This window comes from Campylobacter sp. CNRCH_2007_0968H, assembly GCF_025773245.1.
Classification (GTDB): domain Bacteria; phylum Campylobacterota; class Campylobacteria; order Campylobacterales; family Campylobacteraceae; genus Campylobacter_D; species Campylobacter_D lari_D.
The window spans coordinates 1-57,088 of record NZ_JAKMTQ010000003.1; the positions used below are offsets into that span (position 1 = coordinate 1).

Annotated in this window: 63 protein-coding genes, 2 tRNA genes and 1 pseudogene (1 of these 66 cut by a window edge); 22 read left to right on the plus strand and 44 right to left on the minus strand. The window is 31.0% G+C overall.

The genetic code is table 11. The features are described 5' to 3' along the window. The first annotated feature begins 343 nt into the window (after positions 1-343). The 4 genes from L8Y18_RS02095 to L8Y18_RS02110 all read left to right on the plus strand — a co-directional run bounded on the left by L8Y18_RS02095 (position 344) and on the right by L8Y18_RS02110 (position 5,184). Positions 344-1,756 (plus strand): aspartate ammonia-lyase, encoded by a 1,413-nt coding sequence (locus L8Y18_RS02095; protein ID WP_263661463.1) that lies wholly within the window; start codon positions 344-346, stop codon positions 1,754-1,756. Positions 1,757-1,774: 18 nt separating this feature from the next. Continuing rightward, positions 1,775-3,109, plus strand: coding sequence for an anaerobic C4-dicarboxylate transporter (locus L8Y18_RS02100; protein ID WP_133319185.1), 1,335 nt, complete (start codon positions 1,775-1,777; stop codon positions 3,107-3,109). Positions 3,110-3,202: 93 nt separating this feature from the next. Beyond that, the gene (locus L8Y18_RS02105) at positions 3,203-4,546 is read left to right on the plus strand and encodes a TrkH family potassium uptake protein (RefSeq protein WP_263660354.1); all 1,344 of its coding nucleotides are present in this window, start codon (positions 3,203-3,205) and stop codon (positions 4,544-4,546) included. Next, complete coding sequence (locus L8Y18_RS02110; RefSeq protein WP_133319183.1) at positions 4,543-5,184, plus strand: potassium channel family protein; 642 nt, start codon at positions 4,543-4,545, stop codon at positions 5,182-5,184. The genes L8Y18_RS02105 and L8Y18_RS02110 overlap by 4 nt, the downstream gene beginning before the upstream one ends. A 245-nt stretch (positions 5,185-5,429) precedes the next feature. On the opposite strand, the gene L8Y18_RS02115 is transcribed toward L8Y18_RS02110, so the two are convergent. Then, positions 5,430-5,506, minus strand: a tRNA-Met gene (locus L8Y18_RS02115). 126 nt (positions 5,507-5,632) lie between these two features. On the opposite strand from L8Y18_RS02115, the gene L8Y18_RS02120 reads away from it, so the two are divergent. Then, on the plus strand, positions 5,633-6,283 hold the full coding sequence (locus tag L8Y18_RS02120) for a putative metalloprotease CJM1_0395 family protein (RefSeq protein ID WP_263661462.1): 651 nt from the start codon (positions 5,633-5,635) through the stop codon (positions 6,281-6,283). On the opposite strand, the gene L8Y18_RS02125 is transcribed toward L8Y18_RS02120, so the two are convergent. Then, positions 6,284-6,371: transfer RNA gene (locus L8Y18_RS02125), tRNA-Ser, on the minus strand. 53 nt (positions 6,372-6,424) lie between these two features. Here L8Y18_RS02125 and L8Y18_RS02130 point away from each other — a divergent pair. From L8Y18_RS02130 to L8Y18_RS02145, 4 genes are read left to right on the plus strand one after another with little or no spacing between them, the layout of a single operon-like run. Continuing rightward, positions 6,425-7,771: a hypothetical protein gene (locus tag L8Y18_RS02130; RefSeq protein ID WP_263676173.1), complete on the plus strand. Its 1,347-nt coding sequence runs from the start codon at positions 6,425-6,427 to the stop codon at positions 7,769-7,771. A 9-nt stretch (positions 7,772-7,780) separates the two neighbouring features. Further along, on the plus strand, positions 7,781-8,401 hold the full coding sequence (gene lpoB / locus L8Y18_RS02135) for a penicillin-binding protein activator LpoB (protein ID WP_133319180.1): 621 nt from the start codon (positions 7,781-7,783) through the stop codon (positions 8,399-8,401). Beyond that, positions 8,395-9,270, plus strand: coding sequence for a CsgG/HfaB family protein (locus L8Y18_RS02140; RefSeq protein ID WP_263676174.1), 876 nt, complete (start codon positions 8,395-8,397; stop codon positions 9,268-9,270). Before lpoB ends, L8Y18_RS02140 begins: the two co-directional genes overlap by 7 nt. Position 9,271: 1 nt before the next feature. Then, a complete protein-coding gene (locus L8Y18_RS02145; RefSeq protein WP_263664481.1) occupies positions 9,272-9,949 on the plus strand; it encodes a class I SAM-dependent methyltransferase in 678 nt (225 codons plus the stop codon). Here L8Y18_RS02145 and L8Y18_RS02150 read toward each other — a convergent pair. Then, a complete protein-coding gene (locus L8Y18_RS02150) occupies positions 9,939-10,790 on the minus strand; it encodes a radical SAM/SPASM domain-containing protein (protein WP_263664482.1) in 852 nt (283 codons plus the stop codon). The two genes, L8Y18_RS02145 and L8Y18_RS02150, sit on opposite strands and share 11 nt — an antisense overlap. Further along, a complete protein-coding gene (mutY, locus tag L8Y18_RS02155) occupies positions 10,780-11,808 on the minus strand; it encodes an A/G-specific adenine glycosylase (protein WP_263661456.1) in 1,029 nt (342 codons plus the stop codon). The genes L8Y18_RS02150 and mutY overlap by 11 nt, the downstream gene beginning before the upstream one ends. Positions 11,809-11,897: 89 nt before the next feature. On the opposite strand from mutY, the gene L8Y18_RS02160 reads away from it, so the two are divergent. The 6 genes from L8Y18_RS02160 (at position 11,898) to L8Y18_RS02185 (ending at position 16,125) form a co-directional block, all read left to right on the plus strand. Next, complete coding sequence (locus L8Y18_RS02160; protein ID WP_263676175.1) at positions 11,898-12,650, plus strand: SIMPL domain-containing protein; 753 nt, start codon at positions 11,898-11,900, stop codon at positions 12,648-12,650. Positions 12,651-12,712: 62 nt separating this feature from the next. Next, positions 12,713-13,138 (plus strand): DUF1104 domain-containing protein, encoded by a 426-nt coding sequence (locus tag L8Y18_RS02165; protein ID WP_258108242.1) that lies wholly within the window; start codon positions 12,713-12,715, stop codon positions 13,136-13,138. Position 13,139: 1 nt separating this feature from the next. After that, positions 13,140-13,826 carry a response regulator transcription factor gene (locus tag L8Y18_RS02170; protein WP_263676177.1) on the plus strand — a complete coding sequence of 229 codons (687 nt, stop codon included), beginning with the start codon at positions 13,140-13,142 and terminating at the stop codon, positions 13,824-13,826. Beyond that, positions 13,816-15,123 (plus strand): sensor histidine kinase, encoded by a 1,308-nt coding sequence (locus L8Y18_RS02175; RefSeq protein ID WP_263661453.1) that lies wholly within the window; start codon positions 13,816-13,818, stop codon positions 15,121-15,123. Before L8Y18_RS02170 ends, L8Y18_RS02175 begins: the two co-directional genes overlap by 11 nt. An 8-nt stretch (positions 15,124-15,131) precedes the next feature. Further along, entirely contained in the window at positions 15,132-15,821 is a 690-nt protein-coding gene (gene ung, locus L8Y18_RS02180; RefSeq protein ID WP_220567033.1) for a uracil-DNA glycosylase, read from the plus strand. Positions 15,822-15,870: 49 nt separating this feature from the next. After that, a complete protein-coding gene (locus L8Y18_RS02185) occupies positions 15,871-16,125 on the plus strand; it encodes a zf-TFIIB domain-containing protein (RefSeq protein WP_133319172.1) in 255 nt (84 codons plus the stop codon). 20 nt (positions 16,126-16,145) lie between these two features. Here the strand turns inward: L8Y18_RS02185 and L8Y18_RS02190 are convergent, their stop codons facing one another. After that, positions 16,146-16,982 carry an ATP-binding protein gene (locus L8Y18_RS02190; protein WP_263676178.1) on the minus strand — a complete coding sequence of 279 codons (837 nt, stop codon included), beginning with the start codon at positions 16,980-16,982 and terminating at the stop codon, positions 16,146-16,148. Positions 16,983-17,048: 66 nt separating this feature from the next. Further along, positions 17,049-17,930 carry a helix-turn-helix domain-containing protein gene (locus L8Y18_RS02195; protein ID WP_133319170.1) on the minus strand — a complete coding sequence of 294 codons (882 nt, stop codon included), beginning with the start codon at positions 17,928-17,930 and terminating at the stop codon, positions 17,049-17,051. Between the two features lie 109 nt (positions 17,931-18,039). Here L8Y18_RS02195 and L8Y18_RS02200 point away from each other — a divergent pair, with 109 nt between their 5' ends. Further along, a complete protein-coding gene (locus L8Y18_RS02200; protein WP_133319169.1) occupies positions 18,040-18,579 on the plus strand; it encodes a superoxide dismutase family protein in 540 nt (179 codons plus the stop codon). A gap of 28 nt (positions 18,580-18,607) precedes the next feature. Here the strand turns inward: L8Y18_RS02200 and L8Y18_RS02205 are convergent, their stop codons facing one another. Genes L8Y18_RS02205 through L8Y18_RS02260 form a run of 12 tightly spaced genes read right to left on the minus strand, consistent with a single transcriptional unit; the run spans position 18,608 to position 28,609 of the window. Beyond that, the gene (locus L8Y18_RS02205; RefSeq protein WP_133319168.1) at positions 18,608-19,129 is read right to left on the minus strand and encodes a flagellar FLiS export co-chaperone; all 522 of its coding nucleotides are present in this window, start codon (positions 19,127-19,129) and stop codon (positions 18,608-18,610) included. A 42-nt stretch (positions 19,130-19,171) separates the two neighbouring features. Then, positions 19,172-19,762 carry a hypothetical protein gene (locus L8Y18_RS02210; RefSeq protein WP_133319167.1) on the minus strand — a complete coding sequence of 197 codons (591 nt, stop codon included), beginning with the start codon at positions 19,760-19,762 and terminating at the stop codon, positions 19,172-19,174. Position 19,763: 1 nt separating this feature from the next. Beyond that, positions 19,764-20,591 (minus strand): MlaD family protein, encoded by an 828-nt coding sequence (locus L8Y18_RS02215; protein WP_263659155.1) that lies wholly within the window; start codon positions 20,589-20,591, stop codon positions 19,764-19,766. Then, a complete protein-coding gene (locus tag L8Y18_RS02220) occupies positions 20,591-21,313 on the minus strand; it encodes an ABC transporter ATP-binding protein (protein WP_263659156.1) in 723 nt (240 codons plus the stop codon). The genes L8Y18_RS02215 and L8Y18_RS02220 overlap by 1 nt, the downstream gene beginning before the upstream one ends. Then, positions 21,310-22,410 (minus strand): MlaE family lipid ABC transporter permease subunit, encoded by a 1,101-nt coding sequence (locus tag L8Y18_RS02225; RefSeq protein WP_393921358.1) that lies wholly within the window; start codon positions 22,408-22,410, stop codon positions 21,310-21,312. Before L8Y18_RS02225 ends, L8Y18_RS02220 begins: the two co-directional genes overlap by 4 nt. A 1-nt stretch (position 22,411) precedes the next feature. Next, a complete protein-coding gene (gene tkt / locus L8Y18_RS02230) occupies positions 22,412-24,316 on the minus strand; it encodes a transketolase (RefSeq protein WP_263676179.1) in 1,905 nt (634 codons plus the stop codon). Between the two features lie 3 nt (positions 24,317-24,319). Then, positions 24,320-25,165, minus strand: a complete 846-nt coding sequence (locus L8Y18_RS02235) for a polyprenyl synthetase family protein (protein ID WP_263676212.1) — start codon at positions 25,163-25,165, stop codon at positions 24,320-24,322. After that, a complete protein-coding gene (locus tag L8Y18_RS02240) occupies positions 25,165-26,244 on the minus strand; it encodes a PDZ domain-containing protein (RefSeq protein WP_263662673.1) in 1,080 nt (359 codons plus the stop codon). The genes L8Y18_RS02235 and L8Y18_RS02240 overlap by 1 nt, the downstream gene beginning before the upstream one ends. Then, entirely contained in the window at positions 26,241-26,546 is a 306-nt protein-coding gene (locus L8Y18_RS02245; RefSeq protein ID WP_039667857.1) for a YbaB/EbfC family nucleoid-associated protein, read from the minus strand. Before L8Y18_RS02245 ends, L8Y18_RS02240 begins: the two co-directional genes overlap by 4 nt. Beyond that, entirely contained in the window at positions 26,547-27,830 is a 1,284-nt protein-coding gene (locus L8Y18_RS02250) for a UDP-N-acetylmuramoyl-L-alanyl-D-glutamate--2,6-diaminopimelate ligase (protein ID WP_263676180.1), read from the minus strand. Continuing rightward, positions 27,814-28,353 (minus strand): histidine kinase, encoded by a 540-nt coding sequence (locus L8Y18_RS02255; RefSeq protein ID WP_133319159.1) that lies wholly within the window; start codon positions 28,351-28,353, stop codon positions 27,814-27,816. Before L8Y18_RS02255 ends, L8Y18_RS02250 begins: the two co-directional genes overlap by 17 nt. Beyond that, positions 28,340-28,609 (minus strand): iron-sulfur cluster biogenesis protein NfuA, encoded by a 270-nt coding sequence (locus tag L8Y18_RS02260; protein ID WP_039619526.1) that lies wholly within the window; start codon positions 28,607-28,609, stop codon positions 28,340-28,342. The genes L8Y18_RS02255 and L8Y18_RS02260 overlap by 14 nt, the downstream gene beginning before the upstream one ends. A gap of 122 nt (positions 28,610-28,731) precedes the next feature. Between L8Y18_RS02260 and L8Y18_RS02265 the strand changes: the two genes are divergently transcribed. Further along, complete coding sequence (locus tag L8Y18_RS02265) at positions 28,732-29,973, plus strand: multidrug effflux MFS transporter (protein WP_263676181.1); 1,242 nt, start codon at positions 28,732-28,734, stop codon at positions 29,971-29,973. Between the two features lie 133 nt (positions 29,974-30,106). Then, positions 30,107-30,688 (plus strand): zeta toxin family protein, encoded by a 582-nt coding sequence (locus L8Y18_RS02270; protein WP_263676182.1) that lies wholly within the window; start codon positions 30,107-30,109, stop codon positions 30,686-30,688. A 167-nt stretch (positions 30,689-30,855) separates the two neighbouring features. On the opposite strand, the gene flgE is transcribed toward L8Y18_RS02270, so the two are convergent. The 15 genes from flgE to infA all read right to left on the minus strand — a co-directional run bounded on the left by flgE (position 30,856) and on the right by infA (position 42,942). Then, positions 30,856-33,324 carry a flagellar hook protein FlgE gene (flgE, locus tag L8Y18_RS02275; protein ID WP_263676183.1) on the minus strand — a complete coding sequence of 823 codons (2,469 nt, stop codon included), beginning with the start codon at positions 33,322-33,324 and terminating at the stop codon, positions 30,856-30,858. A 223-nt stretch (positions 33,325-33,547) separates the two neighbouring features. Then, the gene (gene hisIE, locus L8Y18_RS02280) at positions 33,548-34,174 is read right to left on the minus strand and encodes a bifunctional phosphoribosyl-AMP cyclohydrolase/phosphoribosyl-ATP diphosphatase HisIE (RefSeq protein ID WP_133319155.1); all 627 of its coding nucleotides are present in this window, start codon (positions 34,172-34,174) and stop codon (positions 33,548-33,550) included. Positions 34,175-34,185: 11 nt separating this feature from the next. Next, positions 34,186-34,953 carry an imidazole glycerol phosphate synthase subunit HisF gene (hisF, locus tag L8Y18_RS02285; RefSeq protein ID WP_263661441.1) on the minus strand — a complete coding sequence of 256 codons (768 nt, stop codon included), beginning with the start codon at positions 34,951-34,953 and terminating at the stop codon, positions 34,186-34,188. After that, positions 34,935-35,669 (minus strand): 1-(5-phosphoribosyl)-5-[(5-phosphoribosylamino)methylideneamino]imidazole-4-carboxamide isomerase, encoded by a 735-nt coding sequence (gene hisA, locus L8Y18_RS02290; protein WP_263676184.1) that lies wholly within the window; start codon positions 35,667-35,669, stop codon positions 34,935-34,937. The genes hisF and hisA overlap by 19 nt, the downstream gene beginning before the upstream one ends. Before the next feature lie 6 nt (positions 35,670-35,675). Further along, positions 35,676-36,257 (minus strand): imidazole glycerol phosphate synthase subunit HisH, encoded by a 582-nt coding sequence (hisH, locus tag L8Y18_RS02295; RefSeq protein ID WP_263659168.1) that lies wholly within the window; start codon positions 36,255-36,257, stop codon positions 35,676-35,678. Continuing rightward, positions 36,254-37,321: a bifunctional histidinol-phosphatase/imidazoleglycerol-phosphate dehydratase HisB gene (gene hisB, locus L8Y18_RS02300; RefSeq protein ID WP_263676185.1), complete on the minus strand. Its 1,068-nt coding sequence runs from the start codon at positions 37,319-37,321 to the stop codon at positions 36,254-36,256. Before hisB ends, hisH begins: the two co-directional genes overlap by 4 nt. After that, a complete protein-coding gene (hisD, locus tag L8Y18_RS02305; protein WP_263676186.1) occupies positions 37,318-38,598 on the minus strand; it encodes a histidinol dehydrogenase in 1,281 nt (426 codons plus the stop codon). Before hisD ends, hisB begins: the two co-directional genes overlap by 4 nt. 9 nt (positions 38,599-38,607) lie before the next feature. Next, positions 38,608-39,507 (minus strand): ATP phosphoribosyltransferase, encoded by a 900-nt coding sequence (gene hisG / locus L8Y18_RS02310; RefSeq protein ID WP_133319147.1) that lies wholly within the window; start codon positions 39,505-39,507, stop codon positions 38,608-38,610. A gap of 116 nt (positions 39,508-39,623) precedes the next feature. Further along, positions 39,624-39,977: a 50S ribosomal protein L17 gene (gene rplQ, locus L8Y18_RS02315; protein ID WP_012660847.1), complete on the minus strand. Its 354-nt coding sequence runs from the start codon at positions 39,975-39,977 to the stop codon at positions 39,624-39,626. Between the two features lie 3 nt (positions 39,978-39,980). Further along, on the minus strand, positions 39,981-40,994 hold the full coding sequence (locus L8Y18_RS02320; protein WP_039627711.1) for a DNA-directed RNA polymerase subunit alpha: 1,014 nt from the start codon (positions 40,992-40,994) through the stop codon (positions 39,981-39,983). A 14-nt stretch (positions 40,995-41,008) separates the two neighbouring features. Then, complete coding sequence (rpsD, locus tag L8Y18_RS02325) at positions 41,009-41,635, minus strand: 30S ribosomal protein S4 (RefSeq protein WP_263659172.1); 627 nt, start codon at positions 41,633-41,635, stop codon at positions 41,009-41,011. A 30-nt stretch (positions 41,636-41,665) separates the two neighbouring features. Continuing rightward, complete coding sequence (rpsK, locus tag L8Y18_RS02330; RefSeq protein WP_133319145.1) at positions 41,666-42,058, minus strand: 30S ribosomal protein S11; 393 nt, start codon at positions 42,056-42,058, stop codon at positions 41,666-41,668. Between the two features lie 9 nt (positions 42,059-42,067). Continuing rightward, positions 42,068-42,433, minus strand: coding sequence for a 30S ribosomal protein S13 (gene rpsM, locus L8Y18_RS02335; RefSeq protein ID WP_012660843.1), 366 nt, complete (start codon positions 42,431-42,433; stop codon positions 42,068-42,070). Between the two features lie 3 nt (positions 42,434-42,436). Next, positions 42,437-42,550 (minus strand): 50S ribosomal protein L36, encoded by a 114-nt coding sequence (rpmJ, locus tag L8Y18_RS02340; RefSeq protein ID WP_002781429.1) that lies wholly within the window; start codon positions 42,548-42,550, stop codon positions 42,437-42,439. A 173-nt stretch (positions 42,551-42,723) separates the two neighbouring features. Then, positions 42,724-42,942, minus strand: a complete 219-nt coding sequence (gene infA, locus L8Y18_RS02345; RefSeq protein ID WP_012660842.1) for a translation initiation factor IF-1 — start codon at positions 42,940-42,942, stop codon at positions 42,724-42,726. Between the two features lie 135 nt (positions 42,943-43,077). Between infA and L8Y18_RS02350 the strand changes: the two genes are divergently transcribed. From L8Y18_RS02350 to L8Y18_RS08710, 4 genes and pseudogenes are all read left to right on the plus strand, one after another. After that, positions 43,078-44,367, plus strand: coding sequence for an MFS transporter (locus tag L8Y18_RS02350; protein ID WP_133319144.1), 1,290 nt, complete (start codon positions 43,078-43,080; stop codon positions 44,365-44,367). A gap of 54 nt (positions 44,368-44,421) precedes the next feature. Next, a complete protein-coding gene (locus tag L8Y18_RS02355; protein WP_263659248.1) occupies positions 44,422-45,345 on the plus strand; it encodes a cytochrome-c peroxidase in 924 nt (307 codons plus the stop codon). Further along, a pseudogene (locus tag L8Y18_RS08705) lies at positions 45,329-46,003 on the plus strand (DAHL domain-containing protein); the annotation flags it as partial. The gene L8Y18_RS02355 and the pseudogene L8Y18_RS08705, both read left to right, overlap by 17 nt. A gap of 501 nt (positions 46,004-46,504) precedes the next feature. Beyond that, positions 46,505-47,131, plus strand: a complete 627-nt coding sequence (locus L8Y18_RS08710; protein ID WP_263665375.1) for a methyl-accepting chemotaxis protein — start codon at positions 46,505-46,507, stop codon at positions 47,129-47,131. Between the two features lie 16 nt (positions 47,132-47,147). Here the strand turns inward: L8Y18_RS08710 and map are convergent, their stop codons facing one another. From map to rplO, 11 genes are all read right to left on the minus strand, one after another. Continuing rightward, complete coding sequence (gene map, locus L8Y18_RS02365; protein ID WP_263659176.1) at positions 47,148-47,903, minus strand: type I methionyl aminopeptidase; 756 nt, start codon at positions 47,901-47,903, stop codon at positions 47,148-47,150. Positions 47,904-47,992: 89 nt separating this feature from the next. After that, positions 47,993-49,360, minus strand: coding sequence for an L-serine ammonia-lyase (locus L8Y18_RS02370; RefSeq protein WP_263664497.1), 1,368 nt, complete (start codon positions 49,358-49,360; stop codon positions 47,993-47,995). Positions 49,361-49,371: 11 nt separating this feature from the next. Continuing rightward, positions 49,372-50,655 (minus strand): aromatic amino acid transport family protein, encoded by a 1,284-nt coding sequence (locus L8Y18_RS02375; RefSeq protein WP_133319191.1) that lies wholly within the window; start codon positions 50,653-50,655, stop codon positions 49,372-49,374. 98 nt (positions 50,656-50,753) lie between these two features. Then, entirely contained in the window at positions 50,754-51,782 is a 1,029-nt protein-coding gene (locus L8Y18_RS02380; RefSeq protein WP_220567006.1) for a tRNA-dihydrouridine synthase, read from the minus strand. A 160-nt stretch (positions 51,783-51,942) separates the two neighbouring features. Next, positions 51,943-52,494, minus strand: a complete 552-nt coding sequence (locus L8Y18_RS02385; RefSeq protein WP_263662692.1) for a ribonuclease HII — start codon at positions 52,492-52,494, stop codon at positions 51,943-51,945. Next, complete coding sequence (locus L8Y18_RS02390; RefSeq protein ID WP_263664498.1) at positions 52,494-52,967, minus strand: DNA-deoxyinosine glycosylase; 474 nt, start codon at positions 52,965-52,967, stop codon at positions 52,494-52,496. The genes L8Y18_RS02385 and L8Y18_RS02390 overlap by 1 nt, the downstream gene beginning before the upstream one ends. 54 nt (positions 52,968-53,021) lie before the next feature. Then, a complete protein-coding gene (locus L8Y18_RS02395; RefSeq protein WP_220567003.1) occupies positions 53,022-53,669 on the minus strand; it encodes a ferritin family protein in 648 nt (215 codons plus the stop codon). An 85-nt stretch (positions 53,670-53,754) separates the two neighbouring features. Continuing rightward, entirely contained in the window at positions 53,755-54,786 is a 1,032-nt protein-coding gene (locus L8Y18_RS02400; RefSeq protein ID WP_263664537.1) for a type II asparaginase, read from the minus strand. 114 nt (positions 54,787-54,900) lie between these two features. After that, positions 54,901-55,641 (minus strand): glutamate racemase, encoded by a 741-nt coding sequence (gene murI / locus L8Y18_RS02405; protein ID WP_258107768.1) that lies wholly within the window; start codon positions 55,639-55,641, stop codon positions 54,901-54,903. A gap of 41 nt (positions 55,642-55,682) precedes the next feature. Beyond that, positions 55,683-56,945 carry a preprotein translocase subunit SecY gene (gene secY / locus L8Y18_RS02410; protein WP_133319135.1) on the minus strand — a complete coding sequence of 421 codons (1,263 nt, stop codon included), beginning with the start codon at positions 56,943-56,945 and terminating at the stop codon, positions 55,683-55,685. Beyond that, positions 56,945-57,088: the 3' portion of a 50S ribosomal protein L15 gene (gene rplO, locus L8Y18_RS02415; protein ID WP_039617163.1), read on the minus strand. Its footprint extends 249 nt past the window's final position; 144 of the gene's 393 nt are visible here — the last part of the coding sequence; the start codon falls outside the window, past its right edge — the gene reads right to left on this strand; its stop codon occupies positions 56,945-56,947. The genes secY and rplO overlap by 1 nt, the downstream gene beginning before the upstream one ends.

The following is a 57,088-nucleotide window of genomic DNA, read 5'->3' on the forward strand; positions in this document are numbered from 1 at the left end:
TAAACCCATTAAGGGTTTAGTTTGAGTGATATAAGATTTTAAGTGTTAAGATGATAGCTTATAATCAAATTATCTGAAAAATCATACCCATTACAATCATAACTTCAACAAATATTTCAAAAAAATATACAAAAAATAAATATAATTAATATCATTATAAATAAAATTATCCATAAAATATCCACTATTTAGAAAATGAATATCAATACTTTATATTATTTTATATATTTTTATTAAAATTAGAAAAAATTGGAAAATTTTATGAAACTTTTATAAAAAATTGTTATATAATACCTATTAAGTTCATAAACGAAACTTAAATAAAACCCACAAGGAGTACATCATGGGAACAAGAAAAGAACACGACTTTATTGGTGAGTTAGAAATTTCTGATGAAGTTTATTATGGAGTGCAAACTTTTAGAGCACTAGAAAACTTCAATATGAGTGGTAGAAGACTGCAAGATTATCCTTATTTTGTAAAAGCTTTTGCTCAAGTTAAAAAAGCAGCTGCTCTAGCTAACAAAGAAGTTGGAGTTCTTGATGCAGATAAAGCTGATGCTATTGCTAAAGCTTGCGATAGATTGATTGCTGGTGAATTTTTAGATCAATTTGTTGTGGATATGATCCAAGGTGGTGCTGGTACTAGCACAAATATGAACACTAACGAAGTTATCACAAATATTGCTCTTGAAAGTATGGGTCATAAAAAAGGAGAATATCAATACCTTCACCCAAATGATCATACAAATTTAGGTCAATCTACAAACGATACCTATCCAAGCTCAATCAAAGTAGCAACCTATGCAAAACTTAGTGATCTTTTAAAAGCTATGGAAGGCTTAAAAGCTGAATTAGAAGCTAAAGCTAAAGAATACAAAGATATCATCAAAATGGGTAGAACAGAACTTGAAGATGCGGTTCCTACAACCTTAGGAAACACTTTCAATGCTTTTGCTAGCTATATTAAAAGTGATATTGAAAAGATCACAGCAGCTCGTGAGTCAATGAGCTATTTAAATTTAGGTGCTACAGCTATTGGAACAGGAATTAACTGCCACCCTGATTATAAATTTGTGGTTGAGAAAAAATTAAAAGAAATCACTGGTGTTGATTTTAAACCTGCTGAAGATTTCATTGCAGCTACTCAAGATACAGCTGATTTTGTACATGTAAGTGGTGCATTAAAAACTGCAGCTGTAAGATTATCTAAAATCGCAAATGATTTAAGGTTGATGAATTCAGGTCCAAGATGCGGTCTAGCTGAAATTAGTTTGCCTGCTATGCAACCGGGTAGTTCTATTATGCCAGGTAAAGTAAACCCTGTAATTTGTGAAGCAGTTGGCGAAGCTTGCTATGAAGTTATAGGTAATGATGTTACTATTATGCTTTGCTCTGAAAGAGGTGAATTTGAACTTAATGCTTTTGAGCCAGGCATTGCTTATGGGTTATTTAACTCGATCGTATTGCTTGAAAATGCAATGAAAACTTTAGCTGAAAAAGCTATTAAAGGATTAAAAGCAAATCCTGAAAACTGCAAAAAACTTGTATTAAATTCAATCGGAATCGTGACTGCATTTAATCCTGTTTTAGGTTATGAAAAATCTGCAAGTATTGCAAAAGAAGCTCTAGAAACTGGAAAAGCAGTAGGTGATATTTGTCTTGAAAGAGGCTATTTACCAAAAGAAAAAATTGATGAGATTTTAACACCAGAAAATATGTTAAATCCTCATATGACAGAAAAAAGAAAAGCTTAATAACTTAGGAGTTTAATCATGGATATTATGATTATTTTACAACTTGTTGTCTTCCTTGGGGCAATATTCATAGGTATCCGCCTTGGAGGCATAGCAATAGGCTATGCCGGAGGTTTGGGTGTTGTTATTTTAGGTCTTGTTTTAGGCATGAAGCCAGGTAATATTCCTTGGGATGTTATTTTAATCATCGCTGCTGCTATTGCTGCGATTTCTGCAATGCAACAAGCAGGTGGCTTAGACTACATGGTAAAAGTTACTGAAAGAATTTTGCGTAAACACCCAAAATTCATTAATTATCTTGCACCAGCTTGCGGTTGGTTACTTACTATTTTAGCAGGTACTGGTAATGCAGTATTTTCATTAATGCCTGTTGTTATTGATGTTGCAAAATCTCAAAATATTAAGCCATCAGCTCCACTTTCATTAATGGTTGTTGCTTCACAAATTGGTATTACAGCTTCTCCAGTTAGTGCTGCTGTTGTTTATATGACTGGTGTATTAGAGCCACTTGGCTGGAACTATCCTGCATTAATTGGAATTTGGATTGTAACTACTTTTGCTGCTTGTATGATTACAGCTTTTATTGTAAGTTTAATTACTCCAATGGATCTTAGCAAAGACCCTGTATATCAAGAACGCTTAAAAGCTGGTCTTGTAAAAAGTGCTTCAGATGTTTTACATAGTGAAGATAAACCGGGTGCAAAACTTTCAGTTGCTATATTTTTATTTACGGTATTAGCAGTTGTTCTTTATGCTACTGCAATTTCTAATAATATTAAATGGATCGATCCTGTAGTTATCCCAAGAGATGCTGCAATTATGAGCTTTTTATTAACTGCTGCAACTTTAATTACATTCTTATGTAAAGTTGAACCTGCAAAAATTTTAGATACAAGTGTATTTAAATCAGGTATGACAGCTTGTGTATGTGTATTTGGTGTTGCTTGGCTTGGAAATACTTTCGTTGCAGGCCATGAAGCAGGTATTAAAGAAGTAGCGGGTGAATGGGTTAAACAAACTCCTGCTATGCTTGCAGTTGCTTTCTTCTTTGCTAGTATGCTTTTATACTCTCAAGCAGCTACTGCAAAAGCTATTGTTCCAGTTATCGTTGCTGCATTAGGAATTTCAGCTACAAATCCTGCAGATTCTTATATGCTAGTTGCTTGTTTTGCTGCTGTTTCAGCACTTTTTGTACTTCCAACCTATCCTACTTTATTAGGTGCAGTTCAAATGGATGATACAGGTACAACAAGAATTGGAAAATTTATATTTAATCACGCATTCTTTATCCCGGGTGTATTGGCTATTGCTATTGCTGTTTCATTAGGATTTTTAGCAGTAGGAATGCTTTAATGCTCTTACTTTCCGCTTTTAGCGGAAAGTTTTCTTCTTTTACTTATTAACTAATTTTAAGTAGAATGTTTTTTTAATTTTTAAAGAAATAAAATGGCAAAATTATCTTTAGATAGAAATAATATAAGAATCTTATTTATAGGTTATATACTTATAGCTCTTTTTGGCACTTTCATCCTTATGCTACCCATTATGCACACTAAACCAATATCTTTTTTAGATGCATTTTTTACTAGTGCTTCAGCTGTAAGTATGACAGGACTCATTGTGCTAAATACTTCATTAGATTTTAGTTTTTATGGACAGCTTGTTATTTTACTACTTATCCAAATAGGTGGTTTAGGTTATATGAGTATAGCCATGGCTTTATATATTTTAGTACGGAAAAAGATGAGTTTTGGGGAAAAAAATCTTTTAAGAGAATCCTTAATTTATCCTGGTGCTGATGGGCTTGTAGGATTTTTGAAAAAGGTTTTATTTTTTGTATTTGCTATTGAAATTGTTGGTGCTGTTTTATTATTTTTAAGATTTAAATTAGATATGAATTTAACTGATGCTCTATGGGCTAGTATTTTTCACTCCATTTCTGCTTTTAATAATGCAGGTTTTAGCATATTTGAAAGTGGCTTAATGCCTTATAGGGATGATTTTTGGATTAACTTTATCATTACCTCTTTGATTATTATTGGCGGTTTGGGCTATTTTGTATTGCTAGAATTATACTTTTTTTCAAAAAAACGCTTTGCTAGTCTAAGTCTGCATACAAAGCTTGTTTTAATTTCCACTATTATACTAATCATTTTTGCAAGTTTGATTGTGTTTTTATTTGAATATCATAACCCAAAAAGCATAGGAGAATTTTCTCTTTTTGATAAAATTATGAGTGCATATTTTACAGCGGTAAATTACCGAACTGCAGGATTTAACACTCTTGATCTTAGCACCTTTAAGGATGCAAGCTTATTTTTTGGATCTTTGTTTATGATTGTAGGTGGTGCACCAGGTGGAACTGCAGGGGGCATTAAAGTAACCACTATTGCGGTACTATTAATTTATGCATATTGGAGTATTAAAGATAGTAATACAAGAATTTTTAACTTTGAAATTCCAAGCGAAACTATTAATAAAGCTTTCATTATAGCAGTAAGTTCAATTGTTTATATTATTACCTGCGTGTTGCTTTTATCTTTGATTGAAGATGATAAAAGTTTTTTACCTTTGCTTTTTGAAACAAGTTCAGCATTTGCCACAGTAGGTGTTTCAGTTGGCGATGGTGGGACCTTATCACTTAGTGCGCTTTTTAGCTCCGAAAGCAAACTTATTGTTATTTTACTAATGCTTAGCGGTAGAGTGGGCGTGCTTGCGTTTTTATTTAGTATATTTTTTAAAGAAAAAGAAAAATATTTAAATTACCCAAAAGGAAAAATCATACTATGAAAAAAGAAACTTATGGTATTATAGGACTTGGAAGATTTGGCTCTGTTTTAGCAAAAGAACTTATTGACCAAGGCAAAAGAGTTATTGTTTCAGATATTGATGAAGAAGCTGTTAAAGAGTTGCAAGATCATGCGGATTTTGCTTATATCTTAGATTCTACTCACACTATAGCTTTGAAAGAAGCGGGCTATTCAAATGCTGATGTTGTCATACTTAGTATAGGTGAAAATCTAGAATCAAGCATACTTACCTTCATGGCCTTAAAAGAAATAGGGGTAAAAAATATCATAGCTAAAGCAAATTCTTCTACACATGGACAAATTCTTTCAAAACTTGGGGTTAATAAAGTCATCTATCCTGAAAAAGAATCTGCAAAGCGTTTAGCTAAAATTCTTATCACTAATCCAAATTTTGAAATCATAGATCTTTCAGCCAACACCATAAAGGTAGCAAAACTTTTAATCGATGAGAATTTAGCGGGGAAAACCTTGCAATCCATTGGACAAAATTTAAAAGTCATTGCACACAAACAACATGATACTTGGAGCATTATGCCAAATCTAGAAAATACCGCTTATTTAAACGATATATTAATGCTACTTGGCACTCAAGAAGAACTTAATCAATATGATTATTGAAGATTTTAAATGCTACTTTTACTTTGCACTATCAATATGATAAATCTAGAAAAGAAACTCTAGTGCACGACTACACAGACCCAATCCATATCCTGGGTCACTAAATTTTTAATGTCCTTGTAAAATAAGGGCATTAAAACCATACAATAAATTAAATATAATCAAAAAACTATACTTATAAGCATTCTTGAAAGCTAATTTAGAAAATATAAAAAATAAATATAACATTAAAAAGATATTTTAAGTGGTGTCAAGGGGGAGACTTGAACTCCCGACCTCCGGCTTATGAGACCAGCGCTCTAGCCAGCTGAGCTACCCTGACATAAAAAGAAGTTAAAATTATACTTTATTTTGCTTAACATTTTATAAAATACTTATTTTATAAATTTTATATATTTTTTAACTTTTTTGTGCTAAAAATATGAAATTATATTTAAAAAGGATTTTAATGCAAATTAGCTCAAGTTATGGCGGTGCCTTTTATACGCAAAATCCTTATCAAAACAAAGACAAAGAACAAACAAAAGAAAATATTTCTGAAAAAGAAAACCCACAGCAAACAAAAGAAAATAAAAACGATCAAGAAAAAGATGAAAAAACTCAAAAAGTTAATGGTAAAGACTTAAGTAGTGAAGAAGTAAAACAGGTACGAGAGCTTGAAAAAATCGACAGAGAAGTAAGGGCTCATGAAGCAGCCCACCAAGCAGCAGGTGGAGCCTTAGCAGGAGCTGCAAGTTTTGGCTATACAAGAGGTCCTGATAATAAAATGTATGCAGTTGAAGGAGAAGTGCCTATAAGAATGCAAAAAGGCAATACTCCTGAAGAAACTATAGCCAATGCTATGCAAGTAATTGCTGCAGCTATGGCACCAGCTGATCCTAGCCCCCAAGATTATAAAGTAGCAGCTAATGCTATGCAAATGCAAAATGATGCGCGCACCGAGCAAGCTAAAATAAAAGCAGAAGAATCAAAGACTCAAAATGATAAAAATAAAGACGAAGACGATAAAAAAGCAAATCCAAATTCTAAAGCCATAAAATCATACACACAAAATTCATCACAAGATTACATAGGAAGTCAGTATAATAAAAGTGCATAGTGGCAGAGAGGAAGGGATTCGAACCCTCGGTGAGTTACCCCACACACGCGTTCCAGGCGTGCTCCTTCGACCACTCGGACACCTCTCTAAAAATGAAAATTATAACTTATTTTTTTAAATTTATACTAAAAAAGGGATTTTATGAAGCTTTTTTACTCTTGTTTTTATCTTTTTATTTTACTTTTTTTAAGTGCTTGTTCAAATCATGCTAATGTTAATTTATCTTATGAAAAAGCCTTTATAAACAAACAATGTGATGAAAATACTTTAACTTTAAAAAATGCAGACAAAGACACTATATACACAGGGTTAAATTTAGCCTCTTTAGCAAGAGTTTGTAAAGATTATGAAAAAAGTAATGCTTTTTTTGATAAAGCAGAAGAGGCTTACAAATATGATGTAGATTTACAAAACGGGCTTCAGAAAGCCACAAGAAATTTTAGCGAAATTTTACTTAATGACACCATCAATGATTATCAAGGTTATTTTTACGAAAGGATTATGCTAAATACCTACAAAGGTTTAAATTATATGAGCTTGGGAGATTTTAAAAATGCAAGAGTAGAGTTTAACAGAGCTTTATACAGACAAGATAGAATGAAAGAATATTTTTATGATTACATACAAAAAGCTCAAGAAGAATACCAAAAAGAACTTCAAAAAGATAAAAAAACATATGCGAGTTTTCAGCAAAATTTAAGCCCTATCTATAAACAATATAACAATCTTCTTAGCACATTTAACGCAAATAAAAATTATACTAATATCTATGCTAGCTATCTTAGTGCTTTATTTTTCTTTTTTGATAAAGATTATATTAAAGCTTATGAGCTTTTAAAAGAAGTAGCATTAAGCGATGTAAAAAACAAACAACTTCAAAAACAATTTCAAGTATTTGAAAAATTCACTCATTTAAAAACAACCTTCCCTCAACAAAAATATATTTTTATCATTTATGAAGATGGTTTTAGTGCTACAAAAGAAGAATTTGATCTTACCCTACCATTTGTTTTTAATGATAATCTTGCAAATATTAGTGTAGCTTTTGCTTATTTAAAATCAAGAAATGCTTCTTATAAATTCTTGCAAAGTCAAGATGAAAAAACACAAAATTTAATTTATTTTGATGATATTATAGCAAGTGAATTTAAAACTCTTTTACCCTCTATGGTGATGAAAACCCTAGCCTCAAGCGCTCTTAAAACTTCAATTAATTTAGCCATAGCTAATAATGATTCTAGTGGCTTTTTATCATTTATTAGCACTGTTAGCACTGCTTTAATCAATAAAGCAGATCTTAGAATGTGGCAAGCTTTACCAAAAAGTGCTAGTATTTTAATGCTAAAAAATGAAGGTTTAGTTAAAATTTATAATGATAAAGAAAAAATAATCTTTGAAGATGAGCTGGAAAAAGATAAAAATTATATTGTGCTTATAAGATCTTTTGTGCCAAATTCAAATATTATTTACAAAATTAAAGAAAAATAAGGAGATAAAATGAAAAAAAGTTTATTTTTTATGGTTTTTGCGCTTTTGATTTTCAGCGCTTGTTCTTCACAACCAAAATATACTGATGGTAAAGCTTCGCAAAAAGTTCAAGGAAACGCACTTACTTTAGGACTTGATAGAGAAGATTTTGAAAAAACTGCTGAAGATATGATACAAAGCTTGCTTAGTGATCCTGCTTTTGCAAATTTAAATAGCTCTAATAGAAAAGTTATTGCCATAGGAAAAATCATCAATGACACCCCGCAAAGAATAGACACAGATAAACTCACTTCAAAAATTACTATAGCATTAAGAAAATCTGGTAAATTTATATTAACAACCGCTGTAGCAGCAGGTGGAGCAAAAGATAGTTTATCTCATGATGTAAGAGATTTAAGAGACAATGAAGAATTTAATCAAAATTCCATAGCTAAAAAAGGCACACTTTTGGCCCCAAATTTCTCACTTTCTGGTAAAATCAGACAAGATACCGTTAAACTTTATAATGGCAAAATCCAAACTGAATATTTTTTCCATTTAATTCTTACAGATTTAACTAGCGGTTTAGCTTTTTGGGAAGATGAAAAAACTATTGATAAAACAGGTAAAAGCAAGAGTGTAACATGGTAAAAAAACTACTAATTCTTTTTTTCGCTCTTGTTTATTTTTGTCAAGCACAAAGCGCTTTAAACAAAGAAAGTTATGGTGAGGGTTTTGGAAATACAAGAAGTGAAGCAATAAAAAATGCTATCAATGAAGCTCTTGGGAAAATGGAGGGTTTAAAACAAGTTAAGCTTAAAAAATTCGAATTTAGCTTTAATGGAAATTTCAATATAGGTTATGATGAAGAAATAGACTTAGTTAGCAATGGAGTTTTTAATAGCTATGATATTAAATCTTTAACTCAAGCAAATCAAAATGAATTCCATGCAAAAGTTGTGATTTACAAAAAACTTTATAGTGAAAAAAATCTTGAAGATAAAAGTTCGCTAATTATCATCAATAAAGTTAAAGATGAACTTTCGGCTAAATTTGAACAAGAGCTTTTAAGCGTTTTGCTCCAAAGTAAAAAATTTAGAATTTTAGATAGAGCAAATCTTGATCTTTATAATCAAGAAAAATCTTTACTTATAAAAAATGCAAGCGATGATGAACTTGTTAAGCTTTATAATGTTTTAGGGGCTGATTTTTTACTTATTTTAAACCCTAAAATAACACAAACACAAAATGAAATTAACACTCAAACTTATAATATTAACATTGATTATCGTTTGATAGAATTTGCTACAACTCAAATCAAAGCTTCCAATACCTTAGAATTTAAAATGAGTTCTACAAGCAAATCAAGCAAACAAAAAGCCCTTAGAGGTATAGCTACAAAAATTACCGAAGATATTTTTAAACATTCTAAAGACAATGACAAAGAAGAAGAAATAGAACATGGTTTAGACGCAAACTATCAAATCAACAATGAAGGTGGAGTTAATTTAGGTTTTTAAAATGCAAAAAGCATGGGATATTAATGCAAAATTTTGGGATGTACAAATGGGAGATGATTCTAATGAATTTCATAAAAAAGTTGTGCGTCCTAAAGTTGAAGAATTGCTAAACATACAAGATGATGATTATATTCTAGATATTGCTTGTGGAAATGGAAATTTTTCCGCTTATATGTGCAAAAAATACAACATAAATGTTTATGCTTTTGATTATAGTGATCAAATGATAAAATTAGCAAAACAAAGATGGAAAAATTTTCTACATAAAATTCATTTTCAAACCATAGACGCTAACGATGAATTGACTTTGCAAAATTTAACTAAAAAACACACCTTTAGCAAAGCTGTTTCAAATATGGCTATCATGGATATGGAAAATATCCAGCCCTTATTTAAAAGTCTTTATTTTCTACTAAAAGAAAATGGAATTTTTGTTTTTGCTACTCAACATCCTTGTTTTGTAACATTAACTAAAAAATATCTTAGTCCGCATAATTATCTTGGGTATGCATTTGAAAAACAACCTGTAAAACATCACTACTACCACCGTTCTTTAGAAGAAATTTTCAACACTTGTTTTAAAAATGGTTTTATCATAGATGGATTTTTTGAAGAACCTTTTTTAGATGAAGAATTTCCTGAAATCATAATTGTCCGAGCAAGGAAAATCAGTTTTTAAATTGCAAAAACTCACATCTTTTGCAAAGATCAGCTTTTAGAATTCCTTGCTTGAAGCCTTCTTTTAATTCTATATATAAAGACGAATTTAAAAGCTCGCTAAAATCTTTTTCAAAACAATTTCCAAGTTTTATATCCCCTTTAGTATCCAAACAACAAGGCACTAAAGTTCCATCGCTTAAAATAGCAATTTGTCCATTTAAAGCATGACAACACCCATTCTCCCTAATAACCTCATCTTTCAAAGAAGGCCATTTAAAAAGCCTAGCTTGGTGTAATATAACATGCCTTTCTAGGCGATTTTTAGCTTTTTGCTTTTGAATTTTTACTTTAAAATTTTGCTCTAAAAAATCATAAATTTTCTCATTTTCTAAAGGTGGGTTGAAATTTTTATCTAAATTCCAAAGTCTTAAATTGATAAAAGAATTGTTTTTATTTTCTAAGTGTAAAAAAATAAGCTTCAAAATAGGCTCAAAGTATTCTTTTAAACTCATTCTACTTTGAGATAAAAAAGCACCCAAAGAAATATTGATTTGTCGTATGTTTTTAGAATCTAAAACAAGTTTTATTTTCTCATCATCAAAATAAAACCCACTTGTAGTAAGTTCTATTTGCATATTAAATTTAAAAGCTATTTTTAGATACTCTTTTAAATTTAAAACCCTTAAAGGATCTCCAAGCACATGAAAAGTAAAAAGCTTGGCATGACTATGCACACTTTTGCAAATTTTTTCAAAATTTTCAAGGCTCATTTGTTTTCTTTGCGCTTTTTGACTAGGACAAAAATCACATTTTAATCCACAAATATCACTTAATTCTATATAAATTTTCTCAAAATGCATAATCACTCTTTTTAAAAAGCTCAAACGCTTTTAAGGCAAGTTTTGAAAGTGCAAGATGTTCTAATTCTTTATAAGAAAATGCTTTTGCTTTGAAATCTTCAAAATCATCATCTTTTAAAAAATACACCTTGGCATTAATTTTATATTTGGTGTAAGAGTGTTTAAATTCACCTATAAATTTTGCATTTTTTTCTTTATTGTATTCTAAAAAATTATACATATTAAAATATAGCTTTTCTTTACTTTTGATAAGCAAAAACTGCTCATTTTTTTGCACTATGAGTATATTTAAAATAATATTTTCATATTGAGTTTTTTTAGATACATGAAATTTTTCATATTCATTTTTTCCACTACAAAAACTCTCTATGGGGCAAAGCTTGCATTTTGCATTTTTAGGTAAACAAATCAAAGCCCCTATATCCAACAAAGCTTGATTATGATCAAATGCATTATCATAGTTTAAAAACTCTTTTGCTTTTTGCGTTAAAAGTTTAGAGTTTGGATTTTGCAAACTATAAAATCTACTCAAAACTCTTTTAATATTTGCATCCACAAAAGCTTTAGCTTGTAAAAAACCAAAACAAGCTATAGCACCAGCTGTATATTCTCCAATACCAGGAAGTTTTTGAAGCTCTTTTATGTCAAATGGTAATTTTGCATTAAATTCTTGCACACAAATTTTTGCACATTTATGTATATTCCTAGCTCTAGTATAATACCCAAGTCCTTGCCAAGCTTTTAAAACCTCATCTTCGCTTGCCATAGAAAGCGCTTTTAAAGAAGGAAATTTAGCTAAAAACTGAAAATAATAATTTTGCAAAACACTCTTTACTTGAGTTTGTTGTAACATAATCTCGCTAATATAAACAGCATAAGCATTGTCAATATTTTTTAGCTTTTTTAAATCATCCTCGCTACCATATTTTCTATATTCTTTATGCAAAATACGCCAAGGAAGGTTTTTTCTACCATTCTCGTTATACCATTTTAAAATACTTTCATGAATTTTTCGCATTAAAACTTTCTTTGTTTTTAAAAATTATACAATCTATTCTTAAAAGCTTTATGTTAAAATTAAAAAAATATTTTTAAAAAGGAGTAAAAATGAAAAGTTTTTTAAAAGGTTTAGGATTAGGATTACTTTGTTTGGTATTGTTTGTACTAGGAGTAGTTTTTAATACTGAATTTTTAGGTTTAAAAAATCATAATAAACAAAATGTAGAATTTTCAAGAAATATAGAAGTATCAAATGAAATCATGCCAAATGTTTTTAATGCTGTTTTAAATTTTAGCGCGAGCGAAGAACTTAGTAAAAAAACTATCATCTCTAGTGATGAAAAAAATCATATTGCTAAAACTTTCAAAGAAATTTCAGATCGTATTGCCAAAGAAGACTATTGTAAAGGTGGAAGTTATACTTTAGAGCCAAGTTATAATTATTATCAAGGAGTAAAAACACTTAATGGGTATAGATTGTATTCTAATTTCACTTGTCAAATCCCACAAAATAAAAATAAAGACTATGAAAATCTTATAAAAGATATAGAAAATATCAGCAATACTAATACTTTAATTTCTTTTAATACTAAAGCCTTGCAAGCAGGATTTGACGAAGCAACCTTAGAAGCAAACAAAGAAGATTTATACGATCTTGCGCTTAAAAAAGCTTTTGAAAAAGCTCAATATTATTCTAAAACTTTAACAAAAACTTGCATAGTAAAAAATGTTCATTTTGATAGTTGTAATATCAAATACAATTCTCCAAGTTTAACAGCTAGTGCAGATAGTGTAGTGCTTCCTGTTATTAAAAATGAAAAGCAAAGCTTAAAAGCTAATGTGCTTTTTGTTTGTCAATAAATTTTATTTTGGCTTTATCTTGGGTTTTTATAATTTCTCATCATTAATTTAAAGGAGAAAAAATGAAAAAAATTATAGGTTTATTTATTATGGGCTCTTTAGCAGCCTCTTTAGCATTTAGTGCTGATTTTTCCAAAAAAAGCAATGATGAAATTTTAAATCTTGCAAAAAGCGTAAAAGCACAAGATCAAGCTGACTTAATTATAGAAATGAAAAAGAGAATGAATGAGATGAAATACAAAGACGCAAAAGTTTTTCATCAACAATTTAAAAGTAACTTACGCGAAAACATCTCTAAACTTTCTCCTCAAGAAAGAAGTCAAAGAAAGGCTATCGTTCAAGAAGATATGCAAAAACTAACCGATGAAATGAGTGGCAAAGAAATACGAGATTTAAATTTACATCATTATAACAAAAATGAACACAAAGCCCATAAAATGAATCATCAAGGGCATGGTGCAAATCATGGAAATTGCTCAATGAGATAAAATGGCAGCAAAAATTCTACTCTTAGAAGATGATTTAAGCTTAAATGAAATCATCAATGAAGCCTTAAGTGATGAAGGTTTTAAAGTCTCTTGTGTATATGATGCACAAGAGGCACTAGAAAAAGCTTATGAAGAAAATTTTGATCTTTGGATTTTTGATGTTAAAGTTCCAAAAGGCAATGGTTTTGAAGTATTAAAGGAATTAAGAGAAAGTGCTAAAAACACTCCTGCTATATTTTTAACTTCTTTATCCATGCTTGATGATGTAAAACAAGGATTTTTATCAGGTTGTGATGATTATATTAAAAAGCCTTTTGATGTTGATGATTTAATTATCCGTGTAAAAAATATCATTAAAAGAAATTTTAGTCATCAAAAAGAAGACTTAATCTTACTTAGCTCTTCAAAAAATATTTCTTTTGATCCTATCAATAAAACCCTTTATCAAAATGAAGAAATTATCAACCTAACTAATAAAGAAAAAGAACTCCTAGCTTTACTTTTAAAAAAACGCCCTCATTTTGTAAATATAGAAACTATTTTTGACGAAATTTGGAGTTTAGATGAAGAGCCTGTGATTATGAGCCTTAGAGTGTATATCAAAAATTTAAGAAAAATTCTTGGTAAAGACCTTATCATCAATCAAAGAAATATAGGCTATGCCATTAGGCTAGAAAATGAAAAGTGAAAACTTTAATAATACCATTTTTAAAATCCTAGCTCTTTATATCATCACAAGTGGCATATTTTTAACGATTTTTTTTATTACTTTTTATCAAAAAGAAGCAAATTATATACGATTAAATCAAATCACACACTCATACACTCACTATAATTATATTTTACAAAATATCATCGAAGCAAGACACGATAAAAATTTATTAAACAAAGATGATTTTTCTTATATTTCTAAAAAAATAAATACTCAATTTGCTATTGTTGCAAACAATCAAATCATTTTTAGTAATTTAACTTTTGATGCTTTAAAAATATTAACACAGCTTAAAGAAAACAACTTTATTTACAACGAAAACAAAAGATTATTCATAGATTTTTCAAGGATTAGAAATCTTAATACTTATATAGATACGAGTAATTTAAGAAAGCCAAAACACCATTCTCATTTTTTGAGACATAAAAATATCCATATCATTATAGAAACAGAAGATCTTGGCTTTAAAAAAGAACAATACCGCAAAGATAATTACAATAATTTAGATATTAACGATTATGCTAATGAACTTTGGAAACTAAAATTAAAAACTATTTTTTATACACTTATATGTATTTTACTACTTGCTATAATTGCTTATATACTCATCTTGCTTGTTTTTAAAAATATCAAAGAACAATTTAAAACACTCAATGATTTTATTAAAGATACCACACATGAAATTAACACGCCTTTGAGCGTGATTTTAGCTAGTATTAAAAAATTTGATGATACAAATTTAAATCCAAATAACACTAAAAAACTAAATCATATCAAACTAGCAAGTAAAAATTTAAATCATATCTATCAAAACCTCATAGCCTTAAATTTTTTCTTACAAAAAGAAAATACAAAAGAAGATATAAATTTAAAAGAGCTTTTAGAACAAAGATTAGAATATTTTGACACTTTAATCTCTCAAAAAAATCTCATCATTGAAAAAGAGCTTTTAGAGCAAAATTTCTATGCAAATAAAGAAGAAATGCAAATTTTACTTGACAATCTTTTAAGCAATGCCATAAAATACACCAATACTAATAAAAAAATCTTTATTTGTTTAAAAGAAAAAACACTTAGTATTAAAGATGAAGGTCAAGGTATGAGCGCTAAAGAAATTACTCAAATTTTTACACGCTACAAACGCTTTAATCAAGACCAAGGTGGTTTTGGCATAGGCTTAAATTTAGTCAAACAAATAGCCGATAAAAACAATATCAACATAAAAGTTTTGAGTAAAAAAGATAAAGGAAGTGAATTTATACTTTCTTGGTAGGGATAAAAATGGAAATTTGCTTAGAAAAAATTAAAATAGATAACGCTTGGAAGGAATTTTTAAAAGAAGAGTTTTTAAAGCCTTATTTTTTAGAAATAAAAACTCATTATATCAATGCTTTAAATGAAAGAAAAACTATATATCCACCCGCGAATTTAATCTTTAATGCTTTTAATCTAACCCCTTTACAAGATTTAAAAATCATACTTTTAGGACAAGATCCTTACCATAACCCTCATCAAGCCATGGGTTTGAGCTTTAGCGTGCCAATGGGTGTTAAAATTCCCCCATCTTTACTTAATATCTATAAAGAATTGCAAGATGATTTAAACATCCCTATAGCAAAACATGGTGATTTAAGTAAATGGGCTAAACAAGGAATTTTACTTTTAAATTCTATTTTAAGTGTAGAAGCAAATAAACCTGCTTCACATGCACATTTTGGTTGGCAAAAATTTACCGATGCGGTTATATCAAAACTTAGCAATGAAAAAGAAGGATTGATATTTTTACTTTGGGGAAATTATGCTAAAAATAAAAAAAATTTAATCAACCCTCAAAAACACTTTATCCTAGAAGCAGCACATCCTTCGCCTTTAGCGAGAAATGCTTTTTTAGGTTGCAAGCATTTTTCAAAAAGTAATGAAATTTTATCAAAACTTGGTAAAAGTCTTATTGATTGGAATTTAAACCCTTAATTTACTTAAAACTTATATACTTTCAAAAATTTTCAAAAAAAGGAATACAATGACTTGTCCAGTTTGTGTAAATACTGACTTATTGATGAGCGAAAGAAATGGAGTTGAAATTGATTATTGTCCAAAATGCCGTGGTGTTTGGCTTGATCGTGGTGAGCTTGATAAAATCATAGAAAGAAATTCTTCTCAAAGTACGCAACAACCTCAACAACAAAATTATAACCAACAAGCAAACTACCATCATAATAACGGCTATAAATACAAGAAAAAAGAAAGTTGGCTTGGGGAATTATTTGACTTTTAAGCCCAAAGGCTTAAAAGTTTTTATATTTTTACTTTAATTAAAGCATTTTCTGCCATTTTTGGCACCCATAAATACTCACCATCAAAAAACATATCTGCAGGACCTTTTATAGAAGCCAAATCAAGTTTTATTTCTTTATTGTCTTTTAGAGTATAAATATATCCTTGAAGATTTTTACCCCAACTTGACACTAAAAGATTTTTATTTTTATCATACACAATGCCATCAAATTGTTCTATTTTTTTGTTTAATTCTTGAATTTTCTTTGAATTTAAATCAATACTAATGATTTTCCCGCCTGCTTTATCACTTGGATCATAACCTGCTACAAATAAAGTATTTTTATCTATTAACAATCCATTTGGGCCACCATATTTTGAATCTAAATGGATAAAGTTTTCATATTTTTTATCCTTTAAAAATACTTTGTGGATGTATCCTGTACCTGTGTCACTAACTAATAATGTGTCATTATTTAACACAGCAATATCATTTAAAAATACCGCATTTTTTATAGGAAGTTTGAAAATTTCTTTTTTATTTTTTATATCAAAGCCATATAAAATATCAATATCAACCACATATAAAACATCACCTATTTTAGACATACCTTTTGGAGCATTAAGACCTTTTATAAATTCTAATTCCAAAATTTTTCCATCTTTATCTAATTTTGAAATAAAACCATCATTATCTTTATTTAACGGAGTTAGATCTTTTCCTACATTAGATACATAAACTGCATTTTTATCTACATATACACTTTCAGGATGTGCAAAACCTTTAAATTCTTGAACCTCTAAAGCATTTGCACTGCAAAATGCAAATAAGGCCAAAGTTAAAATACTTTTTTTCATAATTGTTACCTTTCTTAAATTTTATTAACAAATTCTAATAAAAAACCAAAATAAAATCTATCATTTTTAAGATAAAAAATATAAGTTTTTTGACTTTTGTTCTTGTTTTGGGGTAATGCCATATCTTTTTTTATATCTTGCTATAAACCAAGCAGGAGAATTAAATCCAAGTTCATAACAAATTTGAGTGATATTTTTTGTAGAAAATTCAAGTAAAAATTTAGCTCTTTCAAAACGCTTGTTATCAAGCCATTCTTTAGGAGTAATACCAAAACTTTGTTTAAAATTACGACTAAAACTTGCTATATCCATTTTACTAAATTTGGCCATAGAAGCTACGCTTTCAAAGTCATTTTGACAATATGCAAACATCTTATAAAGCTCTAATTTAAAACCACTTAAAATGGCTTTTAAAAAAGCTAAAAACTCTGCATTATCTTCACTATATAATAAAGACAAAAACAATTCTTCAAATTTTAATCTAAGCAGATATTCATTTTTCTCATTAAATTCATTTATACAAGGTAAGAAAGACTCGAAAATACCTTTAGTTATCAGATTAGTTTTTAAGCTAAATAAACTTTTAGCATATTTTGGAGAATCTAATTTACAAATTAATTCTTGATATTTAAAAATAAGTTCTATTAAAATACTTTCCTTAAAACACAAAATAATAGATTCATATATATTTTCATCATTTAAATAGTCTCTAATGGAAAAAGAATTTTTTGTAAAAAACACAAGCTCATCTTTTTTTACATTAAACTGATTATCCATAGTATAAATACTTTTAGAACCTTTTAAAATAAATACTAAAGCATAATCTTTAAATACAACTTCTTGATTTTTATCATTTGAAAAATCTTTTTGATACCAACATAAAGAAAAAAAAGTATTTTTCAAAACATTTTGACTGATTTTTTCAAGATCTTTTGGAAAAATTAACATATATACCTTTTTATAAGTTTTTTGATTATTTATATAATACAATAAAAAATATTTTTTATTAAGAATTTATGTTACAATATAATTAATTTCAATTAAAAAAGGAGAAAAAATGAAAAAAATCATTCTAGGTTCTTTACTAGCATCAAGCTTTTTATTTGGAGCAAATTTAGAAAATTTTAATCCAAAAGCACAAAAAGATCATTTAGTTATCAAAATGGAAATTCTTGATAAAAAAGCTAATAAAGATGCAGGCGAAGTTGTAGCAGTACAAACTCCTTATGGGGTAGCATTTTATCCAAATCTTAAAGGTTTAGAAAGTGGAATTCATGGCTTTCATGTTCATGCAAATGCTGATTGTGGAGCAACTGATAAAGGTTTAGGTATGAAAGCAGGTGGACACTGGGATCCTGAAAAAACAGATGCTCACTCAAGCCCATGGGATGATAAAGGTCACAAAGGGGATTTACCACCACTTTATGTAGAAAAAGATGGTAAAGCAACTAACCCTGTATTAGCACCAAAAATCAAAACTCTTGATGAGCTTAAAAATCATGCTCTAATGATACATTTTGGAGGAGACAATCACAGCGATCATCCTGCAGCACTTGGCGGTGGCGGTGCTAGAATGGCATGTGGTGTTATAAAATAAAAATCTAAAGGCTTTTTAGCCTTTAGTGTTATTTAAAAAGCTTAGTAAAATCAAAATCACCCATAAAATCATGGCTTGATCCGCCAAAACTTTGACTAGGACTATAAGTAGCAATAGCCACTGCAAGCTCACTAAGCATAGAAGCTATTTCTTCTCTTTTATCGACTATATAAGCTTTCATACCTTCATAATCACTAGTTTCTAAAATTTTTAAAGGATTATAAATTTCAAAAGCAAATGCCTTTGAACCAACATTTACATTATAATTATTATCAAATAAAGCATTACCTAAAAATGAGCAATTATCTACTATTTTTAAACTTTCACTAGCAATTAAAACTTTATCTTGCACATCTTCATAGTTTTTATCTTCTAGAAGTTTTGAAATTTTTTTCAATGAGGAATCTAAAATTTGCAAAGCACCTATAAAGTCATTAGCATCAGTAATATCTTCACTAAATTTTTGCGTTTGATGTTTTAAATTTGCACCATCTATACTTGAACCTACTTGTCCTAAATGTTTTTGTAAGATTTCTAATTCATCTCTCATAATACACCTTCCTTGTTATTGCTATAACAAGAAAAGCATTTTTTATTCCAAATTTTGATCTACCCAAACTCTAAAATCTTTAGCAAAAAGCAAAAAAACCTCATCATAGTTTTGGATTAAAATTTGAGGATTATTATCATTTAATTCTTTTTCATAGTAAAAGTACTTACTCGCTATAAGTTTTTTAGTGTTTATTTGCACTAAATTTAAATTAATACCAAACTTTATTTTAGAATGCAACTCATCACTAAAATCTTGCTCTAAAATATCCACTTTACTTTCTAAAACATAATCAGCACTAGCTAGACTATCTTGATTTAAAACTGCTTTAAATACCCCTAAATCTTGCAAATGAAATTCCAAAAAAGATTTTATCATTAAAGCAGGATTTTCTTTCCAAAAATGATAGGCATAGGTATTGATAGTATAATCTTTTTTATAAAAAATTTCATTAGTATAAGCTAAGCCTTTAGGTAAGGAAACTATAATAGTTGCATTTTTTTTATTTTGACTTTGCTCTAGCTTTTCTAAATTAATACTAAAATATTTATTTGCAGGTAAAGTTTGACTTGGATTAATCAAAGAGCAAGCGCTAAAAAAAATAGCTATTAAACTAATATATAAATATCTCATTTTATTCTCCTGGAGCATATTGAGTAGCCTTATCTTTATAAATTATATCTGAAGGATTTTGCTTTAAAATATTTAATAATTGCGTAAAATCTAAAAACAAAACTCTTAAAATATCCAAATTTTCATTTAAAAGCATTCTACTTTTATTAAGCTCATTAAGTTGGTCATTAGCATTGTTTAAAAAATTTGAAAATTCATCTGCACTTTTGCCAAGTTTAGAGCTTGTTTTATTTAAATTTGCTAAGAATACTGGTACATTAGCATTTAAATGTGCAGAAAATTCTGATGAATTTTGCAAAATTTGCTCTATATTTTTTAAATTTTTATCACTTAAGAGTTTTTCTAATTTTATTTTTGAACTTGTGATTAGTTCTAATAAATTTGAAGTTTGCTTATCTATGCTTGCAAAAAAACTTTCTTTTGATTTTATAATAGGATAAACATCATCACCTGCTCTCAAAACACTAGCTTCCTCACTACCTCCTGCAAGCTGAATAAATTTAAATCCTGTTATGCCTTGAATTTGCAAACTTGCATAAGTATCTGTTTTAACAGCCAAACTAGAATCAAGCTTAACTAAAATTTTTACTCTTAGTTGCTTACTTGAGCTATCTATACTGATGTTTTCAACACTTCCAACATCTACTCCTAAAAATTTAACTGGAGCTTTTACACTAAGTCCTGCAACTGATTCTTCCATATAAATTTCATAATATTTGAATGATTTTTCATCTTTTAAATTTCCATACCACACTATAAAAAACAAACTGATAAAAAATAACACACAAACAAAAATTCCAATCAAAATATAATTTGCTTTGTTTTCCATTATTGCATAAACCTCTCATAAAGTCTTGGATTTTGCTCTTGCAAAGCCTCGACATTTCCCAAAAAACCAACTTTTTTTTCTTCTATAATCAAAAAGCGGTTTAAAACATTTTTCATACTCTCTTTATCATGAGTAATTAAGACTACACATAATTTAAAGCTTTGTTTTAAACTCAAAAGTAACTCATCAAATTCTCTTGAGCTATAAGGATCAAGCCCTGAAGTTGGCTCATCTAAAAAAAGTAATTTAGAATCAAGCGCCAAAGCTCTAGCTATGGCCACTCTTTTTTTCATACCCCCACTTAACTCACTTGGATAAAGCTTAGCCACGCTCTCATCAAGCCCTACCATCTTAAGCTTCATCATAGCTATTTCTTTAATGTCGTTTTTACTAAGTTTTGTGTATTCAACCAAAGGTATGCTAATGTTTTCAAGTATATTAAAAAAGCTAAATAATGCTCCATATTGAAAAACAACACCCCATTGTTTTTGCAAAAACAAAGCATCTTCATCGCTTATATTTTGTAATCTCTTACCTAAAATTTCATACTCTCCCTTATCAAAATGCTCAAGCATTAACATTTGTCTTAAAAGCACAGATTTACCACTACCACTACCACCTAAAATGCCAAAAATTTCATTATCTTGCACTTCAAAGCTAATATCTTCATGTACACATTTACTTCCAAAATAAGTGCTGATATTTTTAGCCTTTATAATCAAAATCCAGCCTTTGTCAAAAATACAGAGAAAATCGCATCAAAAGCTATCACCCAAAAAATAGCATTTACCACACTTTTTGTCGTATAAACACCTATGCTTTCGGTAGTTTTTTGTACAAAAAATCCTCTAAAACAAGCAATAGAAGCAATCAAAAATCCAAAAATAGGTGCTTTTATAAGTCCTATGATAATATGTTTTAGCTCCACTGCTTCTTTAAAACGACTCATAAACTCACTCGCACTAATTTCTAAACTAAACCAAGCAACTACAATTCCACCTATAATACTTAAAATATCAGCTACTATTACTACCAAAGGCATAGCAAGTGCTAAAGCTAAAACTCTAGGCAAAATGATAAATTCACTTTCTTTAAAACCCATAGTTTTCATCGCATCAATTTCATCAGTAAGTTTCATTACTCCAATTTGAGCTGTATAAGAACTTGCACTCCTGCCTGCAATAACAATAGCACTAATTAATGGTGCAAGCTCTCTAGTGGCAGAAATTCCCATTAAATCAACAATATAAATATTAGCTCCAAATTGTGCAAGCTGATACGCAGCTTGATAAGCAAGCACCACACCCACAAGCAATGAAGTTAGCATAATAATAGGTAAAGCATTAATAGCGCTATTTTCTACATGATATAAAAATGCCTTAAAGCGAAGTTTTTTAGGGTTTAAAAGTGTTTTAAAACAAGTATAAATAATAAGTCCTATGAAATTTAAAAACTGCACTAAAATTGTAAAAGAATTTGCAACTTTCTTTCCTAAATTTTCAAAAAAATCTTTGATTGTTTTTTTATCTTCATAAGAATCACAAAAGCTTTTGTAGTGTTTTTGACAAAGTTCAAAAAGCTTAGCATGCTCGCTTTTAAGATTTATCCTACTAAGCTCAAAACCTTTTTGCTTAAATTCATTTTCTAAAGCTAGAAAATACCTAATCCCAGCAGTATCTATAAAATCTAAATTTGCAAAATCAAAAATAATATTTTTTTGAGTAGGAAAATCTAATTTTTCCAATTTTCCTACACTTGTTTTATCCCATATACCAAAGACGCTAAAAATGCATTCTTGATTTTTAACATCTTTGATTATTTTATTTTTCATTACATAGACTTAAAATATATGAGCTTAATTTCTCCTCACTAAATCCAAAATGCTCAAATACATCTTTATCTTTACCACTCTCACCAAAACTTTCTATACCATAAAGCTCATCACAAATTCTATAAAGCTCGTTTGAATTTGCAGCTTCAACACCTATAACCTTACCTTGTAAAATTCTTTCTTTATAAGATTTTTCTTGAGCGATGAATAACTCATAACAAGGCATAGAAACCACATTAGCAATCACACCTTTTTCTTTTAAAATCTTAGCTGTTTTTACACATAATGACACTTCACTACCACTTGCTAAAAGTGTAAATTGCGCATTTGCGTTTTCTTCTAATAAATAAGCCCCATTTTCAACATCTCCAAAAACAGGCTCGCTTAAAGCACTTAACTTTTGACGCGATAAAACAAAAACACTTGGCATATTAGTTTTAAGTGCAATCTGCCATGCTTTTACATTTTCAACCCCATCAGCTACTCTAAATGTCAATGAATTTGGCATAGCTCTAAAAGTGCTAAGCTGCTCTATAGGTTGGTGTGTTGGGCCATCTTCACCTACACCTATACTATCGTGAGTAAAGATGAAAAAGTGTTTAGCCCTCATCAAAGCTGCTATTCTTGCAGCAGGTTTTAAATACTCACTAAATATAAAAAAAGTAGCACAATAAGGCAAAAACAAACCATATCTTGCAAAAGCATTTGATATAGCAGCCATTGCATGCTCTCTTATACCATAGTGGATATTTTTTCCATTTGGAAAATCGCCCATATCTTTGAGTTCAGTTTTATTTGATGGACCTAAATCTGCACTACCACCTAAAAATCCCGGTAAGGCTTTAGCGATAGCATTTAAAATCACACCATTGCTATCTCTAGTAGCTAAATCTTGTCCTTTAAAATCAGGAAATTGTATTTTTGAAAAATCAGGCTCTAAAAGCTCTTTTAGCAATGCTTGCTTCTCTGCATTTAAATTTTGCACTTTTTGATTCCATTTAGCTTGTGCTAAATCCCCAAGTTCTATTGCCCCGCTAAAGCGAATTTTAACTTCTTCTGGGATTTCAAAAGTTTTTTGTGGATCAAAACCTAAAGCCTCTTTTGCCTTTTTTATAAGCTCTTCGCCCAAAGGTGCTCCGTGAGAATGATGACTTCCCTCAAGATCTAAAGCTCCTTTAGCTATAGTAGTGTGAGCGATAATCAAACAAGGCTTTTTGCTTTCTTTAGCAGTTTTTAATGCTAAATCAATTTGCTCAAAATCATGCCCATCTATCTCAAGTACTTCAAAATTTTGCGCTCTAAAACGCTCTTTTACATTTTCATTAAAAGCAATGGCCACATCACCTTCAATTGAAATATTATTGCTATCATAAATGATGATTAAATTATCAAGATTATGCACACCTGCTAAAGAACAAGCCTCATAAGAAATTCCTTCTTGTAAATCTCCATCACCGCATAAACAATATACTTTATGATTGATAATATCCTCACCCAAAAGCAAACTTGCTTTTTTAGCTGCCATAGCAAAACCAACCGCATTTGCAATGCCTTGTCCTAAAGGTCCTGTGGCGATTTCAACACCTGGAGTGAAAATTTCAGGATGACCTGGGGTTTTAGAGTGTAATTGACGGAAATTTTTTAAATCTTCTAAACTTACATCATAACCGCTCAAATGTAAAAAGCTATAAAGCAAAGCACTAGCATGACCGCCTGAAAAGACTAATCTATCGCGGTTTAACCATGTAGGATCTTTTGGATTATGTACTAAATGAGCACTTAAAACACTTATAATATCTGCTAAACCCATTGGAGCACCTGGGTGGCCTGAATTTGCTTTTTGCACCATATCCGCACATAAAAATCTTATAGTGTTAGCTTGTTTTTGTAACATTGTTTAACCTTTTAAATATTTATCAATCAAAATTTGAAGCTCATTAGCAAGCTTAGAGTCTAAATTTTTCATTTTTTCTTCACATAAAGCAATTTTATCATCTTTTGCCTTTTTAGCACCTTCTAAACCTAAAAGTTTAACAAAAGAATTTTTATGCAAATCACTATGAGTTGGCTTTCCTGCTTCTTGAGTATCTAAAGTCGCATCGATAATGTCATCTTTAATTTGAAAAACTAATCCTATCAAAAGCCCTATTTCATAAATTTGCTCGCATTCTTTTTCATCTAACTCACAAATTTCACAACCCATTTTTAAAGCCGCTGCAATCAATCTTGCAGTTTTATGAATGTGCAAAAACTCAACTTGCTCTAAATTTAAAGGCATATCTTCAAAATAACAATCAATAGCTTGCCCGATAATCATACCACCAAGCCCTGCATTAAAGGCTAGAGTTTCTATGAGTTTTAATCTAACATTTTCTTTTAAATCAAGCTTAGAAAGGAGTAAAAAAGCTTGGGTATTTAAAGCATCGCCCACTAAAATAGCCGTAGTTTCATCATATTTTTTGTGTAAAGTTTGCTTTCCTCTACGCAAAGAAGCATCATCCATAGCAGGTAAATCATCATGTATTAAAGAGTAAGTGTGGATAAATTCCAAAGCCAAAGCTGCATTTAAAGCCTTTTCAAACAAAGCAGGATTTTTAGCATTAACTATACCCAAAAGCAGTTGGGCTCTAAAATGCTTTCCACCAGCTTCTAACATCCATTTTAAAGCTTCATTAAAAAATGGATGAAAGCTTTGAGTTTTAGGAAAATTTTGCTCTAAATGCTGTTTAAATTTTTCTAAAATCACTTATTTAGCCTTATAAAAAAGTCAAAGTATCCTTTATTAAAATGCTCAAAGTCGTTATTTTTCGCTGAAGGGATATTGCTTGCTTGTCTTGAGACTAGAATATCAAAAGTATTAGCTTGAGCTAAAACAGCTTGAAGTTCATTAAAATTGTTGATTTTTTGATTATTAATTCTTAAAATTTTATCCCCTTTTAAAAATCCAGCCATTTGTGCTTTAGAATTTGGAGTAACTTCTGTAACATTCATTTTCATATCTACGCGTAATCCTAGATTGCTATAAAAAGAACTTGGCTTAGCTTGAACCACTTTTTTAGGCTTAGCAAATGCACCCAAGTCTTTATCAAAAACCATAGTGGAGATATTAACATCTTTATTATCTCTTAATACATTAAAGTATAAAGTTGCACCGCGATCAGCAAATAAAATTTTTTCATTTAGTTTTCTTAAATCATCATAAGCTTGTCCATCAACACTCACAAGCTCATCATTAAGTAAAAATTGTCCATTTTTACGCACATTTTTAACATAAATTTTGCCATCACGCATATCAAAATCCACACCTATATCACCCCAATAAGCATCAGGATATTTTGCAAAGTGTTTTAAATAACGATTACCTATAAGTTTGCCATCTTCTAAACTTATACCAAGCATTTTACAACACGGCGAGTTAAGTTCTCCGATTTTAGAAGCAAAGTCAAGTTGATCACGCTCTGTCAAACTTTGCCCAAAATACTTCAAATGTCCTATATAGCTTTTATTGCTATCTAAAATTCCCACCCAACTATTGCGTGTTAAATCTTCTTCATTTCCCATAGGTGCAGGAATTAAACTAAAATCTGTTTTTACTAAATACAAATTTAAAAAGGGATCATATTTAGTATAGCTGTTTAATTTCGCGTTTTTAGTTTTAACTACTGCTAAAGTATTTTCATTTAAAGCAAAGGCAGGTAAGCCCTCATAAATCAACATACTAGCTTTATTTTTTTCATAACAACCCAAAAAATCATTAAAAGTCGGTCTTGGCACAGCAAAAAGTGTGCAAACTACACCCAAAATACAAAGTAAAATTCTCATAGCATTCCCATTCCGCTAAATAAATTACTAGCCATTGATTTTTTATTTTGTTCTACCATTTTCATCACATCATTAATCGCTGCTATTAATAAAATTTGCATAGACTCTTTATCTTCTAACAAAGAATCATCAATGTTTATATCGATGATTTCACCTTTTCCATTAGCACTAACTTTTACTAAACCACCACCGCTTTTTGCACTAAATTCTTTTTTTAAAGCTTCTTGCTCTAATTCATTTGCTTTTTCTTGAGCCTTAGTTAAAAGCTCGCCCATTTTAGAAAAATCCATATTTTCAAACATTTATTTTCCTTCTTTTAATATCTCTAATACTACTTCTTTATCATTAAAAGGATATTTTACACCCTTGATTTCTTGATAAGTCTCATCGCCCTTACCCAAAATCACTACAAAATCATCTTTTGTTTTAAGCTCTAATGCTTTTTTGATTGCTTCTTTTCTATCACATTCTATAAAAACACTCTCATCTTTTTCTATACCATTTAAAATATCATTAATTATATCCATTGGCTCTTCTGAACGCGGATTATCACTTGTGATGATGAGTTTTTTAGCATAGTGTTTGGCAACTTTAGCCATTAACGGGCGCTTAGTTTTATCTCTATCTCCCCCTGCTCCAAAAACTACAATCAAATCACGATATTTTAAAGCATCTAAAACTTTTTCTATGCCATCGGGCGTATGAGCAAAATCTACAATCACATCTTTTGCAACCACTTGCATTCTACCCTCAATGCCACCAAAATTACTAATGGCCTTTTCAAGTTCTTTTAAATTTGGCTTAACAAGTTCATTTACACAAGCGCTTGCAGCCAAAAGATTATAAAGATTAAAAAGCCCCACCAAAGAAGAATCAATCATAAAAGTTTCTTTACCAAAATTTACCACAGCTTCAATGCCATTTTTTAAAGCATAAGCTTTAATGTGATAATAACTTGGATTTTCCACTCCATAAGTAAAAGCACCTTTGACATTAAAATTTATAGCTTTTGCATCTTTGTTGATAAATTTCATACACTCATCGGTAAAAAAACTTTCTTTTGCCGCTTGGTAGTTTTGAAAATCCCCATGAAAATCTAAATGATCTTGAGTGATATTAGTAAAAATTTTAGCCTTAAACTCAAGCCCTTCAATGCGATTTTGCACCAAAGCATGCGAGCTTACTTCCATAATCAAAAATTCACATTTTTCCTTACTTGCTAAAGATAAAAGCTCTAAGGTTTGTAAAATAGGAGCAGTAGTTAAGCCTTTTGGAGTGATATTTTTATCATTTATAAAACTACCCCTAGTTCCCATTAAGGCACATTTAAAACCTAAATCAAGCAAGATAGAGTAAATAGCTCCCGCGGTAGTTGTCTTGCCATTTGTGCCTGTAATGCCTATGATTTTAATATTTTCATCTATATTTAAAAGCTTCTTGCATTCGCCAATGCCAATAACTTTTGCTTGTTTTTCTAAAGCTTGATGAAGAAATTTTTCATTTTGAGTAGTTTTTAAGAAAAAACAATCTTTTTCGCATTCATTAGAATTATCACAAATGAAAGTATTTTCAATCTTTACTATCATAATTTAATTCCTTGATTTTCTCACTAAGCTTAATAAATCTATAATTAGAATAAAAATGCGCTGAAACATCTTCCATATAAGCTACGAGCATATCTTTATAACCATGTTCTAAAAGCTTTTCTAAAAAATCCACAAAATCTTCTTTATCGTTAATAATAAGTTTATTAGATATTATAACATTTTCTAAGGCTTGTTTAAACCCAACTTTTGCTTCGCTAAGTAAAAAATCTTGATAACTCAAGCCCTCAAAATCTTCGCTATCTTCTTCAAACTGCACACTTTGGCTAAGATTAATGAGTTTTTCTAAGTCTTTATCTACTTTAGTATTTTTATAATTTTGCATAAAAAATTCAAAAAAAACAAAAGCTTCTTCAGGGCTTTTTAAAGCCAAATCACAAATATTAATAAAAGTTAAAAGTCTCTTATTTTTACGCTTTTCATAAGCAAGAGAAAAATACATCTTAGCATTTTTAAAATCTTTTTTGTAAAAACATTCTATGGCTATTTTTTTATAATTTTGCAAATTCGCTTTCCCCACCTGCTAAATTTACTATAGTAATATCTGGATGTATATCGATTTTAAGTTGTTTTTCCAAGCCATATTTCAAAGTCGTCCCACTAGCTGGGCAGCCATGGCAAGCTCCGGTTAGCTTCACATAAACTACACCATTTTTCACACCCAAAAAATCAAGCCCTCCGCCATCATTTTCTAAAATATGCATAGTTTTAGCTAGACTGGCTTTTACAGGTTCGATTAATTCCTCATCACTAAAAGGCATATTCATAATTTTTCCTTGATTATTTTTAGTTTAATTTTATCTTATTTGCCTTTAAAAAATGTAAATTATTGTTTATTTTAGACTTTTTGCTATACAATGGTAAAAAGACTTTAGGAAATTTTATGCAAAAACACACCCAAATAAAAGGTTTTGAAAAACTCAAACTCATTATCATACTAGGCTTTTTATCTGCCATAGCACCACTTTCAACTGATATGTATTTACCTGCTTTAAATGAAGTAGAAAAAAGCTTTCAAACAAATTCTTTTTACACTCAACTTTCTCTTGCAAGTTTTTTCATCGCCTTTTCTTTAGGTCAGCTTTTATATGGACCATTAAGTGATGTATATGGCAGAAAAAAACCTTTATACATAGGACTTTTTATTTTTATTTCTTCAAGTATTGCTTGTGTTTTAGTTGATTCCATTCATGCTTTTATAGCTTTGCGTTTTTTTGAAGCTTTAGGAGGTTGCGTGGGTGTAGTCGTAGCAAGAGCTATAGTAAATGATGTTTTTGAGCTTAAAGAAGCAGCAGGAGTTTATGCTTTAATAATGGTTTTTACTTCTTTAGCCCCTATGCTTTCTCCTACTTTTGGTGGAATTTTACTTGAATTTTTTTCTTGGCGTAGTATATTTTTAACATTGTTTATCTTAGGCTTTATTTTATTTTTGCTTGTTATTTTTGTTCTAAAAGAAAGTAATCACAACACCAAAGGAAAAAAATTCAATCACAAAGAGGTTACAAAAAGTTACAAAAAAGTTTTAAAAGATCGCCGTTTTATAGTGTATTTGCTTTGTGGAAATTTAATATTTGCAGGTTTTTTTGCTTATTTAACCGGCTCATCTTTTGTTTTTACACGCGTTTTTGGATTAAGCGAGCAACAATACGCAGCCCTTTTTGGAGCTCATGCTCTAAGCTTTGTTATATGTGCAAATATCAATGCAAGATTAGTCCTTAGATTTTCTCCTTATTATATACTCCCTAGAGCGCTTATGGTGATTACTTTTTTAACTTTTTTACTCATTTTGGGTGCAACTTTTGAGCTAGGTTTTTGGGCTTTTGAAATTCCTTTGTGTTTTATCATAGCAAGTTTGGGTTTTATCCTGCCAAATACCACAACCTTAGCTATGGCAAGATCAAAACAAAATGCAGGCAGTGCTTCAGCACTCTTAGGTGCAGCACAATTTGCTATGGCAGGCATGATGGCATTTTTAGTAAGTCTTTTAAATGCTAATACACCTATATTTTTATCACTTATTTTAGGAACTTGCACATTTTTATCTTTGATTTCTTATCTAAGTTTGATTAATAAAAGAAAGTTAAATAAAATCAAAAAGAAGTTAAGCGTGATTTCTCACGCTTAATTAAGCAATATTTTTGAAAAGATTCACTAACTATATCGAACCTTTTTCAAAAAACTTTATATTTATTTTCAAAACACTTATAAACAATTTATGTTAAAATTTCTCATCAATCAATAAAATAAAGGCTTTATTAATGAAAAAAATAGCTACTATTTTTGCAGGTGTTAATGGATGTGGAAAAACTACCTTATATTATAATGAACTTGAAAAAAACAAAGACTTTGGACTTAGAATCAACATCGATGAAATCGTAAGTAGCTTTGGTGATTGGAAAAATCAAGAAGATCAATTTAGAGCTTCAAGGATAGCCATTAAAATGCGTGAAAACTATATTAAAAAAGCTTATGATTTTAACCAAGAAACCACACTTTGTGGCACTAGCATTTTATCTTTATTCAAAAAGCTACAAAAAAATTCTTACACTATAAATCTTTACTACATCGGACTAGACTCTCCAAACACAGCAAAACAAAGAGTTAAAATTCGCGTAGCTAAAGGCGGGCATGATATAAAAGAAGAACTTATAGAAAAAAGATACTACGAGTCTTTACAAAATTTTAACACCGTTGCCAAATTCTGTAATCGCATTACTGTTTTTGACAATACTCAAAATTATAAAAAACTCTTAGAATTTAAAAACAACAAGCTAGAAGTATTTGAAACTACCAAATGGCTAGAACCATTAATGATAAATTTTAAAAATCCAAGTTTATAAATTTTTATTTTAACTTGTCGATATGCAAATCATGCTACTCACTCCTTAAGGCAAGAAAGAAGTGAGTTAGCAATAGATTGAAGGCTTCAAGGCTATCAAGTATTACAAGGCTACCTCGATAACCTTGTAAAGCTTGATCCCAAGGTTTTTAAAACCTTGGGTTAAGATTATTGTTTTAATTGAAGCAAAGTATTTAAAAGCTGATCACTTGTGGTAATCGTTTTTGAGTTTGCTTGATAACCCCTTTGGATTACGATAAGCTCTGTTAATGCACGACTTAAATCCACATTCGACATTTCTATGGCTGAGCCTTTTAAGCCCCCTCTACCGCCTTCGCCTGCATGGCCTATGGTGGCTGTTCCTGAGTTTGCTGTCGCTTTATAAAGGTTATTACCCATTTCTTCAAGACCCATATTATTTGGGAAAGTAGCTAGAGCAACCTTAGCTAGAGCTAGAGTTTTACCATTTGTAAATTCTCCATAGATATAACCATTCTCATCAGTTCTTAATGCATCTGGCTTTAGATTACCCCCTGTGTAACCATCTGTTTCTTGTTTAGTAGTAGATGAGTCTTTATCATAGCTTGTTAAACCATCAAAACCACCTGTTGTTCCAAAGTCAAGTTTGATTACTTGATCAGGTTTTGAGCCGTTGTTTCCGGTGAAATTTAATACATTTGGTGTATAGCTTTGTAGTGAGCCATCATTACCAAATCTTAAATTTCCTACTACTATATTTCCCGGAGCTCCATCACCACTAAAATTAATCTCTGCAGGTTCAGGCACTGAAATGATGATAGACCATTCAGCCCCACCATCTGCTGTTTTAGTTTGTTTGGTAAATTGCACGGTTAGCTCATGTCTAGTTCCTAATGAGTCAAAGATTTCTATACTAGCAGTATGAGCTGATAAGTACATGTCTTGAGAATACTTTTCATTATTACCTGCATTGAAATTTCCATCTAAAGCGCTAAACATAGCTGTGAATTTATCATTTGTAGCGATTTTATTTGCCTCATTAGAATAACCTGTAACTTTAAAAGTCATATCTTTAGAATTATTATCTAACTTAGGATTAGTGATTTTAAATCTACCATCACTTTCTACTACAACCTCTACGCCTCTGTTGGCATCTTCCGTAGAACCCTGCCCTCCATTAGCCCAATTTTCTATAGTCCCATCTCCATCATAATCAACTGCCCATCTTGCGTCTCTTTGCAAAAGTTCTCTTAAATCTTCAGTGGTATGGAAAGTTCTTTGACCATTTGCACTAGGCATATTAGCATTTTGTTGTGTATCTGCATTTGGATTAGGATTTGGACCTATATCTACATTATTTGGACTATAAATATATTCATGAGCCGTTATAACTTGAACCGTATTTTTGGTTCCACCATTCGGTTGTCCATTTGCAGTTCCCAACCAAGCTCTACGCTGATTTCCTTCAGCTACTATATGTTGTCTGCCCACTGGATTATTTCCTGGAGCTTGTTGTATTCTAACTTGATCACCAGCTGTTGTAGCATTGTTTATTGTTATATCTAAATTTTTAGATTTAGCAGTGGTTCCTGTGCTATTATCATTAGTAAAAGTGATTTGACCATTTACCACTGAAGCTACTACACCAGTTTCAGCTGTCTTAGCATTGATAGCGTTGATAAAAGTTTCTTGCCCTACACCTTCAGCTCTTATATTCACGCCATTGATGTTAATATCTAAAACTGCATTTACAACTGTGCCATCTGGTTGTTTAAAACCCCAAAAAGTATAATTTGTATTTGCCTGCCATTTTGAAGGTTCTTGTGGTAAGTCAGCATGCATTTTAACATTTGAAGTATGTTTAGCATCAGCATAACTCACCCATATACCTTGCCCACTTCTTAGGTTTAAACCCTCACCTTGAGCGTTAAACACCACACCCATATCTACACCTTTTTCAGTTACTTGGGCTCCACTTTTAGAAGTAGTATAAAACTCTGTATGGCCAGTATCATTTTCATCTATTACTGTTCCTGTATCATTTCTCATACCATGAGTAGAATCAAGAGCATAGATAGGACGCTTAGCAGAAGCATTCATACCTAAAGTATTACCACTATCTAAATTTGCTGTAAGGCTTACTGAAGTACTTGCTCTAGCAGGCATACTCATACCAGGTGGGATAACTATATCTTGCACTGAAGTTGAAGAGTCAATTTGCCCTGTTTCTTGATTATAATTCCAACCTTGAACGGTGTAGCCGTTATTATCTACGAAATTTCCTACTGCGTCTGTTTTAAAGTCTCCTGCACGGGTGAAAAACTGCGTAGTGCCACCATCATTTGAAACGATGAAAAATCCATCACCATTGATAGCCATATCGGTGTTTTTATCTGTAGTTTGGATATTACCTTGAGAGTGAATTCTAGTAGTAGAATTTACACCTGCACCAAGTCCAACTTGCATAGGGTTTTTACCACCTAGGTTGCCATCTGGAGCTGTAGCTATCTTAGAAGTTTGACTCATAAGCGTTGAGAAATCCGCACGAGAATATTTAAAACCAAATGTATTAACATTGGCTATGTTATTACCTTCTACATCCATTGCGTATTGGTGTGCTTGGAGTCCTGAAACCCCAGCCCAAAGAGATCTCATCATAATTAAATCCTTTAAAAAATATTGCTTTGTGATTACTTCACAATCTACTATTGCTTAGCCAAGATAAAGCAATAAGTGTTCCAAAAATGTAAATAAAATGAAATTAAAAAGTAGAAAATAAATCAAAAATTAGATTTTAATGTGTAAAGTTTTTTTTAAATTACTCGATATAGCTAGTGAATCTTTTCAAAAATATTGCTTAATTAAGCGTGAGAAATCACGCTTAACTTTTATTTCTTTCTTTTAATTTAGCAATCACATCATTTAAACTCAAATCCGCATCAGCTAATAACACTTCTAAATGATAAAGTAAATCAGCAGCTTCATTTATCAACTCATCTTTATCTTTAATAGTAGCAGCCAAAGCGGTTTCAACGCCTTCTTCACCTACTTTTTGTGCTATGCGTTTAGTGCCTTTTGAAAAAAGTTCAGCCGTGTAAGAAGAGCTTGCACAAGTGTTTTTGCGTGAGTTGATAAGTCTTTCAAGACGCGATAAAAATACAAAATCAGCTTTTTTAGAAAGCGTTTCAAAACAAGAAGTATCGCCTGTATGACAAGTAGCACCTTGAGCTTTTACAAGGATTAAAATACAATCTCTATCACAATCAAGTCCCATATCTATGATATGCAAGAAATTCCCACTTTGCTCACCTTTCATCCACAAACGCTCTTTAGTGCGTGAGTAAAATACAACCTTTTGGTGCTTAAAACTCTCTCTTAGAGCTTGTTCATTCATAAAACCTTGCATTAAAACTTCACAAGAATGATAATCTTGGATTATCACAGGGATAAGGTTATTTACCTTTTGCCAATTTATGCTTTTTATAAATTCTTCTTCATTTATACCCATAGTTTTTCCTTTTAAATACGAATTTGTATGCCTTGATCTTTTAAAAATAGTTTTAATTCTTTAATATCTATAAGTTTTTTATGAAACACTGAAGCTGCTAAAGCTCCATCAACACCAAGTTTAAAAGCGTCTAAAAAATGCTCTTTAGCTCCTGCACCACCGCTTGCCACTAAAGGCACAGGACAAATTTGTCTAACCTTGGTAAGTTGATCTAGATCATAACCCTTTCTCATGCCATCTTGATTCATCATATTTAGCACGATTTCGCCAGCTCCTAGCTCGCATACTTGCTTTACCCAATCTAGTGTTTTTTTACCACTATGATGAGATTTGCTCTCATCTCCGGTGTATTTATAGACTAAAAGCTCGTTGTTTTCATCTTTAAAAGTATCTATGCCTACGACTACACATTGAACTCCAAAGCTTTTTGCAAGGCGTGAGATTAAATCAGGATCATTTAAAGCAGGGGAATTAATAGAAATTTTATCAGCACCATTTGCTAAAAGTTCTTTTGCGTCATCTTCGCTTTTTATACCCCCTGCGACGCAAAATGGTATAGAGATATTTTGTGCTACCTTGCTTACCCAAGCTCTATTGATACGCTCATTCTTGGCTGAAGCTGTAATATCATAAAATACAAGCTCATCAATGCCATTTTGTGAGTAAAATTTAGCAAGTTCTATAACATCTCCCATATCTTCATGATTTTTAAACTGCACCCCTTTAACTACTCTACCATCTTTTACATCTAAACATGCAATTATGCGTTTTGTAAGCATTCTTGAGCCTCCTTTATGCTAAATTCTTTATCAAGCAAGGCTTTACCTACGATGATACCACTTACTATGCTATTTAGCTTTTTAAAATCTTCTAAGCTCGCCACACCTCCACTTGCTTGGGTTTGCAAATGTGGAAATTTCTCATGCAAAGCTTTGTATAAAGTGATGTTTGCTCCACTCATCGTGCCATCTTTAGAAATATCTGTGCATAAGATATGTTTTACATCTTTATAAAAATTTAAAAGCCCAAACAAACTCTCATCGCTTGTTTTACTCCATGCATCAACAGCCACAAAAAACTCATCTTTAACGCAAATACTATCAAGCGCTAAGACTATACTTTCTACGCCAAATTCATTTAAAAGCTCTTGTGTAAGGGGCTTATTTTTAACCGCTAAAGAGCCTATAACTACGCGTTTAACACCGCTATCAAACAAAGCTTTAACTTCATCTTTAGTGCGAATTCCTCCACCTACTTGAAGATTTACTCTAATCTTAGAAGCTAGGTTTTCTATGAGTTTTAGTTGTCTTTTGCTAGGATCTTTTGCACCACTTAAATCCACCAAATGAAGCCAAGCAACACCTTGAGCCTCATACTCTTGAAATTTAGCCAAAGGATCAAAGCTGTATTCTTGCTTTTTAGCATAATCTCCTTTATAAAGCCTTACTACTTTGCCATCTATTAAGTCTAATGCCGGAATGATTTGAGTTTGCATTTTTACCTACATATTTATGAAATTTTTTAATAATACTTCACCCGCTTCGCCGCTTCTTTCAGGATGAAACTGCACACCATAAAAATTGTCTTTATTTAAACTTGCACTAAATTTGGTAGAGTACTCACACTCTGCGATGGTGTATTCATTTAAACTCACACAATAACTATGCACAAAATAAAAATAAGCTCCATCTAAGCCTTTAAAAAGCTCATGAGGGCTAAAGACTTGATTCCACCCCATATGTGGGAAAGTAAAATTTGCTTTTTCTTGGAATTTTTGTGTCTCAAAAGGCATAATACCAAGTGTTTTTTGGTGTAATTCTTCTGAAAATTTACCCAAAATTTGCATACCAAGACAAATACCTAAAAGTGGTTTTGTGGTAGTTTGGATAAAATTTTCTAAATTAAGTGCTTGTAGATTAGCCATTGCTTTAGCTGCTGTGCCAACCCCAGGAAGTAAAAGCTTATCTGCTTGTGAGAGTTCTTTTAAATCATGCGTGATAATACTTTTTTGTCCTAAACGCTCGAGTGCAAAAGCAAGTGAAGCTAAGTTCGCACAACCTGTATCTATAATAGCTAGTTTCATATCACTCCTTTAGAGCTTGCTAGGTTTTCATTTTCTATTTTTATAGCCATTTTTAAAGCTCTTGCAAAGGCTTTAAAAAGTCCTTCGGCTTTGTGATGATCGTTTTTGCCTTTAACTTTTAAATGCAAACTCGCACCCATAGCATAGCTTAGTGAGTAGAAAAAATGCTCTATCATTTCTGTGCTTAATTCTCCAAGCTTTTCTTTTTTAAACTTAGCCTTATAAACTAAATGCGGTCTATTACAAAAGTCAATTGCACAACTTGCCAAGCACTCATCCATAGGTAAAACAAAGCCATATCTTGCAATACCTATTTTTTGATCTAGTGCATTTTTAATAGCCTCGCCCAAAGCAAGTGCGACATCTTCTACGCTGTGATGTTCATCAACTTCTAAATCTCCTTTGCACTTTATCTCTAAAGATATATTTGCATGCGTAGCAATTTGCTCTAACATATGATCAAAAAATGCGATATTTGTTTTTATATTAGCTTTTGCTTTTTCATTAAAAGCCATTTTAACTTGAATTTGGGTTTCTTTGGTATTACGCTCTATACAGGCACTGCGGTAATTTTGCAAAATAAAATCAGCAATTTGCTCCCAATTAAAGTCGTTTTTGTCATATTTTAAACCTTGAATTCCAAGATTTTGCGCCAAAAGCATATCGCTGTCTCTATCGCCTATAACAAAACTTTTGGTTTTATCATAAAGTTTATTTTTGATATAGTTTTCAAGCATGGCAGTTTTTGGCTTCCTGCAGGCGCAATTTTCATGCTCAAAATGCGGGCATATAAAAATATCTTCAAATTCTATGCCACAACTTTGAAAAACACTTAACATTTTTTCATGAGCCTTGTCAAAATTTTCCTTAGGAAAAGAATTTGTGCCTAGGCCGTCTTGATTACTCACCATAACAAATTTAAAACCAAAATTTTTTAACTTTAAAAGTGCATTGATGGCACCTTTTTCAAACTCAAGTTTTTCTAAAGAATCGATTTGAAAATCATCTTTTGGCTCATCAATGAGCGTGCCATCTCTATCAATAAATAAAATTTTTGCACTCATTTTAGACTTTCTAATCTTAAACTCACGGCATTTTTATGCCCATCAAGCCCTTCAGCTGCTGCTAAAATTTCCACCACAGGACCAAGCTTTTTAAAGCCTTCTTTGCTAAGTTCTTGTACAGTCATTCTTTTCATAAAATCAGCAAGCCCTAATGAAGAATAAGACTTAGTAAAACCATAAGTTGGTAATACATGATTTGTCCCACTTGCATAATCTCCCATGGATTCTGGAGAATACTCACCTAAAAATACCGAACCTGCATGCATAATATCATCAAGCAAGCTAGATGGATTTTGTGTATGAATGATCAAATGCTCGGGTGCATAGTCATTTGAAATACTTATGGCATGCTTTATATCTTTTGCAAGAATGATTTTAGAGTGTGCTAAAGATTTTGAAGCAATTTCTTTACGCGAGAGTTTTTCAAGCTGTAAAGCAACTTCACTATCTACCTCTTTGGCTAATTTTTCACTTGTGCAAACTAAAATCGCTTGAGAATCTGCTCCATGCTCAGCTTGCGAGAGTAAATCTGAAGCTATAAATTTAGCATTAGCAAACTCATCTGCTAAAACTAACACTTCAGAAGGTCCTGCTTGCATATCAATAGCTACTCCATGATTATTAACTTGCTTTTTGGCTTCAGTTACAAAGGCATTTCCTGGACCAAAAATTTTATCTACTTTTTGCACACTTTGCGTTCCATAAGCAAGCGCTGCTATAGCTCCTGCTCCACCTATTTGATACACTGCATCAACTTCACAAAGTTTTGCCACAAAAGCAATGGCAGGATGTAATGGCGCTGGGGAAGCTAAAGCTATGAATTTACATTTTGCAATTTTAGCAGGGATAGCTAGCATAAGTGCGGTTGAAAAAAGTGGTGCTAAGCCTCCTGGTATATAAAGCCCTACTTTTTCAATGGCTCTTGTTAGCACCTTGCAAATTACCCCTTCAAAGGTTTGAACCTCTATGGTTTGACTTTCTTGAGCTTTGTGGAATTTATAGATATTTTCATAAGCTATTTTAATAGCTTGTTTTAACTCATCATCAATTTGCTCTGCTAAATTACTAAGCTCTTCATCGCTTAGTTTGATGGAATTTAACTCTACTTTATCAAATTTTATAGCCATTTGTTTTAAAGCTTCATCGCCATTTGTTTTGACATCTTCAATGATTTGTTCTACTATGGTTTTAACCTGCGCATTAGCACTCATAGCAGGACGCTTGAGTGCTAATTCTTGTTCGTTTTGGTTTAATTTTTCAAAATCAAGTATTTGCATTTTTATCCTTTAAGAGAGCATTTTTTCAATAGGTAAAACTAAAATCGCACTTGCACCTTCTTTTTTTAAAGCTTCCATAGTTTCCCAAAATAAATTTTCTTGACTTACCATATGCAGTGCCACTCTAGCTTTATCATTTTCTAAAGGTAAAATCGTAGGTTTTTCAACACCTGGTAACAAGGCTGTGATTTTTTCTAACTTTTCAATAGGAGCATGCAACATGATGTATTTTGACTCTCTTGCTTGCATAACTCCATGAATTCTAATGAGTAATTTATCGATTAATTCTTGTTTGTGCGAAGCTAAGCTTTCTTTTCTTTGGATAATGCAAGCTTTTGACTTATAAATTACCATAACTTCTTTAAGTCCGTTTGCTTTTAAAGTAGCTCCACTTGAAACTAAATCACAAATTCCATCAGCTAAATTTGCACTTGGTGCTACTTCAACTGAGCCTGTTAACATACAAGTTTTATAGGGGATATTATTTTCTTCCATAAAACGCTTTAAAAGCTGTGGATAAGAAGTTGCTATGCGTAAATTTTTAAAACTTTCTATACCTTTATACTCACTATTTTCTGGTAATGCTAAAGACAAGCGGCACCCACCAAAATCAAGCTTTTTAAGCATTATAAAATCTGCATTTTCGTTTTTTGATTTTCTTTCTAACTCATTTTCTTCTAAAACATTTTCCCCAACTATGCCAAGATCTACTACTCCATCAAAAATTAACCCTGGTATATCGTCATCTCTTACTCTAAGTAAATCAATAGGTAAATTTGTAGAAAAAGCAATTAAACTTTGATCATGTATGCGAAGTTTTACGCCTATGGACTCAAGCAAGGCAATAGAATCTTTACTCAAACGACCTGATTTTTGTATAGCTATGCGTAATCTTGAATTTTCTTGCATTTTTTTCCTTTTTTGTAGTTAAAAAAATTAATAGTAGCAAAAAATGGATAAAAATACAAAAAATAGTAAGTAAATAAATAAAAATAAGAAGTTTTTAGCCTTTAAAAGGCTAAAAATTAAGCTACGAATTCGATGAAAGCCATTTCTGCAGCATCGCCACGGCGGATTCTTGTTTTGATAATTCTTGTATAACCACCATTTCTATCTGCGAATTTAGGTGCAATTTCTGTTACAAGTTTATTTGTAGCTTCTTTATCTTGCAAGCTAGCAAAAACTGCTCTGTGAGCATTGAAATCACCTTTTCTTGCACGAGTGATCAATCTTTCAACATAACCTCTTAATTCTTTTGCTTTAGGTAATGTTGTTTCTATTTTACCTGCTTTAATAATAGCAATGGTAAGGTTTTTTAATAAGGCTGCACGATGAGTAGAAGTGCGACCTAACTTTCTATATCCATGTCTATGTCTCATTGATTATCCTTCATTTTGTGCTTTTAATTCTGTAATTTTTTTCTTTAGCGTTTCTTTTGCACTATCACTGAGTTTTGAATTTCCTATAGGGAAACCTATAGATTCCATTACACTTTTAATCTCATCTAAAGATTTTTTACCAAGATTTTTTAAATCTGCAAGTTCGCTAACACTCATTAAGGCAAGTTCACCAATATAAACTACATTTGCTTTTTCTAAGCAGTTAAAACTTCTTGCACTTAAATTTAACTCAGTTATATTTTGAAGTAATTTTACATGTTCTACTTCATTATTTGGTGTTTGACTTCTTACAACGCTTTGTGCATTAGTGATTTTATCAAACACTGATAATTGTTTATACATTGCTTCTAAAGCATTTTTAAAAGCGTCACTTGGTGAAATTTGACCATCAGTTGTGATTGTAAAAACAACTTTTTCATAATCTGGATTATCTTCAAAAAGCACTTTTTCTATATCATAAACCGCATGTTTTACCGGAGTAAAGAACGCATCAAGTGCTATAAATTCAGGATCTAAGAAATTTTGAATTTCTTCAGAAGGCACATAACCTATACCTTTTTCAATGATTAAAGTAAATTCTAAATCTGCATCTTCATTAATCGTTGCAAGATAGCTATCTGCATTCACAACTTCAACAACTTCATTGTCTAAGTCTTTTCCGCAAATTTCTTTTGGTCCTTTAAAACTAAAAGTTACGATTTCTTTTTCAGAATCTGTTTTTAGTTTAAATCTTAATTTTTTTAGATTGATAATAAACAATGCTACATCTTCAAGCATACCACGCATACTATCAAATTCATGCGCTACGCCTTTGATTTTAACTCCTGTTGGAGCAAAACCTACTGTGCTTGAATAAAGCAAACGACGCAAAGGATGCGCCAAAGTAATAGCATAACCGATTTCAAAAGGCCATGCACTTACTTTTGCTACTGTATCACTGATATTTTCAATACTAAACTCTGTTGGTGTATAAGCAGAAGTTGTAATATGTCTCATATCAAAAACCTTTATTATTTAGAGTACAACTCAACGATATATCTTTCCTCAACTGGAATGATAACTTCTTCTCTTTCAGGTTTTCTTGTAAAAATTCCAAATCTTTTATCTTTTTCTACATCAACCCAAGCAACTATACCAGTTTGAGCAGTAAGTTCGATCGCTCTTGAAATTTGAGGATTGTTTTTGCTTTTTTCAATCACTTCAACTTTTTGGCCTGCTTCTACTCTATAACTAGGAATATCTACTCTTTTACCATTTACTAAAATGTGTCCATGAGTTACAAGTTGTCTAGCAAAACGGCGTGTTGTAGCAAAACCCATTCTATAAACAACATTATCAAGTCTTTGTTCTAAAAGCTGGATCAAAAGCGCACCGGTATTGCCATCTTTTCTAGCAGCTTCACTAAATAATCTTCTAAATTGTTTTTCACTAACACCATACATAAATTTAGCTTTTTGTTTTTCTCTTAATTGAAGTCCATATTCACTAATTTTAGCTTTTCTTTGTCCATGCTGACCTGGTGCGTAAGGGCGTTTATCTAAAGCACTTTTACCTGCTAATCTTCTTTCGCCTTTCATTGCCAAGCTTACACCAAGTCGTCTTTCTAATTTTTCTACTGGTCCTCTATATCTTGCCATTATAATTCTCCTAAATCTTATATCTTATTCTTAGACACGACGACGTTTTGGTGGTCTACAACCATTATGAGCTAATGGGGTAATATCTTTTAAGAAAGTTACTTTGATACCTTCCATAGCACCTACACTTTTAACTGCTGTTTCACGACCACTTCCTGGCCCTTGTACTTTAATGCCTACTTCTTTAATACCATGTTCTTTTGCTTTATTTAAAGCATCTTCTACTGCTTGTTGCGCCGCATAAGGAGTTGATTTTTTAGAACCTTTAAATCCTAAACCACCTGCACTACTCCATGCAATAGCATTTCCCATTTCATCAGTTACAGTAACCATAGTATTATTAAATGTTGCACTGATATAAACTATACCTTTAGCTATATTTTTTTTAACTATTTTTTTCTTAACAACTTTTCTTTTTGCCATTTTCTATCCTTATGATTTTGCACCAACGGTTTTTCTCTTACCTTTTCTAGTTCTGGCATTTGTTTTTGTTTTTTGACCACGAACCGGTAAGCCTTTTCTATGTCTTAAGCCTCTAAAGCTTCCTAGATCCATTAATGCTTTGATATCCATAGCAACTTGTTTTCTAAGATCACCCTCAACCATATAGTTTTCTTGAATTTCTTTACGGATAGCCGCTGCTTCGTCCTCACTTAACTCATGAACTCTTTTATCATAAGAAATTCCGGTTTTATCTAAGATTTTTCTTGAAGTATGTAAACCTATACCATAAATATAAGTCAAACCATATTCAATTCTTTTTTTCTTTGGTAAATCTACACCTGCAATACGAGCCATAAATTATCCTTGTCTTTGTTTGTGTTTTGGATTTTCGCAAATAATGCGAACTACGCCTTTACGACGAACTACTTTGCATTTGTCACACATCTTTTTAACAGATGGTCTAACTTTCATGCTTTACTCCTGTTATTGTAAATTCCACTTTTTTACAACTGCACCAGGTTTTTAGAGCAACCAACTATTTTCAAAATAAGTGGTGATTTTGAAAATACTTCTTCATACAGTTTTATTGCAATTTCTGCAAAAGTGCTAATTATACTTTACTTTTGCTTTTAAACAACTTAGACTTATTTGTATCTAAATGTAATACGACCCTTATCAAGACTATAAGGCGTTAGCTCTACTTTAACTCTATCGCCAGGCATAATTCTAATATAATGCATACGCATTTTACCTGCAATATGACAAAGTATCACATGTTTATTATCTAATTCGACTTTAAAAGTCGCATTAGGTAAAGCTTCGATTACATTACCATCGATTTCGATAATATCATCTTTTGCCAATATTTCTCTCCTTTCTATAAAATACAAAGCTATTATTTTATCACAATTTTTCTTTTTAAATTTTTAATATTTTTTTACAAACTATAATATTTTTACTATAATTACAAAATTACTACAAAAAGAAAGTATTTATAGATGTCAAAAACTTTAAAAAGAGGTGATTTTAAAACTCTTTCCTTATCTTCTTTGGGTGGAGCTTTAGAATTTTATGATTTTGTTATTTTTGTATTTTTTGCTAATTATATTTCAAGAAATTTTTTTCCTAGTGATTTAAGTGATTTTTGGAAACTTTTAAACACTTATGGAGCTTTCGCGGCAGGATATTTAGCTAGACCAATCGGTGGTATAATTATGGCACATTTTGGAGATAAAATGGGTCGCAAAAAGATGTTTATGCTTAGTATATTACTCATGGTGCTTCCAACTTTCTCTCTAGCTTTTATACCTACTTTTGAAACTATAGGATATTTTGCTCCTATTTTTTTACTACTTGTTAGAATAGCTCAAGGTATAGCTATAGGCGGAGAACTCCCTGGCGCTTGGGTATTTGTAAAAGAACATGCACCCGATGGAAGAGATAGTTTTTATATTAGCGCTATTAATGCTTCTATGGCTTTTGGAATTCTTTTAGGTTGTATTGTTGCCTTAGCGATTAATCATTACTTTGATCAAGAAGCAATTTATGAATATGCTTGGCGTATTCCATTTGCTATAGGTGGATTTTTTGGTATCATTTCTATATATCTTAGAAAATTTTTAGAAGAAACACCTGTTTTTCAAAAAATGCGACAAGAAAATGATTTAGAAAAATTTCCTTTAAAAACACTTTTTAAAGAAAAAAATATTTATCTAGACATCATTGCTTCTATGCTTTTAACTTGGATGCTCACGGCCTGCGTGATAATACTTATTTTACTTATGCCTAATTTTATATCAGAAGTTTTGATTCTTGATAAAACAGATGCGATTTTAATCCAAATGTTTGCAATAGTGATTTTATCTTGTGGAACTTTACTTGCTGGAATTTGGGTTGATAAATTTGGTTTTTTAGCTACCGCTTTAATTTTTACCATAGGATTTAGTTTATCATGCTTTTTTTATTTTTATTTTTTCTATGCTCAAATTTTGCATTTGAGTATATATTTTTATTTTATAGCGTGTTTTTTTGGTGGTATTAATGCTTTAGCACCTATTTTAATGTGTAAAATTTTTAAGCCAAGTATTCGTTTTAGTGGAATTTCTTTTTCTTATAATATAGCTTATGCAATAGCGGGTGGTTTCACTCCTCAACTTGTATTTGCATTACATTCTTTGGCTATAAAACCTGAAAATCCTTTCGTGTATGGAATTTTTATTTATATTTTGTTTTTATCCCTGATAACACTGATAACTACCATATTTACTTATAAGAGGTTAAGATTTTAATGTTATAATTAAAAAAAATTATTAATTAAAAATTTATAAAATTAAAGGAAAATGATTATGAAAATTTTTATTGTTTTAATACTTTCTTTGTTACCACTTTTAGCATTTGAAATGATTACACCTATACCAGAAGGCATTCCTTATAATAAAGAAAAAGCTATTTTAGGAAAAAAACTCTATATGGATACAAGTTTATCAAAAGATAAAAAAGTATCTTGCAATAGTTGTCATGATATTGCAAATTTTGGAGTAGATAATAAAACTTTTTCAACAGGTATTAATGGCATAATAGATGAGCCATTCCATACTCCTACAAATTTTAATGCCGTTTTTAGCCTAGCACAATTTTGGAGAGGCAATGCAAAAGATTTACAAGAACAAGCCAAACATCCTTTGTTAAACCCTAAAGAAATGGGGTTAAAAGATGCAGATGAAGTGGTGCAAATAGTAAAAACTAACGCAATTTATGAAAAAGAATTTAAAAGACTTTACGGAGAAGTTACCTTTGATAATATAGCAGATGCTTTAGCTGAATTTCAAAAAACCTTACTTACGCCAAATTCCCCATTTGACCGCTACTTAAAGGGAGATAAAAATGCTATAAGCGAACAAGCAAAAAGAGGCTATAATGCCTTTTTATCAAATGGTTGTATAGCGTGCCATCAAGGACAAAATATAGGTGGAAATATGTATCAAAAAATGGGGGTATTTGTTCCTTATGATAATGGAACAAATTGGAAAGGACGCTATGAGATCACTCAAGATCCTCACGATCAATTTGTAGTAAAAGTGCCAAGTCTTAGAAACATAGCCAAAACTGCTCCTTATTTTCATGATGGTTCTATGCCAACACTTGATGCTTGCGTACAATTTATGGCGTATTATCAGCTTGGTAAATTTTTAGAGCAAGATGTAGTTGATGATATAGTTGCATTTTTAAATTCTTTAACAGGAGAATACCATGATCCACTCAAATAAAAAAACTTTCTCTTTTTTAAAACAATTCATCACTTTATCCATAGTGGTTTTGGTATTGCTTTTAACTTTGACTTTATTTATTTTTAATACTTACAATACCACCAAAAGAAATTCACTTATTATGGATTCTTTTCAAAAATTAGAAATTCTAGATACTAAAATAGATGAAATTTTTAAAAATAAACTAAATCTACAAAACTATGACATTAGCGTCAAACTAGTAAGAGATTTTGAAAATACTTTAGCTATTTTAAAAGCCAATGAAATAGATACTAAAAAGCTAGAAGCAATTTTTCAGAAAAAAAATACACAACTACAACATTTTAAATCAGCCAATTCTATTGCTATAAATTCAAAGCTTTATCTTTACGAAATTCAACAAGAAATCATCAAACAAACAAATCAATTAGCACTCACTACTCAAGAGGCTAAACAAATAGAATATATAGGAAATATTTTAAGCATTATAGGAACTATGGATATATTAGAACCTTTAGCGCAAAATAGATTACAAAATCTTGTCACAAATTTAAACGCAAAAGATTCTCAATTACCACAAGAGTTATTTGAGCTTTTTAATACACATTGTAAGATGATATTAAGTCAAATTAAAATATTAAAAGATAATTCTCAAAGTTTTCTTGATCAAGAACTGCAAAAACAAATTCTAGCACACCAAAATTTAATTGCTAAAAATATCAATCTACAAAATAAATATAATCTTTATACAGCTATAGGAATTTTCCTATTTACCTTAGTTGTATTGATTTTTTTCATACTTTTAACATTAAAAAAAGTAATCATACCTATATCTTTACTTGAAAAACTAAGTGCAAATCTAGCGGGAGAACATGCGAATTTAAGTGCAAGATTAGACATTGATAAAAAAAGTGAATTAGCTACAAGTGCTGGCTATATTAATTCTTTCATACAGATAGTGCAAAATTCAGTTTTAGAAGCCATACAAACTGCAAATTCAAGCCACAAAAGCTCACAAAAACTTTCCCAAAATGCTGAAATTTTACAGCAAAGTTCACTTTTACAGCATGAGCAAATTTCTAATGTCCATGAAATAAGTTCTGTTTTAGAAAGTCATATAGACTTAACTCAAAATCTAGCTAAAAATACTATAAAAGATATGCATGATATGCAAGAAGTTATGGGAGAAGTTGAAAAAACACTTAAAGAGTTAGTAGAGCTTATATTACTAAGTGGAGAAAAAGAACAAAGTGTTTTAAGTGCTATGGATATACTAGTACAAAGTGCTGATAGTATTGTAGAAGTTACAGCAGCTATTAAAGATATAGCCGATCAAACTAACTTGCTAGCTTTAAATGCAGCTATTGAAGCAGCTCGTGCAGGAGAACATGGTAGAGGCTTTGCTGTTGTTGCTGATGAAGTTAGAAACTTAGCTGATAAAACTACAAAATCTTTAGTCGCTATAGAAACTACTGTAAGAACTATAGTACAACAAATCAATGACAACAAAAGCTTGATGGATGGAATTCATCAATCCATGAGTGATACTTCCAACAAAGCTAATATCTTACAAGGTGAAGTCGGTGCTTCTATAGAAAAATTAAAAACAAGTATCCATTCTACTAAAATTATGGAAGAAAAAAGTGATGAGTCAAAAGCTAAAATGAATGAGTTAGAACAAAATGTAGAAAAAGTGACTGAACTTGCAAATTGTGTTAAAAACTATTCACTCGAGCTAACACAAATTTCACAAGATGTTTTAGAAAATGCCTCTAAACTTTCAGAAAAACTAAAAACATTTGAGTAAGAAAGTTTAAACTTTCTTACTTAGATAAAATATCTGCTTTGCCATTTATAATTGCAACACAATGCTCATAATGAGCAGCATTTAATCCATCTTTGCTTCCTGCTTCCCAATTACCTTTTAAATGTACCGGTGTGCCATCTTTTTGACATACCATAGGCTCTATGCAAAATACCATGCCATTTTTGATTTTAGGTCCACTTTTTGCACTAGCACCTGGTTCTAAATAATTTGGAATTTCAGGCTCACCGTGTGGCTTTTTACCTATACCATGACCACAATAACCTTTCAAAGGTACAAATCCTCTTTTAGCGATAAACTCGCCAAGCTCATATGAAAGCTCTTTAAAACGCATACCTTCTTTGATAATATCTATAGCATAATACAAAGCATCTTTAGCACAAGCAATCAAAGCCTCATCAGTGGCTGAAATTTGACCTATAGGTATAGTCCTTGCTGCATCTCCATAATATCCATCTATGCAAGTACCCACATCAAGCCCTAAAATATCGCCTTCTTTTAAAATACGCTCATCCCCTACACCATGAATGCAAGCTTGATTAAGCGAGATACAAATACTGCCTGGAAAACCATATAAGCCTTTAAAAGATGGTTTTGCACCATGATCAAGTATAAATTCTTCTGCTTTAATGTCAATTTCTTTTAAGCTCATACCCGGAACTATAATGCCCTCTAGATAGTCAAGCGTTCTAGCTACAAGTTCATTTGCCTTGCGTAGTTTTTCTATTTCTGCTGGTTTTTTGATTTCTATCATTTATATTTTCCTTAAAATTTTTAAAAATTTAGCATTTATGCGCTTTTAAAAGCTTTAAGGAAAAACCTTAAGTTTTAAAACTTAAGGTTTTAACATACACTTGTAAGATTAGTAGCTAGACCACCTAAAGAAGTTTCTTTGTATTTTGAGTTCATGTCTTTGCCGGTTTCATACATAGTTTTTATAACCTCATCAAGACTTACTTTTGGAGTTGATTTTCTACTCATTGCCATTCTAGCAGCTGAAATTGCTTTAATCGCTCCAAAGGCATTTCTTTCTATACAAGGAATTTGCACTAAACCACTTACTGGATCACAAGTTAAACCTAAATGATGCTCCATTGCAATTTCAGCAGCATTACAAGCTATCTTTGCATCAAAACCCATTACAGTAGCCATAGCTCCTGCTGCCATAGAACTTGCACTACCAATTTCAGCTTGACAGCCAGCTTCAGCACCACTTATACTTGCATTTTTCTTATAAAAAGAGCCTATTAACATAGCAGTAAGTAAAAAATTAATGGCTTTTTCATCGTTAAAACCAATAGTATGATTTTTAAGATAAAGCATTACAGCAGGCACAACAGCACATGCGCCATTAGTTGGTGCAGTTACCACTCTAGCTCCACTTGCATTTTCCTCTGCAATAGCAATAGCATATAAAGAAATAAAATCAATAATTCCTAAAGGATCACTTGTCATAGCCAAACGCTCATTAAGTCCTTTGGCGCGGCGTTTTAAATGTAAATTCCCTGGAAGAAAATCTGAGCTTGGATGAATACCATTATAATAAACTTCTTGCATTACTTCCCAAATTTCTAAACAATAAGCTCTAATTTCTTCTTTAGTGTGAAATTGAAGCTCATATTCATAAGAGAGTTTTGCTAGATCCCATGAATTTTCTTCGCAAATTCTTAAAGCATCGCTTGCGTTATTAATATCAAGTTCTAATTTAGTATGTTTTTGCTCACAAGCTCCGTCTTTGTGTTTTTGAAGTTCAGCTTCACTCATAACAAAACCACCACCTACTGAATAATAAATTTCTTCAGCAATGATTTCTCCATTTTCATTATAAGCACTTATTTTCAATCCATTTTCATGCAAAGGTAAAAAGTCTTTTTCAAAAATCAAATCTTTATCATAATCAAAATTTAATTCTTTTTGAGCATCTAAAACCAAAATTTTATCTTGCAAAATTTTATTAAACACACGATCTTGCAAAGCAACATTTAATTCTTTTGCTCTTAAGCCACTCAACCCCCATATAATAGCTTTATCACTTAAATGGCCTTTACCAGTAAGCGATAAAGAGCCATAAAGTTTGATTTGAATTTTTGTAATTTGTGTGATTTTATCTTTGATTTTTTCACAAAACATATTCCCTGCTAGCATTGGTCCTAAAGTATGAGAAGATGAAGGACCGACACCAACTTTAAATATACTTAAATTACTACTCATTCATCAGCACCTTAAAAAGTATAAATTACAGTGATGATTGTCAAAATACCTGTGATAAACACAAATGCATCTAAAGCTTTGTTTTGGAATTTTTTCATTTTAGATACAGTGTAAATTGCAATCATAGGCATTAAAAACAAGATTGCGGCAATGATTGGACCACCTAAGCTTTCAATAAAACCTAAAATACTTGGATTTACATAAGCAGTAATTAACATAACAATATACATTACCAAAGTTGAATAAACTGCGATTTTTTTCAAATCCGGATTATCATTACCTGCTAATTTGCAACATTTTCTAACTATACCATAAGCACCTTCCCTAGCACCAAAATAATGCCCAAAGAATGAACTAGAAATTGCTAAAAATGCGATTAGTGGACCACCATAAGAAATAAATGGATTATCAAGTTTATTAGCAAAATAAGAAAGTACAGGTATGTTTTGTGCTCTAGCTTCAGCAAGTTCTGCAGGAGTTAAAGAAAGCACACAAGATACCACAAAAAACATTACAAAAGCAAGTAACATTACAGAAGTTCTAAATAACACTTGATTTGCTTTTTGTACTGAATTTTCAGGATATTGTCTTTTTACACTTAAAGAAAAAGTAGAAATCGCTGGTGAGTGATTAAATGAAAACACTAAAACCGGTAAAGTTAGCCATACTATAGTAATAAATTCTTTTGTTCCAGGAATAGCACTAAAACTTTCAAACGACCATTGCGGGATAAGATATAAAGAAAATAAAAATAAAATAGCACATAAAGGATATACAAGCCACTCACATACTTTGGTAATTAATTCTTCACTAAAAAGCATAATAAGCATAAAAATACTTACCAAAACAAAAGCAAAAAGCGCCCTATAAAAAGGAAGTAAATTAGCTATAGTTTTTCCTTGCTCATTTACACTTGTTTGATACATAGCACTAATTGCGTTTGCGAAAGAACCATTTGGATCTAAAAGTGGTAAGAATTGATTATAAATAAAACTCTCAAAAGTATTAGTTATACCTACACAATATGCTAAACAAATTGGGAAAATTGCAAAGAAATAAAGCACAGAAATAAAAATACTTACTTTTCTACCAAAATACTCTTCAGCCGCATGAGTAATATCTTTATCATTACCATTTGCTTGACATACAAAACGACTTAAGGCTCTATGGCTTAAATACACCATTGGAAAAATAATCAAAGCCATTACAACAACTGGCCAAAAACCACCAACACCTGCTTTAATAGGTAAAAATAAAATCCCCGCACCAACTGCAGTCCCAAAAAGAGAAAGCATCCAACGCGTATCAAAAGAATTCCACTTAAGATTATCCACATTTTCTCCTTGTAAAAAATAATAAAAAAAGCTTTTACCTAAAAACTTTTTGTATTATTTTACAAATATGCTCTTGAGTAGTTTGGCGTGATTTTTTCCCTTTCATTTAAAGCAACTGCGGCTTCATTTGCAAAATTTGGATTTCTTAATAATTTTCTACCATAACAAACTAAATCACACACCTCACCCAAAAGCAAAGCCTCACCTTCGCTAGCACTATTTATAAGACCCACGCAAGATATAGGAATTTTAACAACTTCTTTTAAAGCCTTAGCATAAGGAGCTTGGTAAAGTGGTGCTATATTTGGCACTAAAGAAGGTTTGTTGATATTTCCACCTGCTGAAATATCTAACATATCAACGCCTAAATTTTCTAAAATCAAGGCAAGTTTTTTACTATCTTCCAAATTCCAACCACCCTCTTGCCACTCTGTAGCTGAAATTCTTACAAATAAAGTAATATCAACTTCTTTTTTTATACGCTTAATGATATCACACAAAAGACGCGCTCTATTTTCAAAACTACCACCATATTCATCATCTCTTTGATTTGATAAAGGAGATAAAAATGAACTAAGCAAATACCCATGAGCACTATGAAGTTCTATCGCATCATAGCCTGCTTCTTTAGCTCTTTTAGCACTTTGGATAAATTCTTGCTCTATTTGTAAAATTTCATCTTTACTTAAAACATGAAGTTTAGAAAATTTTTCACTAAAAGCGATATTACTTGGGGCTTTTGATATAGCTTGTTTGCATGAATTTTTACGACCACTATGATTTAGTTGGATAGCAACTTTAGCACCAAAATGATGACAAAGATCGACAAGCTCCTTATGTCCTCGAATTTGAAAATCTCCCCAAAGGCCTATATCATTATCAGCAATTTTTGCATTTTCATTAATCGCACAAGCTTGAACTATGATAAGCCCAACACCACCCAAAGCTCTAGCTCCATAATGTATCAAGTGAAATTGATTAATCTTACCATCTAAAACTTGTGTTTCATACATATCCATAGGAGGCATTACGATGCGATTTTTTACATAAAAATTTCCAATCTTTAGCTCACTCAAAAGTAAAGACATAATACCCCTTAAAATATTTTTTATATTACTATAATAGAAAAAAATTAATTTTTCTTAAAACATAGAGTATTTTAGACCAATATTATAATTTTTAATAGATTATTATTAAAAAAATAGTTTTTAATTATATTTTTTCATTATTAAAACTACAAAACACAATCTAATCAAATAAGCTTTTCTCAAAACACTTTAACATAAAGCTTTTGCGATGCAAAGGTGAATAACCAAATACTTTAATCTTTTCTATATGAGCTTTTGTACCATAACCTTTGTGTTTATCAAAATCATAATGATTATATAATTTAGAAAAATAACACATTTTTTGATCACGACTTACCTTAGCTAATATACTAGCGGCTGAAACTTCTTGCACTTTCATATCAGCTTTAATCATAGTATTAATACCCAAAACACCATAATTTAAATTTCCATCATATAAAATCTCATCTTGGTTAAAATGTTTTTTTATTATCTTTAAGCCCAAATTTAAACACTGACTAAGTCCTAAAATATCAATTTGCAAAGGTGAAAAAGCAAGGATTAAAAAATTTGAATTAGAAAGAATTTGCTCATATAATTCTTCTCTTTTTTTTGCACTTAATTTTTTAGAATCAGCTAAACCATCAATATTTTTTAAAAGCTTGCAAGCTGCCAAGTGCATATCTCCAGCTAAAGCTCCACGCCCAGCCTCATCTACTCCAACTAAAGCCATTATTTTTCCTTTATAGTAGTATATTTTTCTACTAAATTTTCTAAAGAATAATTTATATTGGCAGGTGAGCTTGAAGGAAGTTCAAAAAATTCTTGCTCAGGATAAAATTTAGCAAAATATTTACTTGCAACTTTACCTAATACACAAATTTTTTCTATATTTGCCTTATCTAAAATAATACTTATATCATTTGCTTTGGCATAAGAAATAGTTTTATCATCTGAATTTTTTATCTTACAACTTGCTATAACATCCCAAAGTGCTATATGATTTGCTTTTAAAAAAGCCTTTTGCTCTTGCACTGTTTTTAACTCACACTCAAATAATATTTCAAAAATACGCCAAAAACGATTTTTACTATGTTGATAATAAAAATTTTCTTCTCTTGATTTAATAGATGGAAAAGAACCTAGTATCAAAACTTTTGAGTTTTCATCAAAAAAAGGTTCAAAAGGATGAGTTAGAATTTGCATATTAGGCCTTGATAAAAATAAAATATTTTATCATTTTTATCAAGATTTTTAAAATTATCCTAAAAATTCTCGTTTGAAGTATTCTTTTGGAGCTTTACACAAAGGACAGGCATTTGGTGCTTTTTTACCACGGTGTATATGCCCACAAACTTCACAAACCCATAATTCTTCTACCTCTGAATTAAAGAAATCTTCTTCTTCAAGCATTTTTTTAAGTGCTAAATATTCTCTTTCATGCTCAATTTCTACTTTACCAATAGCAGTAAATAATCTTGCTATGTTTTTCTTGCCTTCATCTTCTGCAATTTGTGCAAAATTTGGATACATGGTAGTATGCTCGTAATTTTCACCCTCTGCTGCACAGATTAAATTTTTAGCAGTTTCTTCTAAAGCTTTACCATCTACTAATTCATGATAAGCTTTAAACTCAGCTCTTGCATGCCATTTTTCATTTTCTGCAGCTTCTCTAAAATGCTTTGCAATAGCATGCCAACCTTCTTCTTGAGCAATATCTGCAAATAAATCATATTTGTTTCTTGCCATAGATTCACCTGCGAAAGCTTTCATCAAATTTATGGCTGTTAAATCTTTAGTAATGCACTCCATTTCTTGACCACAGCAACTAAGCTTTCCACCACCTACATTTTGCACTTCTACTTCATTGCCGCATTTTTGGCATTTATAGCTTTCATATTGTCTCATTTAATATCCTTGTGATTAATTTAAGTAAGATTTTGATTGAAAAACTCACCCAAATGTTATTGTAGCATTTGGGTGCTAAAAGATTTTAGTATTTTAAGAAATATTCTTGAATTTTCTTAGGATCACTTGTTTTAGTTAAAGCAAGCATTAACAATACTCTAGCTTTTTGAGGACTCATATCACCTGTATCAATAAAACCAAGTTTTGCATCAGTATCACTTACTGCAACTCTACCAGCTACTACGCGTGAGCTTACCGCTACATTAAGACCTTTTTTAAGCAATTCTTTTAATACATCTTTTTGATAATCATGAATACTGCCAGCACCTGTTCCAGCTACAACTATACCTTTAGTTCCATTTTCAAACAAAGCTTTTGCTGCAACACCGCTACCATCATTTGCATAACTATAAAGAATATCTACTTTTGGTAATTCTTTTAGCTTGCTAACATCAAATGGAGATTTTTTAGTGTGTAATTTTGTATTAGTATTGTAGAAGAATGCTTTTCCATCTACTATATAACCCATATCACCCATATCCGGTGAACTAAATGCATTTACATTTAAACTATGAGTTTTCATAACGCCTCTAGCGCTTTGAATTCTATCATTCATAGCCACCATTACGCCTTTATTTTTTGCTTGTGGATCTGCTGCTAACGCTACAGCGTTGTAAAGATTTTTAGGACCATCTGCACTAATTGCAGTTGATGGGCGCATTGCACCAACTAAAACAACAGGTTTATCGCTTTTTACGGTTAAATTTAAGAAATATGCAGTTTCTTCCATGGTATCAGTACCATGAGTAATCACAACTCCATCTACATCAGATTTTAAAAGCCTATTGACTTCTTTAGCAAGTTTTAGCCAAATTTCATTTGTCATATCTTTACTATCAATATTTGCAATTTGATCCCCGCTAATTACTGCTAAATCTTGAATTTGAGGCACTGCTTTAATCAAAGCATCAACCCCTAAAACACCAGCTGTATAACCTGTTGTAGCTACCGAACTATCAATCGAGCCTGCAATAGTTCCACCTGTAGCTAAAATTGCAACTTTTGGTTTTGCTTCCAAAATTCCTGCTCCTAAACTTAGTGCCATAGCTGCGCACATTAACATTTTTTTCATGTTAGTCCTTTCATTAGAAATGATAAAAATTATAATGCAACTATGTTTAAATAAAAATAAATTATTAATATAAAAAATACTTTAGTAAATATTCATTAATTAAAGCCATAAATTTGCAATTTTTTTTAGTTTTTCCACATCGCTTGAAGCATAAAATTGAATGTTAGCTTCTTCTTGGATTGATGTTAAGTTAAATTCTTGTTGCAATTGCAAAGCTATAGCCTCGCCTGAATGAATAAGTTTTGTATTTTTGCCAAAATACTCTTCCAAAGAATGGGCGATTAAAGGAAAATGCGTGCATGCTAAGATTAGAGCATTAGGATAAAATTTAAGCTTATTAAAATAATACTCAAAAGCAGCTTTTAAAAAATCTCCTTGAAAAATCCCTTCTTCAACCATAGGTACAAAAAGCCCAGTTGCTTTTTCTTCCACTTTTAAAAAACCTTCTTTGATTAAAGCTTGCTTATAAGCGTGAGAATCCACGGTAGCTTGTGTTGCAATAACTAATATATTAGAGTTTTTATCTTCTAAAGAGTTTTTAACCGCTAAAACCCCTGCTTCTATAACTCCAAGAACCGGAAATGGTGCATTTGCTTTTAGAATTTCTAAAGCATGCGCGCTAACTGTATTACACGCAATAATAAGCATATCGACTTTTTTTTCTTTGAAAAACTCTAAAGCTTCTAGGGAAAATTTAATGATAGTTTCTTTATCTTTAACCCCATAAGGTACCCTTGCGGTATCTCCATAGTAAATATATTCTTTAAAAAGTTTTGCTTGAAGTAAAGATTTTAAAACACTAAGCCCACCTACACCGCTATCAAAAACGCCTAGTCTCATCAAAATCCTTAAAAAGAGAAGAAAGTAGAAAATCTACTTTCTTATAAGCCTACTGCACTTAAGGTTTGGTATTTATTCATATAAATTTGAGCTTCGATTTTTCTCATTGTATCAAGCGCTACTTGAACTACGATCAAAACAGAAGTTCCACCAAAATAAAAAGGCACACCAAACAACTTCACAATAAGCCATGGTAATGTAGCTACAAGCCCTAAATAAATAGAACCTGACAAGGTAAGTCTTGATGCTACTTCATTAAGATAATTTGCAGTTCCTTCACCTGGTCTAATACCTGGTATGAAACCGCCTTGTCTTTTAAGATTTTCAGCTATATCTTTTGCATTAAATACAATTGATGCATAAAAATACGCAAAGAAAATAACAAGTAAGAATGTTAAAAAATGAAAGAAAAATCCATTTGGATTTAAAAAGTCATAAATTTTTAACACATACTCATTTGTACTTGTTTGCAAAATAGTGCTTGGAAACATCAAAATCGCACTTGCAAAAATAGGAGGAATTACTCCACTTAAATTTATTTTAATAGGTATGTAATTCATAATGCGTTTGTTTTGATTTTGCATGATTACTTTTCTTGAGTAAGAAATAGGAATTCTTCTTTCTCCAAGCTCTACTACTATAATAGCCCAAATAGTAAGTAAAATTACAACTAAAATAGCAATGATAGTCAAGAAATTCATCTCACCTGTATTTACCAAATTTACTGTTCCACTAATTGCACCTGGAATTGTAGAAACAATACCGCCAAAGATGATCAAAGAAATACCATTTCCTATACCGCGTTGAGTGATTTGCTCACCTATCCACATTAAAAGCATGGTACCTGCAAGCATAGAAATAGCAGAAAGTGCAATAAAAGTATTCATATCAATCATAATAGCTGACTGACCTGCTTTCCCATGAAGACTTTGCAAGCCTATAGAAACGCCTATACTTTGTATCAAAGTGATAGCTATAGTAGCATAACGGATAATTTGCATATATTTTTGCATACCATCGCGTTCTTTTTTCATCTTTCCTATGTTAGGAAAAGTTGCCGCTAAAAGCTCCATAATAATCGAAGCAGTAATATAAGGCATAATGCCTAGAGAGATGATGCTAAGTCTTTCAGCAGCACCCCCACTAAACATATTAAACAAGCCTAATGCATTAGATGCATTAGAATCAAAAAATTCCTTGATAACACTGACATTAACCCCCGGAACTGGAACATAAGCTAATATTCTATAAGCAAATAAAAAAGCTAATGTTATGAGAATTTTATTTGTCAATGCTTTATTCATTATTTTTGTCCGCTAAAAGTGATCTTCTCGTCTTTAATTTTACTAGCAAGATCTTTAGCACTTGCTCCGATAAGCTTAACTTTATTTACATTTTTTGAAAGCTTATGAATGCTATTGATTGTTTCAAATGTAATTTCGCTAAG

Coding starts and splice junctions, on each gene's coding strand:
- secY (WP_133319135.1), bottom strand. CDS start 56,945: ATGAATAAAGCATTGACAAATAAAATTCTCATAACATTAGCTTTTTTA.
- rpmJ (WP_002781429.1), bottom strand. CDS start 42,550: ATGAAAGTTAGACCATCTGTTAAAAAGATGTGTGACAAATGCAAAGTA.
- hisB (WP_263676185.1), bottom strand. CDS start 37,321: ATGAGTGCAAAAATTTTATTTATTGATAGAGATGGCACGCTCATTGAT.
- ung (WP_220567033.1), top strand. CDS start 15,132: ATGGAAATTTGCTTAGAAAAAATTAAAATAGATAACGCTTGGAAGGAA.
- L8Y18_RS02185 (WP_133319172.1), top strand. CDS start 15,871: ATGACTTGTCCAGTTTGTGTAAATACTGACTTATTGATGAGCGAAAGA.
- L8Y18_RS02150 (WP_263664482.1), bottom strand. CDS start 10,790: ATGCATTTTGAGAAAATTTATATAGAATTAAGTGATATTTGTGGATTA.
- rpsM (WP_012660843.1), bottom strand. CDS start 42,433: ATGGCTCGTATTGCAGGTGTAGATTTACCAAAGAAAAAAAGAATTGAA.
- L8Y18_RS02170 (WP_263676177.1), top strand. CDS start 13,140: ATGGCAGCAAAAATTCTACTCTTAGAAGATGATTTAAGCTTAAATGAA.
- L8Y18_RS02395 (WP_220567003.1), bottom strand. CDS start 53,669: ATGAGACAATATGAAAGCTATAAATGCCAAAAATGCGGCAATGAAGTA.
- hisA (WP_263676184.1), bottom strand. CDS start 35,669: ATGCAAACTCAAATCATTCCGGCATTAGACTTAATAGATGGCAAAGTA.
- flgE (WP_263676183.1), bottom strand. CDS start 33,324: ATGATGAGATCTCTTTGGGCTGGGGTTTCAGGACTCCAAGCACACCAA.
- L8Y18_RS02245 (WP_039667857.1), bottom strand. CDS start 26,546: ATGTTTGAAAATATGGATTTTTCTAAAATGGGCGAGCTTTTAACTAAG.
- rplQ (WP_012660847.1), bottom strand. CDS start 39,977: ATGAGACATAGACATGGATATAGAAAGTTAGGTCGCACTTCTACTCAT.
- L8Y18_RS02375 (WP_133319191.1), bottom strand. CDS start 50,655: ATGCTTTCTCTTTTTGGGACTGCAGTTGGTGCGGGGATTTTATTTTTA.
- tkt (WP_263676179.1), bottom strand. CDS start 24,316: ATGTTACAAAAACAAGCTAACACTATAAGATTTTTATGTGCGGATATG.
- hisH (WP_263659168.1), bottom strand. CDS start 36,257: ATGAAACTAGCTATTATAGATACAGGTTGTGCGAACTTAGCTTCACTT.
- L8Y18_RS08710 (WP_263665375.1), top strand. CDS start 46,505: ATGGGAGAAGTTGAAAAAACACTTAAAGAGTTAGTAGAGCTTATATTA.
- murI (WP_258107768.1), bottom strand. CDS start 55,641: ATGAGACTAGGCGTTTTTGATAGCGGTGTAGGTGGGCTTAGTGTTTTA.
- L8Y18_RS02350 (WP_133319144.1), top strand. CDS start 43,078: ATGTCAAAAACTTTAAAAAGAGGTGATTTTAAAACTCTTTCCTTATCT.
- map (WP_263659176.1), bottom strand. CDS start 47,903: ATGATAGAAATCAAAAAACCAGCAGAAATAGAAAAACTACGCAAGGCA.
- L8Y18_RS02370 (WP_263664497.1), bottom strand. CDS start 49,360: ATGAGTAGTAATTTAAGTATATTTAAAGTTGGTGTCGGTCCTTCATCT.
- hisF (WP_263661441.1), bottom strand. CDS start 34,953: ATGCTTACAAAACGCATAATTGCATGTTTAGATGTAAAAGATGGTAGA.
- L8Y18_RS02205 (WP_133319168.1), bottom strand. CDS start 19,129: ATGAGAGATGAATTAGAAATCTTACAAAAACATTTAGGACAAGTAGGT.
- L8Y18_RS02380 (WP_220567006.1), bottom strand. CDS start 51,782: ATGTCTTTACTTTTGAGTGAGCTAAAGATTGGAAATTTTTATGTAAAA.
- L8Y18_RS02270 (WP_263676182.1), top strand. CDS start 30,107: ATGAAAAAAATAGCTACTATTTTTGCAGGTGTTAATGGATGTGGAAAA.
- L8Y18_RS02400 (WP_263664537.1), bottom strand. CDS start 54,786: ATGTGCGCAGCTATGGCACTAAGTTTAGGAGCAGGAATTTTGGAAGCA.
- L8Y18_RS02210 (WP_133319167.1), bottom strand. CDS start 19,762: ATGAGATATTTATATATTAGTTTAATAGCTATTTTTTTTAGCGCTTGC.
- L8Y18_RS02215 (WP_263659155.1), bottom strand. CDS start 20,591: ATGGAAAACAAAGCAAATTATATTTTGATTGGAATTTTTGTTTGTGTG.
- L8Y18_RS02145 (WP_263664481.1), top strand. CDS start 9,272: ATGCAAAAAGCATGGGATATTAATGCAAAATTTTGGGATGTACAAATG.
- rpsK (WP_133319145.1), bottom strand. CDS start 42,058: ATGGCAAAAAGAAAAGTTGTTAAGAAAAAAATAGTTAAAAAAAATATA.
- mutY (WP_263661456.1), bottom strand. CDS start 11,808: ATGCGAAAAATTCATGAAAGTATTTTAAAATGGTATAACGAGAATGGT.
- L8Y18_RS02250 (WP_263676180.1), bottom strand. CDS start 27,830: ATGATAGTAAAGATTGAAAATACTTTCATTTGTGATAATTCTAATGAA.
- L8Y18_RS02240 (WP_263662673.1), bottom strand. CDS start 26,244: ATGAGAATTTTACTTTGTATTTTGGGTGTAGTTTGCACACTTTTTGCT.
- L8Y18_RS02120 (WP_263661462.1), top strand. CDS start 5,633: ATGCAAATTAGCTCAAGTTATGGCGGTGCCTTTTATACGCAAAATCCT.
- L8Y18_RS02095 (WP_263661463.1), top strand. CDS start 344: ATGGGAACAAGAAAAGAACACGACTTTATTGGTGAGTTAGAAATTTCT.
- L8Y18_RS02110 (WP_133319183.1), top strand. CDS start 4,543: ATGAAAAAAGAAACTTATGGTATTATAGGACTTGGAAGATTTGGCTCT.
- hisIE (WP_133319155.1), bottom strand. CDS start 34,174: ATGGGTATAAATGAAGAAGAATTTATAAAAAGCATAAATTGGCAAAAG.
- L8Y18_RS02320 (WP_039627711.1), bottom strand. CDS start 40,994: ATGAGACATATTACAACTTCTGCTTATACACCAACAGAGTTTAGTATT.
- L8Y18_RS02175 (WP_263661453.1), top strand. CDS start 13,816: ATGAAAAGTGAAAACTTTAATAATACCATTTTTAAAATCCTAGCTCTT.
- L8Y18_RS02105 (WP_263660354.1), top strand. CDS start 3,203: ATGGCAAAATTATCTTTAGATAGAAATAATATAAGAATCTTATTTATA.
- L8Y18_RS02195 (WP_133319170.1), bottom strand. CDS start 17,930: ATGTTAATTTTTCCAAAAGATCTTGAAAAAATCAGTCAAAATGTTTTG.
- L8Y18_RS02165 (WP_258108242.1), top strand. CDS start 12,713: ATGAAAAAAATTATAGGTTTATTTATTATGGGCTCTTTAGCAGCCTCT.
- L8Y18_RS02160 (WP_263676175.1), top strand. CDS start 11,898: ATGAAAAGTTTTTTAAAAGGTTTAGGATTAGGATTACTTTGTTTGGTA.
- L8Y18_RS02140 (WP_263676174.1), top strand. CDS start 8,395: ATGGTAAAAAAACTACTAATTCTTTTTTTCGCTCTTGTTTATTTTTGT.
- L8Y18_RS02260 (WP_039619526.1), bottom strand. CDS start 28,609: ATGCCTTTTAGTGATGAGGAATTAATCGAACCTGTAAAAGCCAGTCTA.
- rpsD (WP_263659172.1), bottom strand. CDS start 41,635: ATGGCAAGATATAGAGGACCAGTAGAAAAATTAGAAAGACGACTTGGT.
- hisG (WP_133319147.1), bottom strand. CDS start 39,507: ATGCAAGAAAATTCAAGATTACGCATAGCTATACAAAAATCAGGTCGT.
- L8Y18_RS02385 (WP_263662692.1), bottom strand. CDS start 52,494: ATGGCTTTAGTTGGAGTAGATGAGGCTGGGCGTGGAGCTTTAGCTGGA.
- lpoB (WP_133319180.1), top strand. CDS start 7,781: ATGAAAAAAAGTTTATTTTTTATGGTTTTTGCGCTTTTGATTTTCAGC.
- L8Y18_RS02200 (WP_133319169.1), top strand. CDS start 18,040: ATGAAAAAAATCATTCTAGGTTCTTTACTAGCATCAAGCTTTTTATTT.
- hisD (WP_263676186.1), bottom strand. CDS start 38,598: ATGCAAATACTTGATTTTGAAAAATTAAACCAAAACGAACAAGAATTA.
- L8Y18_RS02390 (WP_263664498.1), bottom strand. CDS start 52,967: ATGCAAATTCTAACTCATCCTTTTGAACCTTTTTTTGATGAAAACTCA.
- L8Y18_RS02100 (WP_133319185.1), top strand. CDS start 1,775: ATGGATATTATGATTATTTTACAACTTGTTGTCTTCCTTGGGGCAATA.
- L8Y18_RS02190 (WP_263676178.1), bottom strand. CDS start 16,982: ATGAAAAAAAGTATTTTAACTTTGGCCTTATTTGCATTTTGCAGTGCA.
- L8Y18_RS02265 (WP_263676181.1), top strand. CDS start 28,732: ATGCAAAAACACACCCAAATAAAAGGTTTTGAAAAACTCAAACTCATT.
- L8Y18_RS02130 (WP_263676173.1), top strand. CDS start 6,425: ATGAAGCTTTTTTACTCTTGTTTTTATCTTTTTATTTTACTTTTTTTA.